This is a genomic window from [Clostridium] citroniae WAL-17108 (genome assembly GCF_000233455.1).
GTDB lineage: Bacteria > Bacillota > Clostridia > Lachnospirales > Lachnospiraceae > Enterocloster > Enterocloster citroniae.
The window spans coordinates 569189-626859 of sequence record NZ_JH376420.1 but is presented as its reverse complement, the minus strand read 5'-3'; the positions used below and the strand labels follow the sequence as shown (position 1 = coordinate 626859).

General features: G+C 50.1%; 53 protein-coding genes, 1 tRNA gene and 1 pseudogene (2 of these 55 running past the window's edge). 41 read left to right on the top strand and 14 right to left on the bottom strand.

All coding sequences use genetic code 11. From position 1 onward, the window contains the following. Positions 1-237: the 3' portion of a family 1 glycosylhydrolase gene (locus HMPREF9469_RS02750; RefSeq protein WP_007858946.1), read on the top strand. 1191 nt of this gene lie to the left of the window's left edge; only the last 237 of its 1428 coding nucleotides appear in the window; the start codon falls outside the window, past its left edge; the stop codon is at positions 235-237. A 109-nt stretch (positions 238-346) separates the two neighbouring features. On the opposite strand, the gene HMPREF9469_RS02745 is transcribed toward HMPREF9469_RS02750, so the two are convergent. Further along, positions 347-2329: a sodium-translocating pyrophosphatase gene (locus HMPREF9469_RS02745; protein ID WP_007858945.1), complete on the bottom strand. Its 1983-nt coding sequence runs from the start codon at positions 2327-2329 to the stop codon at positions 347-349. A 219-nt stretch (positions 2330-2548) separates the two neighbouring features. Between HMPREF9469_RS02745 and HMPREF9469_RS02740 the strand changes: the two genes are divergently transcribed. The 7 genes from HMPREF9469_RS02740 to HMPREF9469_RS02710 all read left to right on the top strand — a co-directional run bounded on the left by HMPREF9469_RS02740 (position 2549) and on the right by HMPREF9469_RS02710 (position 12559). Next, entirely contained in the window at positions 2549-4483 is a 1935-nt protein-coding gene (locus HMPREF9469_RS02740; protein WP_007858944.1) for a putative bifunctional diguanylate cyclase/phosphodiesterase, read from the top strand. Between the two features lie 349 nt (positions 4484-4832). Beyond that, on the top strand, positions 4833-6857 hold the full coding sequence (locus HMPREF9469_RS02735; RefSeq protein ID WP_007858938.1) for a beta-galactosidase: 2025 nt from the start codon (positions 4833-4835) through the stop codon (positions 6855-6857). 16 nt (positions 6858-6873) lie between these two features. After that, a complete protein-coding gene (locus HMPREF9469_RS02730; protein ID WP_007858936.1) occupies positions 6874-8199 on the top strand; it encodes an ABC transporter substrate-binding protein in 1326 nt (441 codons plus the stop codon). Between the two features lie 57 nt (positions 8200-8256). Then, positions 8257-9138, top strand: a complete 882-nt coding sequence (locus HMPREF9469_RS02725; RefSeq protein ID WP_007858934.1) for a carbohydrate ABC transporter permease — start codon at positions 8257-8259, stop codon at positions 9136-9138. A gap of 14 nt (positions 9139-9152) precedes the next feature. After that, a complete protein-coding gene (locus tag HMPREF9469_RS02720; RefSeq protein WP_007858932.1) occupies positions 9153-9977 on the top strand; it encodes a carbohydrate ABC transporter permease in 825 nt (274 codons plus the stop codon). Positions 9978-9989: 12 nt separating this feature from the next. Further along, positions 9990-10811: a response regulator transcription factor gene (locus HMPREF9469_RS02715; protein ID WP_007858930.1), complete on the top strand. Its 822-nt coding sequence runs from the start codon at positions 9990-9992 to the stop codon at positions 10809-10811. Then, entirely contained in the window at positions 10808-12559 is a 1752-nt protein-coding gene (locus HMPREF9469_RS02710) for a sensor histidine kinase (protein ID WP_007858928.1), read from the top strand. Before HMPREF9469_RS02715 ends, HMPREF9469_RS02710 begins: the two co-directional genes overlap by 4 nt. 101 nt (positions 12560-12660) lie before the next feature. Here the strand turns inward: HMPREF9469_RS02710 and HMPREF9469_RS02705 are convergent, their stop codons facing one another. The 3 genes from HMPREF9469_RS02705 to HMPREF9469_RS02695 form a co-directional block, all read right to left on the bottom strand. Further along, complete coding sequence (locus tag HMPREF9469_RS02705) at positions 12661-13599, bottom strand: hypothetical protein (RefSeq protein WP_007858926.1); 939 nt, start codon at positions 13597-13599, stop codon at positions 12661-12663. A 184-nt stretch (positions 13600-13783) separates the two neighbouring features. After that, on the bottom strand, positions 13784-14368 hold the full coding sequence (locus HMPREF9469_RS02700; protein ID WP_007858924.1) for a cytidylate kinase-like family protein: 585 nt from the start codon (positions 14366-14368) through the stop codon (positions 13784-13786). Between the two features lie 15 nt (positions 14369-14383). After that, the gene (locus HMPREF9469_RS02695) at positions 14384-15772 is read right to left on the bottom strand and encodes an MATE family efflux transporter (protein WP_007858922.1); all 1389 of its coding nucleotides are present in this window, start codon (positions 15770-15772) and stop codon (positions 14384-14386) included. Positions 15773-16192: 420 nt separating this feature from the next. Between HMPREF9469_RS02695 and HMPREF9469_RS02690 the strand changes: the two genes are divergently transcribed. The 10 genes from HMPREF9469_RS02690 (at position 16193) to HMPREF9469_RS02645 (ending at position 29310) form a co-directional block, all read left to right on the top strand. After that, positions 16193-17518 (top strand): MFS transporter, encoded by a 1326-nt coding sequence (locus HMPREF9469_RS02690; RefSeq protein ID WP_007858913.1) that lies wholly within the window; start codon positions 16193-16195, stop codon positions 17516-17518. Between the two features lie 27 nt (positions 17519-17545). Continuing rightward, positions 17546-19927 carry a glycyl radical protein gene (locus tag HMPREF9469_RS02685; RefSeq protein WP_007858912.1) on the top strand — a complete coding sequence of 794 codons (2382 nt, stop codon included), beginning with the start codon at positions 17546-17548 and terminating at the stop codon, positions 19925-19927. A 16-nt stretch (positions 19928-19943) separates the two neighbouring features. After that, positions 19944-20735, top strand: coding sequence for a glycyl-radical enzyme activating protein (locus HMPREF9469_RS02680; RefSeq protein WP_227161196.1), 792 nt, complete (start codon positions 19944-19946; stop codon positions 20733-20735). A gap of 69 nt (positions 20736-20804) precedes the next feature. Further along, on the top strand, positions 20805-21608 hold the full coding sequence (locus HMPREF9469_RS02675; protein ID WP_007858910.1) for a pyrroline-5-carboxylate reductase family protein: 804 nt from the start codon (positions 20805-20807) through the stop codon (positions 21606-21608). 37 nt (positions 21609-21645) lie between these two features. After that, the gene (locus HMPREF9469_RS02670) at positions 21646-22617 is read left to right on the top strand and encodes a sugar phosphate isomerase/epimerase family protein (RefSeq protein WP_007858909.1); all 972 of its coding nucleotides are present in this window, start codon (positions 21646-21648) and stop codon (positions 22615-22617) included. A 139-nt stretch (positions 22618-22756) separates the two neighbouring features. Further along, on the top strand, positions 22757-24322 hold the full coding sequence (locus HMPREF9469_RS02665; protein ID WP_007858908.1) for a BCCT family transporter: 1566 nt from the start codon (positions 22757-22759) through the stop codon (positions 24320-24322). A gap of 137 nt (positions 24323-24459) precedes the next feature. Then, the gene (locus tag HMPREF9469_RS30485; RefSeq protein ID WP_007858907.1) at positions 24460-25347 is read left to right on the top strand and encodes a LysR family transcriptional regulator; all 888 of its coding nucleotides are present in this window, start codon (positions 24460-24462) and stop codon (positions 25345-25347) included. Between the two features lie 125 nt (positions 25348-25472). Beyond that, entirely contained in the window at positions 25473-28208 is a 2736-nt protein-coding gene (locus HMPREF9469_RS02655; RefSeq protein ID WP_007858906.1) for a translation factor GTPase family protein, read from the top strand. An 18-nt stretch (positions 28209-28226) separates the two neighbouring features. After that, the gene (locus HMPREF9469_RS02650) at positions 28227-28667 is read left to right on the top strand and encodes a GNAT family N-acetyltransferase (RefSeq protein ID WP_007858905.1); all 441 of its coding nucleotides are present in this window, start codon (positions 28227-28229) and stop codon (positions 28665-28667) included. Between the two features lie 49 nt (positions 28668-28716). Further along, on the top strand, positions 28717-29310 hold the full coding sequence (locus tag HMPREF9469_RS02645) for a DNA-3-methyladenine glycosylase I (RefSeq protein WP_007858904.1): 594 nt from the start codon (positions 28717-28719) through the stop codon (positions 29308-29310). Positions 29311-29359: 49 nt separating this feature from the next. Here the strand turns inward: HMPREF9469_RS02645 and HMPREF9469_RS02640 are convergent, their stop codons facing one another. The 5 genes from HMPREF9469_RS02640 to HMPREF9469_RS02620 all read right to left on the bottom strand — a co-directional run bounded on the left by HMPREF9469_RS02640 (position 29360) and on the right by HMPREF9469_RS02620 (position 33548). Further along, positions 29360-30115, bottom strand: coding sequence for a hypothetical protein (locus HMPREF9469_RS02640; protein WP_007858903.1), 756 nt, complete (start codon positions 30113-30115; stop codon positions 29360-29362). Between the two features lie 60 nt (positions 30116-30175). Continuing rightward, on the bottom strand, positions 30176-31789 hold the full coding sequence (locus HMPREF9469_RS02635) for a recombinase family protein (RefSeq protein ID WP_007858902.1): 1614 nt from the start codon (positions 31787-31789) through the stop codon (positions 30176-30178). 98 nt (positions 31790-31887) lie between these two features. Next, positions 31888-32076, bottom strand: a complete 189-nt coding sequence (locus tag HMPREF9469_RS02630; protein ID WP_007858901.1) for a hypothetical protein — start codon at positions 32074-32076, stop codon at positions 31888-31890. 51 nt (positions 32077-32127) lie between these two features. Continuing rightward, positions 32128-33075, bottom strand: a complete 948-nt coding sequence (gene mobV / locus HMPREF9469_RS02625) for a MobV family relaxase (protein WP_007858900.1) — start codon at positions 33073-33075, stop codon at positions 32128-32130. 116 nt (positions 33076-33191) lie between these two features. Next, positions 33192-33548 (bottom strand): cysteine-rich VLP protein, encoded by a 357-nt coding sequence (locus tag HMPREF9469_RS02620; protein WP_007858898.1) that lies wholly within the window; start codon positions 33546-33548, stop codon positions 33192-33194. 370 nt (positions 33549-33918) lie between these two features. Here HMPREF9469_RS02620 and HMPREF9469_RS02615 point away from each other — a divergent pair, with 370 nt between their 5' ends. The 6 genes from HMPREF9469_RS02615 (at position 33919) to HMPREF9469_RS02590 (ending at position 36895) form a co-directional block, all read left to right on the top strand. After that, positions 33919-34731 (top strand): helix-turn-helix domain-containing protein, encoded by an 813-nt coding sequence (locus HMPREF9469_RS02615; RefSeq protein WP_007858897.1) that lies wholly within the window; start codon positions 33919-33921, stop codon positions 34729-34731. 85 nt (positions 34732-34816) lie between these two features. Continuing rightward, positions 34817-34996 carry a ribbon-helix-helix protein, CopG family gene (locus HMPREF9469_RS02610; protein ID WP_040414904.1) on the top strand — a complete coding sequence of 60 codons (180 nt, stop codon included), beginning with the start codon at positions 34817-34819 and terminating at the stop codon, positions 34994-34996. Between the two features lie 143 nt (positions 34997-35139). Next, complete coding sequence (locus HMPREF9469_RS02605; protein WP_007858889.1) at positions 35140-35445, top strand: DUF6809 family protein; 306 nt, start codon at positions 35140-35142, stop codon at positions 35443-35445. Beyond that, positions 35442-35753 carry a hypothetical protein gene (locus HMPREF9469_RS02600; protein WP_007858887.1) on the top strand — a complete coding sequence of 104 codons (312 nt, stop codon included), beginning with the start codon at positions 35442-35444 and terminating at the stop codon, positions 35751-35753. The genes HMPREF9469_RS02605 and HMPREF9469_RS02600 overlap by 4 nt, the downstream gene beginning before the upstream one ends. Then, a complete protein-coding gene (locus tag HMPREF9469_RS02595; protein ID WP_007858885.1) occupies positions 35746-36030 on the top strand; it encodes a DUF6809 family protein in 285 nt (94 codons plus the stop codon). The genes HMPREF9469_RS02600 and HMPREF9469_RS02595 overlap by 8 nt, the downstream gene beginning before the upstream one ends. A gap of 388 nt (positions 36031-36418) precedes the next feature. After that, entirely contained in the window at positions 36419-36895 is a 477-nt protein-coding gene (locus HMPREF9469_RS02590) for a pyridoxamine 5'-phosphate oxidase family protein (RefSeq protein WP_007858883.1), read from the top strand. A gap of 481 nt (positions 36896-37376) precedes the next feature. On the opposite strand, the pseudogene HMPREF9469_RS02585 reads toward HMPREF9469_RS02590, so the two are convergent. Further along, positions 37377-37499, bottom strand: a pseudogene (locus tag HMPREF9469_RS02585) (helix-turn-helix transcriptional regulator); the annotation flags it as partial. Positions 37500-37832: 333 nt separating this feature from the next. On the opposite strand from HMPREF9469_RS02585, the gene HMPREF9469_RS02580 reads away from it, so the two are divergent. After that, complete coding sequence (locus tag HMPREF9469_RS02580; protein ID WP_040414902.1) at positions 37833-38552, top strand: DinB family protein; 720 nt, start codon at positions 37833-37835, stop codon at positions 38550-38552. Between the two features lie 50 nt (positions 38553-38602). Next, positions 38603-39115: an SWIM zinc finger family protein gene (locus HMPREF9469_RS02575; RefSeq protein ID WP_007858877.1), complete on the top strand. Its 513-nt coding sequence runs from the start codon at positions 38603-38605 to the stop codon at positions 39113-39115. Between the two features lies 1 nt (position 39116). On the opposite strand, the gene HMPREF9469_RS02570 is transcribed toward HMPREF9469_RS02575, so the two are convergent. Further along, complete coding sequence (locus HMPREF9469_RS02570; RefSeq protein WP_007858875.1) at positions 39117-39737, bottom strand: hypothetical protein; 621 nt, start codon at positions 39735-39737, stop codon at positions 39117-39119. 218 nt (positions 39738-39955) lie between these two features. On the opposite strand from HMPREF9469_RS02570, the gene HMPREF9469_RS02565 reads away from it, so the two are divergent. The 9 genes from HMPREF9469_RS02565 to grdA all read left to right on the top strand — a co-directional run bounded on the left by HMPREF9469_RS02565 (position 39956) and on the right by grdA (position 48170). Then, positions 39956-40342: a GrdX family protein gene (locus tag HMPREF9469_RS02565; RefSeq protein WP_007858872.1), complete on the top strand. Its 387-nt coding sequence runs from the start codon at positions 39956-39958 to the stop codon at positions 40340-40342. Positions 40343-40386: 44 nt separating this feature from the next. Then, positions 40387-41067: a TetR/AcrR family transcriptional regulator gene (locus HMPREF9469_RS02560; protein ID WP_007858870.1), complete on the top strand. Its 681-nt coding sequence runs from the start codon at positions 40387-40389 to the stop codon at positions 41065-41067. Positions 41068-41349: 282 nt separating this feature from the next. Beyond that, positions 41350-42639, top strand: a complete 1290-nt coding sequence (gene grdG, locus HMPREF9469_RS02555) for a sarcosine reductase complex component B subunit alpha (RefSeq protein ID WP_007858867.1) — start codon at positions 41350-41352, stop codon at positions 42637-42639. Next, a complete protein-coding gene (gene grdF / locus HMPREF9469_RS02550; RefSeq protein WP_465244948.1) occupies positions 42605-43972 on the top strand; it encodes a sarcosine reductase complex component B subunit beta in 1368 nt (455 codons plus the stop codon). Before grdG ends, grdF begins: the two co-directional genes overlap by 35 nt. Before the next feature lie 128 nt (positions 43973-44100). Beyond that, entirely contained in the window at positions 44101-45237 is a 1137-nt protein-coding gene (locus HMPREF9469_RS02540; RefSeq protein WP_007858863.1) for a YkvI family membrane protein, read from the top strand. Then, positions 45234-46100 carry a DNA-binding domain-containing protein gene (locus tag HMPREF9469_RS02535; protein ID WP_007858855.1) on the top strand — a complete coding sequence of 289 codons (867 nt, stop codon included), beginning with the start codon at positions 45234-45236 and terminating at the stop codon, positions 46098-46100. Before HMPREF9469_RS02540 ends, HMPREF9469_RS02535 begins: the two co-directional genes overlap by 4 nt. 113 nt (positions 46101-46213) lie before the next feature. Continuing rightward, positions 46214-47164 (top strand): thioredoxin-disulfide reductase, encoded by a 951-nt coding sequence (gene trxB / locus HMPREF9469_RS02530; RefSeq protein ID WP_007858852.1) that lies wholly within the window; start codon positions 46214-46216, stop codon positions 47162-47164. Positions 47165-47334: 170 nt separating this feature from the next. After that, positions 47335-47652, top strand: a complete 318-nt coding sequence (gene trxA / locus HMPREF9469_RS02525) for a thioredoxin TrxA (RefSeq protein ID WP_007858851.1) — start codon at positions 47335-47337, stop codon at positions 47650-47652. Positions 47653-47699: 47 nt separating this feature from the next. After that, positions 47700-48170: a glycine/sarcosine/betaine reductase complex selenoprotein A gene (gene grdA, locus HMPREF9469_RS02520; RefSeq protein ID WP_082173904.1), complete on the top strand. Its 471-nt coding sequence runs from the start codon at positions 47700-47702 to the stop codon at positions 48168-48170. A 110-nt stretch (positions 48171-48280) separates the two neighbouring features. On the opposite strand, the gene HMPREF9469_RS34010 is transcribed toward grdA, so the two are convergent. Then, a complete protein-coding gene (locus HMPREF9469_RS34010; protein ID WP_416387852.1) occupies positions 48281-48373 on the bottom strand; it encodes a DUF6783 domain-containing protein in 93 nt (30 codons plus the stop codon). Between the two features lie 132 nt (positions 48374-48505). On the opposite strand from HMPREF9469_RS34010, the gene grdC reads away from it, so the two are divergent. The 6 genes from grdC (at position 48506) to HMPREF9469_RS02485 (ending at position 56317) form a co-directional block, all read left to right on the top strand. Beyond that, a complete protein-coding gene (gene grdC / locus HMPREF9469_RS02515; RefSeq protein WP_007858848.1) occupies positions 48506-51100 on the top strand; it encodes a glycine/sarcosine/betaine reductase complex component C subunit beta in 2595 nt (864 codons plus the stop codon). Positions 51101-51345: 245 nt separating this feature from the next. Next, positions 51346-51439: transfer RNA gene (locus tag HMPREF9469_RS02505), tRNA-Sec, on the top strand. Positions 51440-51517: 78 nt separating this feature from the next. Beyond that, on the top strand, positions 51518-52921 hold the full coding sequence (gene selA / locus HMPREF9469_RS02500; RefSeq protein WP_007858847.1) for an L-seryl-tRNA(Sec) selenium transferase: 1404 nt from the start codon (positions 51518-51520) through the stop codon (positions 52919-52921). Further along, a complete protein-coding gene (gene selB, locus HMPREF9469_RS02495; RefSeq protein WP_007858845.1) occupies positions 52921-54831 on the top strand; it encodes a selenocysteine-specific translation elongation factor in 1911 nt (636 codons plus the stop codon). The genes selA and selB overlap by 1 nt, the downstream gene beginning before the upstream one ends. Positions 54832-54895: 64 nt before the next feature. Continuing rightward, entirely contained in the window at positions 54896-56032 is a 1137-nt protein-coding gene (locus HMPREF9469_RS02490; protein WP_040414897.1) for an aminotransferase class V-fold PLP-dependent enzyme, read from the top strand. A 48-nt stretch (positions 56033-56080) separates the two neighbouring features. Beyond that, complete coding sequence (locus HMPREF9469_RS02485) at positions 56081-56317, top strand: putative Se/S carrier protein (RefSeq protein WP_007858836.1); 237 nt, start codon at positions 56081-56083, stop codon at positions 56315-56317. 99 nt (positions 56318-56416) lie between these two features. On the opposite strand, the gene HMPREF9469_RS02480 is transcribed toward HMPREF9469_RS02485, so the two are convergent. Both HMPREF9469_RS02480 and hydA read right to left on the bottom strand, forming a co-directional pair. Then, positions 56417-57013, bottom strand: coding sequence for a prolyl-tRNA synthetase associated domain-containing protein (locus HMPREF9469_RS02480; RefSeq protein WP_007858834.1), 597 nt, complete (start codon positions 57011-57013; stop codon positions 56417-56419). A gap of 366 nt (positions 57014-57379) precedes the next feature. After that, positions 57380-57671 carry the end of a dihydropyrimidinase gene (gene hydA / locus HMPREF9469_RS02475; RefSeq protein WP_007858831.1) on the bottom strand. Its footprint extends 1094 nt past the window's final position, so only the last 292 of its 1386 coding nucleotides appear in the window; its start codon lies off the right edge, out of view; it ends in the stop codon at positions 57380-57382.

Genomic DNA, 57671 nt, shown 5'->3' with positions numbered 1-57671 from the left:
CTGGAGCAGCTGAAACTGGCGGTTGAGGAGGATGATGTGGAATGCTTCGGATATCTTATGTGGGGGCCTATTGATTTGGTTTCCGCCACCACAGGGGAGATGAAAAAGCGGTATGGTTTTATCTACGTGGATCAGGAGGATGACGGAAGCGGTACCGGGGAGCGGTATAAGAAGAAATCATTTGACTGGTTCCGTCATGTGATTGAGACCAATGGGGAAGAATTGGGACAGGAATAAGTCCGGATAGAAAAATTATAGTGGAAAGAGTATCGCAAAAAGGGTTCCGGACAAAATTGCCGGAACCCTTTCCTTGTTGTGTGTATCATTCAGTATGTGTATCATTCACTTAAATCAATCCTCCGTATTGCAGGAACAGAGGGGCGAAAACAAGGGACACAATGGTCATCAGTTTGATCAGGATATTGATGGAAGGTCCTGAGGTATCCTTAAATGGATCGCCTACCGTGTCACCTACTACAGCTGCCTTGTGGGCCGTGCTTCCCTTTCCGCCGTGGTTGCCCTCCTCTATGTATTTCTTTGCATTGTCCCAGGCTCCGCCGGAGTTGGACATAAAGATTGCCATGAGGACGCCGGTGACAAGGGAACCGGTGAGAAGACCGCCCAGGGCATCCGGTCCCAGGATAATTCCGGTGGCCAGGGGCGCCAGCACTGCCATAAGTCCCGGCAGGAACATTTCCCTGAGGGCAGCCGTGGTGGAGATGGACACGCAGGAAGCGTAGTCGGGGCGGGCATTTCCCTGAAGGATCTGCGGATTCTCACGGAACTGGCGGCGCACCTCCTCGATCATCTGGTGAGCTGCCTTGGATACGGATTCCATGGTCATGGCAGAGAAGAGGAAGGTGAGCATCCCGCCGATGAAAAGGCCCACAATGACATGGGCATTGAGGATATCAATGGTGGTGAGCTTAACTGCCTCGGCATAGGATACGAACAGGGCCAGTGCGGTGAGGGCAGCGGAGCCAATGGCAAAGCCCTTGCCGATGGCAGCCGTGGTGTTTCCCACGGAGTCAAGCTTATCGGTGATCTCACGGACGGATTTGTCCAGTCCGGCCATTTCCGCTATACCTCCCGCATTGTCTGCAATGGGTCCGTAAGCATCGATGGCAACTGTTATTCCGGTGGTTGACAGCATACCCACTGCGGCCAGGGCAATTCCGTAAAGTCCCATAAGGCGGTTGGAGATCAGGATGCCGATACATACCAGAAGGATGGGAACAGCGGTGGACTGCATACCCACTGCCAGGCCGCTGATAATGGTGGTGGCGGAACCTGTCTCAGACTGGCCGGCCACTTTTTTTACAAACCGGTAATCCCCTGACGTATAGATCTCAGTGACAAATCCAATGAGCACACCCACAAACAGGCCGGTGATCACGGTCAGGGCAGCCAGGTAATTGCCGAAAAAGGTGCGGCTCAGCGCCAGTGCAGCGATAACAACCAGTGCGGTAGCGCTGTATTCCCCTGTCTTTAGTGCCTTGTGGGGATCCGTGCCCCCGATGGCCTTGACAAGCAGGGTTCCTATGATAGAAGCCGCAATGCCGCATGCGGAGAGCAGCAGTGGGAAAATGATGCCGGATTCCTGATAGAATACAAGGCCCAGGGTCAGTGCGGAGATCAGGGAACCCACATAGGATTCAAACAGGTCAGCGCCCATTCCTGCCACATCACCAACATTGTCGCCCACGTTGTCGGCGATCACGGCCGGGTTGCGGGGATCATCCTCTGGGATGCCTGCTTCCACTTTTCCCACCAGGTCAGCGCCCACATCCGCGGCTTTGGTATAGATGCCTCCTCCCACACGGGCAAAAAGGGCGATGGAGGATGCTCCCAGGCTGAAGCCGGAGAGGACGGACACGTCCCGTGTGATCATATAGAGGGCTCCAACCCCCATCAGTCCAAGGCCGACCACAGCCATTCCCATGACACTGCCGCCTGAAAATGCAAGTGCCAGGGCGCTGCGCATGCCTGAGGTGCGGGCCGCATTGGCGGTACGGCAGTTGGCGCGGATGGCAGCGCTCATTCCAAGATAGCCGGCTGCTGTGGAAAAGAAACTTCCCACCAGGAAGCATCCTGCAGTGACCCAGCTGCCTGTTCCAAAGCCGATGACAATAAACAACAATGCAACAAAGACAATAAGTATACGGTACTCTGAGGTGAGAAAAGCCCTTGCGCCTTCTGCAATGGCGTCAGCGATCTCCCTCATTTTCTGGTTTCCGGGATCCTGCTTGATAACATGCAGCCTTAACATGATGGCAAACAGAAGCCCCAGCAGTCCTATGATGGGGACTATAAGTAACATTTGATTCATAATACCCTCCTATTTTTTGGTTAAAATAAATCCCTCCTAAATGGATTGTAACAAACTTCCAGGAGTTTATCAACAAAAATTTTTAGAATAACTAAAAGATTTTGCACATTTTTAAGTACAGGAAGGACTGTTCACAAAATGGATATTGCTGTAAATGGGATTTTAGTATATGATTAAGAGATAAGAACACGAACATGTGGGAAACGGCAGGTGGAAACGGTGAAGTGGAACATTGCTCCGGAAACAATATCATTGGTTATCCTGGGAATCATATGGGTATATTCCCGAAAAGGCAGCCATATTCCGAGCCTGAAGAACAGGATGTTCCAGGGATGCCTGACCATCACCTTTGCGGCCATGACAAGCAACATCCTGTCCACCTTTATGCTGTACCGTTACATCCCCTCACCCCTGTGGCTGACCTGGGCGGTTACCACGGTCTATTTTATACTGACTCCTTTAATGGGTCTGATCTATTATCTTTATGTGGTCTCCATCATATATGAGGAGCGCCCCAGATTAAGGCAGATGATCCTGGCCGGAAGTATTCCCGCAGTCCTTTATACCATGCTGGTATTGTCCAATTCGTTTACAGGATGTATGTTTGCCATAAACAGCGACCAGGGATATGTGAGAGGCGGCTGCATTTTCCTGACCTATCTGATTTTTTACGCATACTGTATTGCATGTATTGTGGTGGCGGTCAGGAACCGGCATAAGATTGACCGGCAGATCTTCCATATCCTGGCGGCTTTTCCGGTGCTGGCCGTGCTGGTCATCCTGTTCCAGCAGCTGTATCCTGATATCATCCTGTCAGGCTCCGCCGCCACATGTGCGCTTCTGATCATCTACCTACATTTGCAGAACAAACAGATATCCATGGATTACCTGACCGGTGTACCCAACCGCCAGGAGCTTTTGAATATGCTGGACCTGATGTTTAAGAAATATCCGGACAAGGAATTTACCCTGATGGTGGTGTCGATCCGGGATTTCCGTCAGGTCAATAACATATGCGGGCAGCACAGCGGGGACGAGTTTCTTAAATCGGTGTGCCGGTTCCTGTGTGAGATCGGTCCCCGGGAAAATGTCTACCGGTACAGCGGGGATGAGTTTGCCCTGCTGTTCACGGACGGGGATGGGGAGCGCATCCGCCGGTGCGTGGGTGAGATACAGGAACGCATGGCTAAGCCATGGCAAAACCGGGATTATCAGTTCATCCTGCCGGTGGCCATAGGCATTGTCAGGCGGTCCGAGTATGTGAACACGCTGGAGAAAGCGGTGAGCGCCATTGAGTATGCTGTTTACCAGGCCAAAACCGGAAAATATGGGGAGGTCCTATACTGCGACCGCAGTATGCTGGGAAAACTGGAGCGGAGAAAACAGATCATCCAGATCTTGAAGGATCAGCTGGCCGGCGGGGATGTGGAGATGTACTATCAGCCCATCTATTGTGTGGATTCAGGGAAATTCATGTATGCAGAATCCCTTATGAGGATGAACAACACTCCCATCGGCCCGGTGTATCCCTCGGAATTTATCCCCATTGCTGAGGAGACAGGCCTTATCATTGAACTGACCTATCTGATCCTGGACAAGGTGTGTAAATACATCAACCGCCTCCGGGCACAGGGGCTTCCCATTGAAGCCATCCATGTGAATTTCTCGGCCATCCAGTTTTCACAGCCGGACCTGACCGCAAAGGTACTGGATATCATACAGCGCAACGGGACCCCTATGTCCATGGTCAAGCTGGAATTTACAGAGAGCACCCTGGCGGAGAACCCCCAGGTGGTGACGGATTTTGCCATTGAGATGAAACGCCACGGCATCATAATGGGTCTGGATGATTTTGGGACAGGATACTCCAATATTGCCACTGTTATCAGCATTCCCTTTGGAACCATAAAGCTGGATAAAAGCCTTGTGTGGGCATCCATGGACAATCAGACATCGGCCCTGGCGGTAAAGCATCTGGTGGAAACCTTTAAGGACCTTGGGATGGCCGTGGTGGCGGAGGGGGTGGAGACCGAGGAGCAGAGGCAGCTGGTGATCGATTTTGGGGTGGAGCAGATACAGGGGTATTATTACTCAAAACCATTGTCACAGCAGGGGATGGAAGAATTTCTGCGGAAAAACGAAGGATATTTATAGCGGAGGTTCTTTGTAACAGAGTTTTTTATAATGGATGAATCTTGATCACGGGGAAATGCGGTTCACAGGGAACTGCAGGATGCCGCCGGTACCATTGTGTGCCGGCGACATTTTCGTATGGTGACCGCACTCTTGTATTCCGGCGAATTCCCTGTATGCTGGCGGCAGTCCAGCCGCCAGACCCGCCTCCGGGCACTCCGGCTTCCGGACTGCTTTTTGTGGTTTGTTTTTTCAACATTTTAGGTTTGTATTCTGTGTTTCAGCCCGGCCCTGTTTTTACTATAATGACATCAACAGGTGTACTCTCTGAGACTCCGAGCGTACACAACAGCAGAAGGGAGGTAATAAAGTGTCATATTTTAACGAGATAACATTAGGGGTGTGTTATTATCCGGAACACTGGAAAGAGGAATTATGGCCGGAGGATCTAAGGCGTATGAGGGATGCCGGGATAACAATGATCCGGATCGGGGAGTTTGCCTGGAACAAATTTGAGAACCAGGAAGGGGTATTTGATTTCAGCTTTTTTGACCGTTTCCTGGATGTGGTCCGGACAACGGATATCAAGGTTATCTTCTGTACTCCCACGGCGACCCCGCCGGCATGGCTTACGCTAAAATATCCTGAGGTGCTGGCCGTGGACCTGGATGGCAGGAAACAGTATCATGGGGCAAGAAGACATTACAATTATAATTCCCCCATATACAGGGAGAAGACCAGGATCATCACGGAACAGCTGGCCAGACACTATGGGGAACACAAATGCATCATCGGATGGCAGATTGATAATGAATTAAACTGTGTCACCAATGAGTTTTATTCCGAATCCGACCATGAAGCCTTCCGCACATTTTTACAGGAACGGTACGGCACCCTGGAGCAGCTGAACAGCGCGTGGGGAACCGTGTTTTGGAACCAGACTTATACGGAATGGGAGCAGGTGTACCTGCCGCGCCACACACAGAGGGATACCTGTAATCCCCATCTCAGGCTGGATGCCGTCCGGTTTTTCTCGGAAAGCTGTATCTCCTATTGCAGATTACAGTATGAGATCCTGAAACAATACCTGCCGGACCATGTGTTTGTCACAACCAACGGATTGTTCGGACACGTGGATTATAACAGGATGGTCAATGAGGCGCTGGATTTCATTACATATGACAGCTATCCTGAGTTCGGGTTAATGGAGGGAGCCGATCATCTGAAGGACAGAAAGTGGAGCATGAACCTGGCCAGGGCACGGGGGACCGGAAAGGGATTCGGTATCATGGAACAGCAGTCAGGCCCCGGAGGATGGTATAATTTCAGGGTGGCGCCCTCGGCAAAGCCCGGCCAGATCCGGCTGTGGACCTTCCAGTCCATTGCCAACGGCGCTGATTTTGTAAGTTACTTCCGCTGGAGGACCTGTTCCTTTGGGACGGAGATATACTGGCATGGGATCCTGGGCTATGACAATCTGGACAACCGGAGGCTGGAGGAGATCAGGAACCTGTCCAAGGATATAAAGAAAATAAGCGGCATGGCGGGAAGCAGATATCAGGCAAAGGCAGCTATCCTGTATGATTATGATAATGAATGGGATGGGGAAACGGATGTGTGGCATGGACCCTTAAGAAGATACTCCCACCTTGGACTTTTCCAGGCGCTTCAGGAGGAACATATCCCCTTTGATTATGTCACCGTCACCCCGGAAATGGATGTACACACCCTGCAGCAGTATGAAGTGGTATTTGCACCCCACATGACCATAGTAAATCCAGCCCTGGTACAGGTGATCAGGGAATATGTGGAAGGCGGGGGCAAGTTCATTACTGGCGCCAGGACGGGATATAAGGATATGAACGGAAGGTGTCCCATGGAGATCATGCCCATCCGGATGACGGATCTGTTTGGGATCCATATCCTGGATTTTACAGCTGTTATGCCGGATTCCACGGACCAGTATGCCCAGATGGACGGGCAGAAGATTTACATGCCGCTGTTTCATGATATACTGACACCTGTGGATGAGGCATGTGAAATAGTTGCAACCTACTGTTCCGGTTATTACCAGGGAAGTCCGGCCATTGTCAGGAAACGTACCGGCGCAGGTGAAGCATATTACTTTGGGGCTGCCTTTGACTGCAAGACTGTAAAAACCCTGCTTCGGTCAGCCGGGGTCAGCAGCGGCCTGAGCTGTTGGGCCAGCGTGCCGGAATGGTGTGAGACCGCTGTCAGGGAAGGGGATCGGGGAGCCTGCCTGTTCATACTGAATTATGAAGATAAGTGGACGGAGATCCAGCTGAGAAGGACAATGAAAAATGTGCTGACCGGAAATGAAGAAAGCGGGACGATCAAACTGGAGCCCTTTGGGGTTCTTGTATATGAGATATAAGGGAGGATGGGGAACTATGAAACGAAGATTAGGTATAGGGTTATCAGTTCTTATGGCAATGGGTATTTTGGCGGGCTGCGGCAGTTCAGCGGCGGCTGATGGAGACAGCGGGGCGGTCAGCAAGGCCAAGACAAAAACAGAGGATGTGGTGGAGATGACCATGACCACACTAAACGGGGGCACCAATGATGTGTTTGCAGAGGCCATCCAGAGAGAAGTGGATAAGTTTAATGAAAGCAATGAGTATAATGTAAGGATCAAGCTGGAGTGTTACTCCAATGACAATTATAAGACAAAGCTCACCACCTTGATGGCGTCCAATGCCCAGCCGGATATCTTTTTTACATGGGAGTCCGGATTCCTTCAGCCCTTTGTGGACGGTGACAAGGTATATCCCGTAGGGGACATCCTTGTAAATGATGAGGAGTGGTATGGGGCGTATCCGGACAAAAGCGTGTTTGGTCCCCTTACATTCGGGGATGAGATATGGGCGGTGCCGAATTCCAAGCAGATCGTGGTAGTGGCTTATAACAATAAGCTGTTTCAGGATGCGGGTACCAAAGTCCCCGCCACATACAGCGAATTCCTGGAAACGTGTGAAGCGCTGAAACAGGCCGGGATCAGCCCGTTAGCCATCCCCTGCGGGGAAGCGTGGTACGGAGGACAGATGCTTCAGCAGCTGTGTAATGTACTGGGGGGCGAGGAGTTTTACAATTACACCATCAGCGATGAGGTGCAGTGGAATCACAAGACGTTTGTGGAAGCGGGAACGCTTCTGAAACAGATAATGGACCAGGGATATCTGGTGGACGGATTTTTAGGAATGTCCCCAAGTGAAGGGTTTGAATTATTTAACAACGGTGATGTGGCCATGTTCATGTGCATCACATCAGGGGTTAACAAGCTGGATGTCCCGGAGAACCCCTACTACAATGATATTGATTTCTTTCTCCTGCCTTCCGATAACCCGGATTACAACGGTGTGAATGTAGGTTCCATCGGACAGACCTACGCCATCAGCAGCCAGGCGGAGAACCCCGAGGCAGCGGCAGCGTTTTTAAAGCAGATGACGCTGGGGGATTACCAGCAGGTACTGACGGACAATGCCCAGATAACAGCAACCAATGTACAGGTAAACCTGGATAATCTCAGCGAGATGACGGTCCGGTCCAGGAAAATGTTTGACCAGATGAAGGTTTATACGCCCTGGCTGGACAGGATTTATGGGGCAGGTGAGGGCGTGGAGTTTAATAATGCATCGGTTTCTATTTTAGGCGGCACAGATCCACAGGAGGCAATGGATAATTTACAGCAGTTTGCCATTGATAATGCAAATAATTAATGAGCCCACAGGAGTGCTGCTTTTGCGGCACTCCCTGTTTATACAAGGAGGGTGTGTATGAATAAGGTATTGAGTAATAAGAAAACAATTGCAATATTTATATTGCCGGCATTTCTGCTTTATGGGGTATTTGTCCTGATACCCATCATCTATAACATATACCTGAGCATGTTTCAGACGGATCTGATGGGAAAAAAGAATTTTGTGCTTTTCCGCAATTACATGAATCTTTTAAATGACAAGATATTCCTGAAAGCCCTAAAAAATAACGGAATGCTTGTGGTTGGTTCACTCCTTGCCCATTTGCCCCTGGCGCTGCTGTTCGGAAATTTTATCTTTATTAAGATCAGGGGAAGCCGGTTTTTTCAGTCTGTATTCTTTCTTCCCTCTGTTATCTGCGGAGCCGGTGTGGGACTTCTGTTTAATATGATATATAATTCGGAATTCGGCCTCCTCAACACATTCCTGGATCTGATCCGCCTAAGCGGTCTTAAACACGCATGGCTCAGCGAGGAGAAGACGGTAATGCTTGCCCTCATTATTGTGGTGATGTGGAAGTATGTGGGATACCATATGGTCATACAGCTGGCGGCCATGAAATCCATACCCGACAGTCTGTTTGAGGCTGCCAGGATTGACGGGGCCACCACCTGGCAGCAGTTTACCAAGATCACATATCCACTGATCAAGCATGTGATCAAGATCGATGTGGTGCTGATCATCACAGGCTCCCTGAAATACTTTGATCTGGTGTGGACCATGACAAAGGGGGGACCCAACCATGCCAGTGAGGTGATGGCAACCTATATGTATTATCAGGGATTTAGGACCATGAAATTCGGTTATGCCAGCGCCATCGGCCTGGTGCTCCTGGTGCTGTGCATGCTGGTGATATGGGGCGTCAACCGTCTGATCCGGACTGAGAAGCTGGAATATTAGAGAGGAGACCGACTATGAAGAGAAACATATTTCGTCTGGCCGCATTCCTGGTCATGGCAATATTTGCAGTGTGCTGCCTGTATCCCATCATCTGGCTGATGATCAATTCCTTTAAGACAAATAAGGAGCTGTTTTATAATACATGGGGCCTGCCGGAAACCATGCAGCTGGATAACTATGCAAGGGCTATTTCCAAAGGAAATATTGGAAGCAGCTATATAAGTTCCGTGCTGATCACATCCGCATCAGTATTTCTTACCGTGTTCTTTGGAGCCATGGTTTCCTATGGAATCACCAGGCTGCGGTTTCCAGGCGTTGATATGGTGAGGGGCCTGTTTTCCATGGGAATGAGTATCCCGGCCTATGCGGTCATCATCCCTATGTTTGCAATGTTTAACCAGATGAAGCTGTTGGATTCCTTTACATCCGTTATCATTGCCCATGTTGTATTTGCTTTTCCCATTACGATCTATATCCTGACAGGTTTTTTTATGACCATTCCCAGTGAATTGGAGGAGGCTTTTATCATGGATGGGTGTACAATCCTGAAAGGATATTATAAAATAATATTACCCATTGCAAAACCCTCCATTGCAACGGTGTCTGTCATCAACTTTATCACGGTCTGGAATGATCTTTTGTTCCCGCAGATTTTCCTGACAACCATGTCAAAGATGCCTTTGCCCGTCATATTGACCCAGTTTGCGGATCTTGATTCCGTGGACTATTCAGGTATGCTGGCAGCTGTTGTCATGACGGTAATTCCAACCATTGCAGTCTACATCGTTTTACATGATAAGATCATTGAGGGTATGACAGCCGGAGCAGTGAAAGGGTGACGGAATTAGACTATGGATCCATATAAGCTTTTAATTGCAGATGATGAGCCCCATATACGGGCGGGGATCAGTGCCCTGGACTGGGAGAGTATCGGTGTCCGGGTCTGCGGAATCGCCAATAACGGAAAGGAAGCCATTGACATGGCTTCTTTGTGCATGCCGGATATCATTCTCACTGATATAAGGATGCCCATAACGGACGGACTGGAAATGGCGGAGCAGATCCTGGCCCGCAACAGTGATTGTATGATCATTTTTCTCAGCGGTTATGAGGATTTTGAGTATGTAAAGCGGGCCCTGAAAATGGGGGCATGTGATTATATCCTAAAGCCAGCGGCGCCCGGAGAGATACTTAACTGCTGCAGGGAGGCGCTTAAGCAGCTCAGGGACAAACGGGAGCATATACAGGCATATCAGGACTTAAGGTCCATGGTGGCCCGGAATGAGGACGGCAGGGAAGAAGGTAAGGAGACCCGGGAACATCATGGGGATTTAAGGGAGAGCAGGATAAACAGTAAGGAGATACGGTTTTATATTGAGAACAATTATGGGAAAGATCTATCTTTAAACGACTTGTCGGAGTTGTTTCATTTTAATTCCATCTACATTAACAGGATACTGAAAAAGGACACGGGCTATACGTTCCTTGAGATCCTTAACAATAAGAGAATGGCCGTGTCACTGAGGCTTTTGGAGGAGACGGACCTGAAGGTGAGCCGGATAGCGGAACAGGTGGGGATTCCGGACCAGCGTTATTTCAGCACCATGTTTAAAAAATATTATGGCTGTTCCCCCAAGCAATATAAACAGAACATGAAACGGAAGGGCATATGAAAAAACACAGGCGGAGGCGGTTCCAGCGAAAACTGAAGTATAAGTATATGGCCGCGTGCAGCGGTATAAGCCTGTTCCTGGTCCTCATACTGACAGGCAGTTATTACGGATATTTTAACAAGCTGTTTGTGACCCAGACCCAGGATTATGTATTTAATATGGCGGAACAGTCAAAGGACAGCCTTGAACTTACCATGCGCCAGATCGACAGTGTGATCCTCAGCATCCAGAGCGAGACCATGGTCCAGGAGTTCCTGACAAAGATAGACAAAGGGACATATGGGGCTTATGAGGAATATCTGGCCAGGGAAAAGGTACGCCAGGGAATCTATGCGGATATCATGTGGGAGGATTCCGTGGTCAATGTTTATCTGGAATCAGACCAGGGATATTCTGAAGTGTGGGAAAAGTCAGGGGGCGGCGTCATATGGAATAAGCAGAAAAAGGAACAGATCTATGGGGGAAAGGGCAGGACCGTATGGCTGGGGGTGGATGAATCCGGTAAGTTCATGCAGGCCGGGGCCCAGATCAACAGCACAAAAAATTTAAAGCCCCTGGGTTTTGTAATGATACAGATGCCCGTGGAGGACTTTGAGAACCAGATCAACAAGTATTCCTTTATACGGAATGGGCTGACCATGATCATCAGCCGGTCGGAGGGGGTGATCGTGACCACGGATCCGGCGTTGTCCGCTGACGGACTTGACACATTGGGCCGGCGGTTTATGTCCGGCCATGTCAGGGAGGATGTGTATTCCGTTGACTTTGGGGGAGAGAAGTATTATGCGGTGATATCAGATCTGAGGTACAATGACTGGAGGCTGATCACGCTGATACCAAAGATGAATTACAGTGAGGTTTTATATGAACTGAGATTTTATATTTTTGCAGTAGTCATGGTGGTTCTGTTTGTCTCCTTTATCATTATACTGATCCTGGCGGAGCGGTTTACGAAAAACATCAAGGAGCTCCAGGGAGCTATGGAACGGTTTGGGGAAGGGGACTTTAACGTCATTTGCGCGGTCCACTCCGATGACGAGGTGGGGCAGCTGTCCCAGCATTTTAACATGATGGTGTACAATATCAATGATCTCATTGACAGGGTCTATAATGAGACTATGCTGCGTCAGGAAGCGGAACTCAAGTCACTGAGGATGCAGATCAATCCTCATTTCCTTTACAATACCCTGGACATGATGAGCTGGATCTCCCGGAACAGAGGTGTTCCGGAGGTGGGGGAGGTGGCGGTTTCGCTGGGTAATATCCTACGGTATACGATCAACGGGTCTGACTTTGCCACCATTGGGGAAGAACTGGAACATATCAGGAATTACTTTATGATACAGCACTGCAGGTATGGAGACCGGATCCATTTTAACATTGATGTTCCCCGGGAGGTTCTGGACATCCAGATCCCCAAACTGCTGATCCAGCCTTTGATCGAGAATGCAGTGGTACATGGGGTGGAGAACCTGGAAGCGGACGGGGTTGTGACCTTAAAGGCAGACTTAGACCGGCAAAACCTTTACATCTCTGTTATTGATAACGGGGTGGGAATGAGCCAGGAAAAGATAGACGCCATACTCAATGATGACAACGGCATTCCTCTGGAAGTCAGGGAATCCATTGGCCTTAAAAACGTAAACAGGAGACTTAAGATCCGCTACGGGGAATTTCACGGGCTCAGGATGCGCAGTGTCCTGGGAAAAGGGACAGAGGTTAAGATGTGCATACCATACCTGTCGTGATACAGATATAAATAGATTCAGACATTCGTAGGTTTAGGCATACAAAAAATCCCGGTTTCCGGACCCGGTTCAGGGTTCCGGAAAAACCGGGATTTCTATTATCACTGCTTTACAATGGTATACTTTGACAGGTCCGGATTAAAAGTATCCTTATCCGAATCCCAGGCGCCGTTGGCACCCAGCCAATAGTAGAAATTCATCTCTCCTGACTTGATATAGCAGTTGGTCAGCATATAGCCTTCGTAATTAAAATAATACCACTTGTTGTTGATGCATCTCCAGGTGTTGGTGGGATATGCCTTGTTCTTGTAAACGTACCGCCTGCCCAGCCTGTTCCGCTCCCAGCTGCCGTTGTCAATATACCAGGCATCTTCAGGCCGGATCTTATTCTCCTCCGAGAGTTCAGACCAGGGACTTGCCTGTGATTTATAGGTTCCGAAGGCCCTTACGCGGAATGTGTACACACCTTCCACATTGATATATGACTTGAAATCATAGCGGTCATGCTTGGCTGTTACCGTGGCCATCAGGCGGTTATCCTTATAAAGCTGGATCTCATAACTCTTGGAACCTTCCACCTCATCCCACACAGCTGTATTATTGTTCCAGCTCACTGCTGTGGAAGCAGGAAGGATGCTGTCAATGGTAGGAAGGGTTACCTGCAGGATCAGGGAATTCCCATCCCCGTCCATGGTGGCTTTTTTGTACTGTGCCCCGCATCCGAATAAGGAAAAGTATGTTCTGCCAGTGCTGGTAAAGCTGTACCCGCTTTTGGCGGATAACTCTATTTCTACCACAGGCCTTTCGCCGAAAACCCATGTATCATCTCGTTTAACATAGGAAGCGCCCTCCACAACAAAATGCTTATTGCTGGAAGTGGCATATACTTCACCAACCAGGTCTCCGGCTTTTGGTGCTCGGTCCCACGAAATGGACAGGGGGACGGAATCGATGAGACTCTCTTCACCATAAGCGGGTACCAGGATGCCTAAAGACAGGAGCGATATCAAAAAAACCAGTAAAAATGTCTTTTTTGACATGGCATGTACCTCCTCTTAATGTGCTTATAACTATTGTACATTAGATAGGATGAAAAGTCCAAGGATTATTTTCTTAAGAAATTCGATAGAAATACGTGAGTAAATCTTCATAAATTGAACGTACCCTCAGTGGACAAGGGGACACACGCCCCTTGTCCACTGAGGGTCGTTCCCATGAAAGATCTCAATACAGCCCTGATATGAGACTGCTGCATTGCTCAATGCCCAAAACCCCGCTGTCCAGTGTGACATGGTAGTTACGGGCAAGCCCCCACTGGGTGTCGGTATAAAACTGGTAGTAGGCGGCCCGGCGTTTGTCCTTGTCAGCCAGTCTCTTTTGTGTGGGCACATCCGTTTCTCCGTAAAGGCTTACGATCCGCTGGGCGCGCTTATCAAAGCCGGCATGGATAAACACCTTCAGACAGTCGGCCGCATCCTTTAAGATATAGTCTGCGCACCGCCCCACGATTACACAGGATTCCCTGGCTGCCAGCTCCAGGATGATGCTCCTCTGGATGATCCAGAGATAGTCCTGGTTGGAACCCCCGTTTAGTGAGCGGCCGGAAAATGCATTGGCAAACCATCCCTTATGGGCGCTGGATTCATCCTGCTCCCGAATATAATCCTCTGTAAAACCGCTGTCCTCAGACAGCTTTTCGATCAGCTCCTGGTCATAACAGGGGATTCCCAATGTTTCTGCTGTCATTTTCCCTATGGTGCGTCCCCCGCTTCCAAATTCCCTGCTGATGGTTATGATCCTGTTTTTCATTGTCCTTCCTCCTGGCTATTTTAATGTTTTATATGTCCTGCCTATTACAATGGCAGAGATGATAAATGTGAGCACATCCGATACTGGCATGGAATAGAGCACGCCGTCCAGTTCAAAGAACACGGGCAGCAAAAGGGCAAAGCCAACGCCGAACACCACCTCACGGACCATGGAGAGAAGGGTGGATACCAGAGCCTTTCCAAGGGACTGGAGGTAAATGAAGGTGGCTTTGTTGACACATGCCAGGATGAGCATACAGAGGTAAATGCGGAATGCCCTTACCGCAAACTCCGTATAATATATGCTCTCATTGGATGCGCCGAACAGGGCAATGAGCCGGCCGGGAAAGAGTTCCACGATCCCCAGTGCCGCTGCGCCCACTGCGGCTTCCAGGGCCAGCAAGAGGGTGAACAGGCTTTTGGCCCGGTCCCTGCGCCCGGCACCCATATTATAGCCCACAATGGGAATGCACCCTGCGGCCATGCCCACGGAGATGGATATGACGATCTGAAAGAACTTCATCACAATGCCCACCACGGCCATGGGAATCTGGGCGTATACGGGCTGGCTGAACACCGGGTCCAGGGCTCCATAGGTGCGGATCATGTTGTTAATGGCAGCCATGGAAGCCACCAGGGAGATCTGGGACAAAAAGCTGCATATGCCAAGGGGCAGGAAACGCTTCATCAACCCTCCATGCAGGCCAAAACTCTGCCTGTGCAGGGTCACTGCCTTCATGTGACAGAGATACCATACGGCCAGCACCGCGGTGAGGACCTGGCCGATAACAGTGGCCACAGCGGCTCCCATCATCCCCCATCGGAAAATAAAAATGAACACAGGATCCAGGATGATGTTTGCCACCGCGCCTGCCAGGGTGGAGACCATGGCAAAGCCGGGGCTGCCGTCAGAACGGATAATGGGGTTTAGCGCCTGGCCAAACATGTAAAAGGGGATGCCCATGGTGATATAGGTAAAGTACTCCTTGGAATGTAAAAAGGTTTCCTCATTGATCCGTCCCCCAAACAGGGTAAGGATGGGATCCTGAAACAGGAAATAGAGAGCGGTGAGGACCAGACCGGCCGCAATGCAAAGGACAATGGCATTGCCGATGCTGCGGTGGGCATTTTCCTTTTCATTGGCCCCCAGGCACAGGCTTACAAAGGCACAGCAGCCATCCCCGATCATTACCGCGATGGCCAGGGCCACCACGGTTAGGGGAAATACCACCGTATTGGCTGCATTTCCGTAGGAACCCAGGTAATCCGCATTGGCGATAAAAATCTGGTCCACAATGTTGTACAGGGCGGCCACCAACAGGGAAATGATGCAGGGAACCGCATATTTCCCCATCAGGCTGCTGATTTTTTCTGTCTCCAGAAATGAATTTGATCGTTGTTCCATAAAATGTTTCCTCCTTTATTGCAAAAAAATAAAGCGTGGGGCCTGAAAGCTGGATTTACGCTGTGGGCGACACGCTTTGATGCATGGGTGATGCATAAATATAGGATTAAAATAACTGTTCACAATGTCCTGAACTGTTACGATTAAAATAAAAAAGAGCAGCTGACAACCGGATTTACGCAGTCAGCTACTCATTGCATCCATATTATAGCAGGTATTTTTGAAAAATTCAAATGTTTTTTGTGCAAAAATAATCCCCAGAAACAGACCATTTAATTTCTGAATAGCAGTATTTAATATAGATATTTCAAATTCAAGGGATTTAATGTTATTATTTTAACAAGAGAGGCGCGGACAGATGCGGTTACGATCTCTGCGCCGACATATTACATTTTAACAAGATAACAGGAAAGGAGAATCATGAAAAAAGATTACAAAAAAGCCCCCTTTACAAAATTCCATATGATGCTGTATGTCTGTACGGTTTTAGGCCAGATTGCATGCGGATATGCCCTGGGAATTGCGGGGACTGCAGTCACACAGGCACAGGATAAGCTGGGGTTAAGCACCTTCTGGGTGGGCCTGCTGGGAGCCGGAACACTGATCGGACTTGCCGGAAGCCTTGTTGTAGGCAACATTGCCGACAAAATCGGCAGGAGCAAATTGATGCTGGCGGATATGGCGCTATTTTCCGTATGTTCGGTCCTTCAGCTTTTTACATCCAGCGTGGGGGTATTAATGTTCCTGCGCATCTGTATCGGCCTTTGTATTGCAGTTGATTACACAGTGGGAACTACCATTATTTCAGAATGGTTTCCGCCCAAAGACGGACCTGTCTACCTGAGCCGGTTTATTATTTTCTGGACCTTCGGCTATGTGGCTTCCTTTTTTGCAGGGCTGATCATGGGGAATCTGTCCATGGATTACCATATCATTTTTGTAACCTCTGTTATTCCGGGGGTGATCGCCGCCATTGCGAGAATTGTGATAGGAGTGCCGGAATCGCCTACATGGCTGGCTGCAATTGGCCGTTCGGATGAGGCTGACAAGTTGATCGCGAAAAAACTGGGAGACGGATACTGCGTTGTGGCGGAGGACAACAATGCATCCAATGAAAAAGTATCCGTAATAGAACTCTTCAGCCCAAAGTACCGCAGAAACACGCTGGTAGGCGGTGTTTTCTATGCATGTCAGGTGTTCCCTTACTTTGGAGTGGGTATCTTCCTTCCGATCCTGATCGCCAGTCTGAACATGGGGGACGCAAATACATCCAGTATTTTATACGATGTCTTCTGTATGGCCGGAGCGTTCATTGGAACGTATTTGTGCAACAGAATATCGCGGAGACGTTTTCTTTGTTCAACCTTTTATATTTCAGCCATTGCACTGGGGGTAATGATCGTGGGCCATGGCGGATCCATGGTAGTTACCGTGGTTTCATTCTGTGTGTATGCATTGTCCATGTCAATTGCGGTCGTAATGGAAAATCCATACCCGCCGGAGCTGTTTGATACCCGCGTAAGAGGCACCGGGGTTGGCATCGTGATCGCCTTTAGCCGGATCGGGGCAGCTGCAGGAACCTTCTTACTGCCCATTTTAGTGGAACGCATTGGAGTCTACGGCACCTTAGGCGTGTGCCTTGTTATCCTGCTGATTGGCGGGGTGGTATGCCAGCTGTTTGCGCCTGAAACGTTTATAAAGGAAGTCCATACCGCGGAAATGAATGAAAATTTAGCGGCAAATTAATATAAAGATCATAAAGGAGAGCGTATCATGTCAAAAGATTATATGAAAAGGATCCAGGCGCTGAGAGAGAACTATATGTCTCACCGTGTTGAGATGGATATTCTGGATGCTTACTATGTAACACAGGGCTTTAAAGCCACGGAAGGCCAGCCGTGGCAGATCCAGAAAGCAGTTGCTATGAAAACTGTTTATGAGAATAAGCCCATCTTTATCCAGGACCATGAGCTTTTAGTCGGCGGCGTGGCATTCAAGCCGCGTGCAGGTATTCTCAACCCGGATTCCGCATGCTCTGTGATCGAGAAAGAGTTAGATACGATCAGTACCCGCAAATACGATCCATTCTACCTTTCTGAAGAGAACAAGAAACTGTTTATGGAAGAAGTGGCTCCTTACTGGAGAGGCAAATGCGTTCTGGACCGATGGAACGCAATGATGCCGGAAGATGTAAGGACAATGCGCGATGGCGGCATGTTATATGTTGATAAGAAGTTTGTCCGCGGATACGGTGAGAACACACCCGGCTGGAGAACCCTTCTTGCAAAGGGGATCACCGGCATCAAAAAAGAGGCGGAAGAAAAGCTTGCCGCTCTTGATGATGCACATGGAGAGGATGTGCTGAAACAGATCATTTTCTACAAGTCCCTTATTATTTCAGCCGAAGGCATCATTGCGCTTGCGAACCGCCACGCTGATCTGGCTGAGAAGATGGCTGAAAAAGAGGCGGATGAGAAGCGCAGGGCGGAATTGCTGAAGATCGCGGAAGTTAACCGCAATGTTCCTGCCAATCCGCCCCGTAACTTCTATGAAGCGCTGCAGAGTATGCTTACCTATGAGTTCTGTATTTTTATGGAACAGAATGCGTCTTCTTACAACCTGGGCCGTATGGATCAATATCTGATTCAATATTACGAAAAAGATTTGGCGGACGGCACCATGACACAGGACGAAGCCCAGGAGCTTATGGACTGCTTCTGGATCAAAATCTCGGAAATGGGATTGTTCCAGGACGGTGAGAGCGCTGCCTTTTCTGCGGGTTATAATATGACGGTTCAGGTTTGCGCCGGCGGTATTGACCAATATGGAAATGACGCCGTCAACGACCTGTCCTATATGACGATCCAGGCCACACAAGACACTGCTCTTAAGGAACCCAACATGACGGTCCGCTACAGCATTTCCAAAAATCCGGATTCCTTTTTGCGAAAAGCCGCAGAGTGTATCCGCATGGGACGTACAATGCCGGCCGTCTACCATGACGATGCAGGAATCAAGATGCTTCTCAATAAAGGAATCCCAATGTCACAGGCATGGGACTGGACTCCATGCGGCTGCGTGGAGACGAACCTGGAAGGCCGCCTTAAATCCTATACCGACATCGGCGAGATCAGCATGGGCGGCGTGGTGGATATGGTTATGAATAACGGAAGGAGCCGTAAGACAGGAGAACAGATCTCCATCCGGACCGGTGATCCGCGTGATTTCAAAACGTTTGATGACTTTATGGCAGCGGTCAAAAAGCAGATCGATCATTTTGTACATACAATGGCAACCATGAACTCGTATCTGGATTATCTGAGCGAGAATTACCGTCCGGTGCCGGCCCTTTCTTTGACATATCCCAACTGTATGGCGGTTGGAAAAGATTACGCAAACGGCGGCGCTGAGTTTAATGTGGGGAATGGGATCAATATCATCGGACAGGCGGACATTATCAATTCCGTGGCAGATATTAAATATCTTGTTTTTGATGAAAAGAAAATATCCATGGATGAGCTTTGCAGGGCATTGGATGCGGACTTTGAGGGATATGAGCACATCCATAAAATGTGCATGGATGCGCCAAAATACGGCAATGATGATCCGAAGGCCGACTTCTGTGTGGGAGAGATCTATAACTACCTTGTGGATCAGATTGAGCAATACGATTCACCATTCGGCAAGCTGACGGCAGGTATGCTTCCCGTATCCGGCAATGTGCCCATTGGACAGAGCGTGGGTGCGCTTCCTTCAGGACGGAAAGCGTGGACGCCTCTCGCTGACGGCATCGGGGCCACTGGCGGCACTGATATCAATGGAGCCACAGCCCTTTTAAAATCCATCAGTAATCTGCCCCATGCGCGTTTTACGCAGGGAACACAGATGAACCTGAAGATCGATCCCAAGCTTCTTGAGGGGGAGCGCGGGCTGAACAGCATGATGGTTCTGCTTAAGACTCAGTGCACACTGGATATCTATCACACCCAGTACAATGTCATCAATCCGGAGATCCTTATGGATGCGCAGAAAAATCCAGGGGACCACAAAGATCTGTTGGTCCGGGTTGCGGGATATACGGCATTCTTTGTAGAACTTGGCAAGGACATTCAGGATGATATCATCCAGCGAACGGAAATTGAAAACTGGGGTTGATGGAAAGGGCAGTCGAATGGAAGATCTGATTTACGAAAACATGGATATGCCGGGTTCCGTACTCAGAATTGAAAAAAGTTCCATTTTCGATGGAGATGGACTTCGTACCGTTGTATTTATGAAAGGATGCCCCCTGCGGTGCTGGTGGTGCTCAACGCCGGAGAGTCATCATAAGGAGATCCAGACAACCCTGGACAAAAAGATCACCTATGGCCGCATAATGACGGTTGAAGAGGTTCTGGTGGAAGTCCGGAAAGATATTCCCTTTTATTTCCACTCAGGGGGCGGAATGACTATATCAGGGGGAGAGATTCTTACACAGCCGGAGTTTGTGTATCATTTGCTGCATCGTGCAAGCTGGGAAGGCATCAACACCTGCATTGAAACCTCCTTTTATGGAGGGTGGGATAAGATCGAGCCTATTTTAAGCAGCACCGATACCGCGTTTGTGGATATAAAAGTAATGGATCCCAAAGCCCATAAACAATATGTGGGGGTGGATAATGAGGTGATCCTCAGTAATATCCGCAGAGCCGGGGCCAGAAAAGGCGGCACGAAGCTGATCATCCGCAGCCCGCTGATCCCGGGAGTCAATGATTCTGAGACGGATCTTAAGCTTCTTGGCGGATTCCTTGCAAAACTGCCGGGCGTGGATCATCTGCAGCTATTGCCTTATCACCGTCTTGGAACAGATACCTACCGCAAGCTGGGACTTACATATCAGCTTCCTGATGCCAGGACCCCTTCACAGGAGTACATGGAGCGGTGCGCGCGCATTACAGGTAAATATGTCAAAACGATTATTTAGTGTCCCCCCGGAGTCTCACCGGTATCCGGATTTGGGGGAGTACACTTTAAAAGAAAGGTGGAAACAATCGTGTTACGATATGGATTTATTGCAGCAGGAAATATTATCCGTGCAATGCACAGGGGAGGGGAGCTTCATGCGGATTACAATCCCTCGGAAATTGGAATTTTTGATATTAATGAGAATGTGCGTAAGGATTACGCGTCCAGAGGTTATAAAACATTTGACAATATGACGGAATTGGTTAATAATTCAGAGATGATCGTTCTTGGGGTAACGCCCAAGGTCGTTGGATTGATCATTGATGAACTGAAAGCATGCTACCGGCCGGGACAGCTGATGTTAACCGTGGTAACGGGTGTTGAACAGCCCTGGTATACGGAACATCTTGGGGAGGACTGTAAGGTTGTGATCTGTATGCCGAACATGAGCTCACAGGTAGGGGAAGGCGCATTTGCGGTATCACGCAATACAAACTGTACAGATGAGGATTTGGAGCGTGTCACAGCGATCCTCAGATCATGCGGTCTTGTGGAGGAGATCCCGGATGGAATGATGGCGGAAATCCTTCCGTTTAATGGTTCGGCGCCTGGATTCTTTTATCATATTTCCAATTTAATGGTAAAGGAAGCGGAAAAATATGGACTGGATCCTGACACGGCGATCCGTTTATTTGCCCAGACCATGAAGGGAAGCGCGGAAATGATCCTCTCTTCCAATATCAGCTTACAGGAGCTTGAAACCGCACTCAGACTGCCGGGCGGAGCAACTGTAACGGCTTTGGAAAAAATAGAATCCATGGGATTTGACGCAATGTACGATGAATTTGTAAGAGTTTCAGTGGAACGTTGTAAGGAACTTGGCAGACAATAGTGATCTAAAATAGGATGAAGAAAAGAGGAGGATCAATATGATCAGGAATCACGACAGAAAATTTAAAATCGGAATGCATAGTTACACATTACACCTTTCAGGGTTTGGCGAGAGCTGGGGATTTCAGGAATACGGCGAGCACCATGCATTTGAGCAGGTGGCAACATTTAAGGACCTGGTAGACATTGCGGTAGAAGTTGGACTTGATGTTCTTCATATCACATTGGTGGATATCCAGAATGATACATCCGATGCCCATTTGGCAGAGTGCCGTAAAATTGCGGAAGAAGCAGGTATTGAACTGGAACTGAATGTTTCGTTTAATGCGCCTTCAGATCCCCGTGTAAACTGTGATGTTGAAAACTCTTTACATATTGCCCGTAAGCTGGGATGCAATCTTGTAAAATACAGCACGGACGTGGAGCATCCGGAGAAATCGTCCCACTCATGCTTAGCGCCTTCTGTCATGAAGCAATTGGTTGAAATCTACGGTCAGTTTGAGAAAAATCTTCCTCTGATCGAAAAATACGGCATGAAGATCGCCATTGAGAACCACTGTGACCTGTTCGCAGATGAAGTGATCTGGCTGGTGAAACAGTTAAACCATCCGCTGGTCGGCGCATGCTGTGATACGATCAATTCTTTAATGATGATGGAAGGAATTGCGGAGTGCGTCCGCAAAATGGCGCCGTACTGCTACTGCGTACATTTCTGTGATAACAGGGTATTTGCCGATCCTGATGGAACACATTCACTTGGTACAGCCATTGGGGCAGGTAATGTTGACTGCAGGGCGATCATGGATATTCTGAGGGAGGAGGCTCCTGATGGTCTGGATACCATTGACCTTGAAATTGAATTGCCTCTTTCCGGTTATTCGATTGAAGAAGGCCGTGAGATGGAATTAAAGGGCTTGCGTGAGTCTGTTGAATACATGTATAAAGAGTTGGGGATCGGCCGCAATCCTGCAAAGATCTATGGCCCCAGTAATTACTTTTTAAATAAATGATCCGATGAAATATCAATGTGAGTGAAAGGGAGCTGTGAGACATGACCGGGTGATCGATGAAAAGTCGTATATCTGGTCATGTTGTCGTATGGGCGGATGATGCGGGTGAGGATCATGGGATGTGTAGGGAGAGGGGCAGATGAAGCAAATGAAGACAAAACATTATGTAAAGGGAAGCATACATAAGGAGGTTCTGGGCGCAGTAGGTATTTTATTCATGATTGAGCTTATATTGGGGGTGTTTTTTACAGATTCCTTTGGCGCTGTCATGTCACAGATGACCTACCTGATCGGGGACAATTTCGGCTGGTGGATCGATCTGTGTGTGGTATTGGCGGTTATTCTGGGGCTTTGTTATATAATCTTCCGTTATGGGGATATACGGATCGGCGGGGAAGATGCGGTTCCGGAATATTCTACATGGCAGTGGTTTTCTATTTCTATCTGCGGCGGGATCGGGTGCGGTCTTTTATTCTGGGCCATGGGGGAACCAATCTATCATTTTATGCATCCTCCGGTGACCGCGGGGATCGAAGCTGAGAGCAAAGCGGCTGCAGTTTTTGCAGTAGGGCAGACCATGTTCCACTGGTCGTTTGTCCAATATTTTATTTATGCGATTCCGGCAGTGGTGTTTGCGCTTCTTGCCTATAATTGCAAAAGACCTCTTTCCTTCCGGTCTCTTGTCACGGAGGTAACGGGAAAAGACAGGATATGGCTGACAATACTGCTGCACATTTTTTGCGGCTATGCAGTGGCAAGCGGGGTATCTAATTCAATGGCAGCGGGAATGATGCAGATCAGCGGGGGACTCAACTCTGTTTTCGGACTTCCCCAGGATGAGAAGATATATCTTTTGATCGCTGTTTTTGTAGGTGCGTTTTTTATCCTGTCTTGTCTGACCGGGATCAATAAAGGGCTCACCTACGTCTCAATGGCATGTATGATTTGTTTTCTGGGTTTGATGATCTATGTTGTGATTGCCGGAGACGGGCAGTTCATCGGAAAACTTGGAATGGAGTCCTTTGGCAATATGCTGGACAATTTTTTCAGCAAGATCACCTATAACAATGCATTGTCTGAACATGACCAATGGGCAAATGAATGGCCCATTACCTTTTGGAATTCCTTCTTTATCTATGCTCCCATTATGGGAATGTTCCTGGCAAGAATGGGAAAAGGAAGAACCGTGCGAGAGTTCCTGCTGGTGGAGATCCTTGTGCCGTCCTTATTCTGCTGTCTGTTCATCGCCATCTTTGCAAGCACCACAATGCAGATGCAGGTCAGCGGAGCAATTGATATATGGGCCAATGTTCAGGAACTTGGCATGCAGACGGCTTTGTATCAGGTGCTGGGGGCAATGCCGGGAGGCAGGATCGTTCAATTCGTGTTCCTGATCACCGTCTGTTTATCCTTTGTAACATTGGCGGATCCCAATACTTCTGCAATGGCAACCCTGTGCGTACATGGACAGCAGATCGATGAAGAGCCTCCTAAAAACATTAAGATCATAATAGGCATAGCAGTTTCTGTGGTGGCCTATTTGCTGGTTGTCTCAGGTGGGGTGAATGCAGTTAAGGGTCTTTTAAACGCAGGCGGCCTTCTGATGACGGTCCCCACTGTATGGCTGTTTGTAAGCCTGCCTAAAATCGGCGGAAAGCTGCTAAGGTGTAAGAAGTATGTGGTGGATGGAGAAACGTTAAAATAGCGGGGATGAGTACCAGGGGACCGTCCCCTGACCTTTCTGGACCTTGCTTGCATCATATTGAAAATTCCCCATTTATATGATATAGTATAAAATATTTTGGCGGCTCATATACAATCATGACCAATGGGGAGGTTACTATGACATTGTTACAGCTCCAATATTTTATTACTGTTGTTGAGACAGGGAATTTCACCCATGCGGCCAGACAAGCCTATACATCCCAGCCCACCATAAGCCGTCAGATACAGATGCTGGAGGAGGAATTAGGGTATTCTCTTTTTAATCGGAACAGTAAACCGCTGCGTCTTACCGAACCCGGACAGATATTGTATGAAGGGATGAAAGAAGCCATTTCCCGGATCAATGATACCCTTGAAAAGGCCAGAATTGTTTCGGAGGGAAAAGAGGGGGTATTATCCATCTCCTTTCAATCCGGTTATTTTTCGGAATATATGTTTTTCTCCACCATCAACAAACTGCGTGAAACCAGCCCTGCATTACAGATACGAAGTAATAAATTGTTTTCATGGGACCAGATCAAGGGTCTTAAAAATGAGAGCATAGATGTTGCCGTTGGCCTTGAATTCCCTCACTGGAACGAATTGGGCTTTACGGTCAGAAAGTTGAAAAAAGTAGAAACCCTTATTGTGATGTCTACCAATCATAGATTGGCAAAAAAAGAAACCCTTGAATATAACGACCTTTGCGGGGAAACATTTTTTCTCACCGCGCCCAACGGATATCAGGTGGATAAAATCTTCAAACACCGTTTTTGCCTGGATGATGTTCATCAGGTGGAAGTGTCCTCATCAGAAAATGCCTATTTTAAGGTACTATCCGATAATGGACTCACGATCTCAAATCCATATGATCCGGTGCTGTTGGACAGCCCCCATTACCATGCTGTAAAATTTGATTCTGAATATGCCGACTCCTATGTTTGTGTAACAAATCCTGATAATACCAATCCTGCAATACAGCTTTTTTTGGATCTGATCCAAACGGACTGCGAATCCGGTAAGTGACGATCTGCGTTACGGTGATGTCTCGACTGATGCCTCCTCTTGTGATATACTACCCTCAGTGGATAAGGGCGTGTTCCCTTATCCGACCAGGGACACAACGTATATTTTATAAGGAGGCATTTTTTATGGGCGGACAGGCGGAGGATAAAACAAGGGAAAGAATATGTGTTGGCCTGCTGGCTCATGTGGATGCGGGAAAGACAACTCTGTCAGAGGCGCTGCTGTATCTCACCGGCAGCATACGGAAAATGGGACGGGTGGATAACCAGGACGCGTTTCTGGACACATATGCCCTGGAACGGGCCAGAGGAATTACAATTTTTTCCAAACAAGCCGGAATAGAGTGGAAAGGTATGTCTATTACACTGTTGGATACGCCGGGACATGTGGATTTTTCAGCTGAGATGGAGCGCACCCTGCAGGTCCTGGACTATGCGGTTCTGGTGATCAGCGGCAGCGATGGGGTCCAGGGGCATACAGCCACATTGTGGCGCCTTCTTTCAAAGTACAGGGTGCCAACCTTTGTTTTTGTCAATAAGATGGATCAGCCGGGAACCGACCGGGATTCCCTTCTCCTGGAGGTACGGGACAGGCTGGATGACGGCTGTGTGGATTTTACACAGGCGGGCACCATGGAATGTCTGGAGCAGGTGGCCATGTGTGACGAAACGGTGCTGGAGCATTTCCTGGAAACAGGGAACGTGGAGGAGGGGGAGATTGGCCGCCTGATATGTGAGCGGAAGCTGTTTCCCTGTTATTTCGGCTCGGCCTTAAGGCTTAAGGGAGTGGAGGAGCTTTTGGAGGGCATCAGGGCCTATGGAAAGATGCCGGTTTATCCGGACCAGTTCGGCGCAAAGGTGTTTAAGATCACAAGGGATGACCAGGGCGGCCGCCTGACCCATATGAAGATCACCGGCGGCCGCCTGAAGGTGAAAAGCCTGTTGTCCGGCGGGAGGGAGAAGGGGGATGAGTGGCAGGAAAAGGTGAACCAGATCCGTCTGTATTCCGGTGAAAAATATGAGCCGGTACCGGAGGCGGAAGCAGGATGTATCTGTGCGGTAACCGGACTTCTCCGGACGTTTCCGGGGCAGGGACTGGGGATGGAACAGGCATCCATGGAACCTCTTTTGGAACCTGTGCTCACCTATGAGGTAAAGCTGCCCCAGGGCTGTGATAAGGCCGTGATGCTTCCTAAACTCAGGGAGCTGGAGGAGGAGGACCCGCAGCTTCACGTGGCGTGGGACGAGCACCTTCAGGAAATCCAGGTGCAGCTCATGGGCGAGGTGCAGATTGAGGTATTAAAGAACCTGATTTCTGAGCGGTTTGGCGCAGAGGTGGAATTTGGCCGTCCCAATATTGTTTATAAGGAGACAATAACGGGACCGGTGGAGGGAGTGGGACATTTTGAACCCCTGCGCCATTATGCAGAGGTGCACCTGCTTCTGGAGCCGGGGGAGCGGGGCAGCGGACTGCAGTTTGCCACGGGGTGCAGCGAAGATATCCTGGACCGGAACTGGCAGAGGCTGGTGATGACCCATCTGGAGGAAAAGGTGCACAGGGGAGTCCTTATAGGCGCTCCTGTTACGGATATGAGGATCACGCTGGTGGCGGGAAGGGCCCATATCAAACATACGGAGGGCGGTGATTTCCGGCAGGCTACTTACAGGGCTCTCCGCCAGGGCCTTATGGAGGCTGACAGCCTGCTTTTGGAACCCTGGTATGATTTTTGCCTGGAGATACCTGAAACAGCCATTGGCCGGGCCATGACGGATATCGAAAAACGAAAGGGGAGCTGTGTCATCGCCCATACGGAGGGCGGTCAGGCCCGTTTGACAGGAAGCGCTCCCGTGTCGGCCATGGGAGATTACCAGACTGAGGTGACTGCTTACACAAAGGGATGCGGCCATCTGACCTGTACCTTCAGGGGATATGAACCATGCCATGATCAGGAGGAAGTGGTGGAAGCGTCCGGTTATGACCCGGAACGGGATGAGGACAATCCGTCCGGGTCTGTGTTCTGTGCCCACGGGGCCGGGTTCGTGGTAAGCTGGGACCATGTGAAGGAGTACATGCATATGGACAGCGGGATTTTTAAGGAGAACCAGGGAACCGGCCCGGAAGTATTTAAGGGGCCGGCCAAAAACGCGCCTGAGGGTTCCGGGAAGGAAGAAATATGGCTGGGCACGGATGAGATCGATGCCATACTGGAGCGGACATTTTATTCCAACAGCCGCGGCAAGGCCAGGCAGAAGAACGGGATACCCGGAAAGGGCGCGGGCCGCAGGACCTACAGCCCGCCTGAGACCCGCACCTATCGCCCGGCAGCAGTCCGTCCCCAGCCTGCAGAGGAATATCTGCTGGTGGACGGATATAACATCATCTACGCCTGGGATGAGTTAAACAGCCTTGCGGAGGACAATATGGAGGGGGCCAGAGGGCGGCTGATGGACCTGCTGTGTAATTACCAGGCAGTGCGCAGATGCAATCTGATCCTTGTGTTTGATGCCTACAGGGTCAAGGGCCATGCAACCGAGATCCTGGATTACCATAACATCCATGTGGTCTACACAAAGGAGGCCGAGACAGCGGACCAGTACATTGAGAAGTTTGCCCACGAAAATGCCCGCAGATTTGACATATCAGTGGCAACCTCAGACGGTCTGGAACAGGTCATTATCCTAGGACAGGGCTGCCGCCGTGTCTCTGCCAGGGAACTTTGGGAGGACCTGGAGCGGGTCAAGGGAATGCTCAGGGAAGAGTATTTGGAAAAGCCGCGGCTGAAGCGCAACAGTTTGCTGGAGGTGCTGCCGGAAAAGGCGGCCAGGGAGCTTGAGAAGCTGAAGGACAAAGAACAGGATTAAATTCTGGAGGTGGGATCCATGAAAGGTGTAAGAGCAGCCAAATCTGAGGACAGGGAGCAGATCTGTGTCCTGATCACTGCCCTGGAGGAAACAGAGATAGACAGGTCAGCTTTTTTTGAAATCTTTGAGGCAAACAGGACAGATCCGGCCATACATTATTTTGTCTATGAGGAGGAGGGCCGGGTTGCCGGATTTGCCAGCCTGTACGTGCAGAGACTGCTTCATCACACCGCCTATGTGGCTGAGATACAGGAATTGGTGGTGGACCGGGACAGAAGGGGAGCCGGCATTGGCAGTCAGCTGTTTCAGGCAGCAAAGGAAGCTGCCCTGGATCACGGCTGCATCCAACTGGAGGTGTGCTGCAATAAAAAACGAAAACCCAGCCATGGGTTCTATGAGGCGCAGGGGATGAAGAACGACCATTACAAGTTCTGCATGTCCCTTTCCAACGAATCATAGGTGTACGCCCACGGATTCCGAGCGTACACATAAAGAAGGGGGAGGTAAGATGGAGCGGTGCAGCTGGTGTTTATGCAATGAGAAGATGATGAGATACCATGACGAGGAGTGGGGCACGCCCCTTCATGACGACCAAAAGCAGTTTGAGTTTCTCATGATGGAGGTGATGCAGTGCGGCCTGAACTGGAATATGATGATCCAGAAGCGGGAGATATTCTGCCAATGCTTTGACGGGTTTGACTATGAAAAGATCGCCCTGTACGCTGAGGCGGATGTGGAGCGTATCCTGGCGTCCGAGGGAATGATACGATCACGCAGAAAGGTGGAGGCAGTGATCCACAATGCCCGGTGTTTCCGGGCGGTGAGAGAGGAATTTGGCTCCTTCAGTAGGTATCTGTGGGGGTTCTCCAAAGGAAAGACCCTTCTGTATTCAGGCCATCAGAAGGGAAAGATACCTGCCAAAAACAGTCTGTCCGATGAAGTGAGCAAGGATCTGAAACATCGGGGTTTTAAGTATCTGGGGTCGGTCACCGTATATTCCCACCTTCAGGCCTGCGGGATCATTAACGACCACAGGAAGGAGTGCTTCCGCTATCGGGAAATCGTGGAACAGTATCCGGTTGTGAGAAAGCGGGACCAATAGAAAATACGTAACTGTTCAGGGCGGCTCATCATCTTGACCGGAAAAGATACTATTTTTTGTCACCCCATATCACGTTGGCGGCAGCGCACAGAAGGCCGCCAATGGGGAAAACTACCCATGCAATACGGAACATATCCAAGACCAGTCCAAAATAAAAGAAAATTGCCGTGGCTAACAGCATGATCACACCGGAGATCTTTCCGGTCAGTTTCGCACCGCTGTCCTGCTCGCCGCGGTTTTTTTTATTGTATTCCCCTACTTCATATTTTGCTCTCTGTACCCCAAAATAGATAAAGATCCACACGGCGGCTGCTACAAAGAACAGTTGGATCCCGCCGCCCGCCTCTTCAAGCACAGGATCTTCCAAAAGCTCCAGCCCCATATTTAAGCAGAGTCCAAAGAGGATCAGGCATACACCGGCAGCAATGGCCACTGCAAACTTCCTGTTAAATCGGTAGCGCTCTTCTTCCGTATAGAAATCCTGGACGGTTGAGTATCGTTTCTTAAAATATCTATGGTTGATACCGGACACGATCAAGATGGAGACTGCTATCCCCACCATGGCAAACATCCCTATGGCCATCACATCCTCGTGTACGATCCCCTGGAGCAGGACTTCCAGGATCACCATCAGCCCCACGGACGCAATGATCATGGCAACAGAACTGGCAGTGAGCAGGGAGAAACGGTTCATCTGCTGGTCATAACCGTACAGATCTTCCTTTTCTTCCCTGGTCACATTCCCCTTGATCAGGGTATCCAGGTTACAGCAGAACATTTCACAGAGCTGGAGTATCTTCTCCATTTCCGGATAGGACTGCCCGGTCTCCCATAGTTAAAGATATTGGTATCATTCAATATCGTATCAATCAATTTTGCCGATAAAGCGGTAGTGAATTTCTACTTCCTGCTCCCGTTCTCCGTCTGCGTTTGTAACAGCATTGTGGACAACGATTTTTTCTATCAGCGTGTTTAAAAGCGGTGCAGTCAGTTCAGCGGGACTGGAGTATTGCTTTATAAGTGCAATCCATTTCTCCGCGTCACTGTTTTCCTGTTCAGACTTTGCAAGCCGTTCCTGCAAGGTCTGGATTGTTTCGGATAATTCCGCCTGTTCATTCTGGTACTTCGTGGACAGCATGGAAAAGTTGCGTTCCGTGATTTTCTCTGCCGCCCTGTCCTCATACATTTTCATAAACAGGGTATCAATTTCCCGTTGCCGTTTCTCCGCTTTTTTCAGCTCGGACGCGGCCTTTTTCTTTGCGGCGGCGCGTTCCCTGTCACCTGTTTTTAACAGGCGGTGAAGCAGGTTCCCTTCGTCCTGTTCGGCCTCCTGTGACCAATATTGCAGACGGGAAAGGACATAGGCGTAAAGCACATCATAACGGATATAGTGGGCGGAGCAATAGCCCTTTCCAAACTGTCCGTAATAGGAACAGGAAAAATGGCTGTATGGCGTTTTATTCTGGTTATTCGTCCCGAACCGGAGCGACCAGCCACAGTCCGCGCATTTCACCAGCCCCGCAAAAATCTGGGTAGTCCTGTCTTTCCGCTCCCTGCGTCTTCCTTTTATCTGCTCCTGTACCTGCCGGAACACGTCTTTATCAACCAGCGGTTCGTGAGTATTTTCTACCCTGTACCATTCTTCTTCCGGCTTGCGTATCTTCTTACGGTTCTTGAATGATATGGTACTCTGTTTGTTGTGGACACTGTTGCCGATATAGGTTTCATCTTTCATGAGATTTTTCACCTGTCCTATCGTCCACAGATAGCGCTTGCTTTCCGGCTGTCCCTCAAAGATATGGGCGAATGTGCCATTCTTCTGAAAATTCAGCCATGCGGAAGTGGGTACTTTTTCCTCAATCAAAGTCTTTGTAATTTTGGCGGCTCCCATGCCGTGAGAAGCAAGGTCAAAAATCTTTTCGATTATCCAGCGGGTATCCTCGTCAATTAGTAACTTTCCCTTTGTGTCCGGGTCTTTCCTGTATCCTAACGGTGCATAGGCCCCATAGTGCGCGCCCTCGGCAAACCGTACTTTCATAGCGGATTTTACCTTGCGGCTTGTGTCACGCGCTACCCACTCATTAATGATATTCTTGAATGGGGCAATCTCACTTTCACCGTTCGCACTGTCCACGCCATCATTGATGGCGATATAGCGGACACCACGGCTGGGAAAATAGAGTTCGGTATACTGTCCGGTTAAGATATAGTTTCTGCCAAGACGGGATAAATCTTTTGTTATCACACAGTTAATCTTTCCCGCTTCGATATCCTCAATCATACGCTGGAAATTCGGACGGTCAAAGTTCGTTCCCGACCAGCCATCGTCTGCGTATTCTTCGATAACATTCAGCCCGTTTTCAGCGGCATATTGGCGGAGCATACTTCTCTGTGTGGTAATGCTGGAGCTTTCCCCCTGTAATTCATCGTCACGGCTAAGTCTTAGATAGAGTGCGGTATTGTAAATTGGTTGTTTCATCATAGCCTCCTTTAAAAGAAACAACCCACGCTTATTACAATACCTTGCCTGTATAGGTAAAGTATATCATAAGCGCGGGCTGTAATCAATGTTGTGGATCAGGTGGGATTTTTGTCCGCAGAGTGCCGGATTACATCGGCAATCAGTTCACCAAGAGGCCGTCCCTCCACTGCGAAATGCTCCGATACCTTAATGCGGCTTTTCCCACAGATAAAATACTGTGTTCCGTTCTCTGTCTGTAAAAGCTGGCCCTGTTTGGCCGGGGAAATGCTCTGGCTTTTTTCCATTCAGTTTCCTTTCTCAATCATCAATATTCGGTTGTCAAGGTACAAGGGCGGCTATCTCTGCCGCCCGGTCTGGCCGCGCTGGGCGGCCTGTATCTGCCGTTTTAAATCCTCCGGGATAGCGTCCACAATGCGGCGCAGTTCCCGCAGTTCGCTTTCCAGCTTTCCACGTTCAAGCTGTGTCTTTATCTTCTTTTCGTCCCCCGCTTTCGCGCGTTGTGCAAGAGCGGCGTTCTCCTTTTCCAGACGGGTAAATCCGCTCTTATACTTTTTGAGTACGCTCTCAAAATCCTCCATCTCCGGGAAAAACTTTTCCAAAAGGGAAAGAACTTCTTCACGCTTCTTCGCCGCGTTCAAGGGATTGATACCCGATAGTACCGTTTCTATTCTCTGGGCCTGTCTGGTGAGGTGTACCGCCTGTTTGAATATCCGGGTGGGGATATGTTTCCGTCCTGTCTCACGGGCGCTTTCGCCGCGTTCCAAGTCCGGGAATGCCTGTATCATGTGGGAGTAAAAATCGTCCTGCCAGCGGCTTAAATCCGCGCGCCCTCCCAAGATTTCCTTTGCACAAAGGCGGTTGTCTTTTGTCAGCGGCACAAAGGTCAAATGCAGGTGCGGTGTTTTCTCGTCCATATGGACTACGGCGGAAATGATGTTTTCTTTCCCTACCCGCTGGATAAGGAAGTCAGCCGCGCGCTGAAAAAATGCCGCCGTTTCCTTAACGCTTTTCCCCTTGAAAAATTCCGGGCTGGCGGTTATCAGTGTATCAACAAACCGGGTACTGTCCTTGCGGGTGCGGCACCCGGCCTGCTCAATACGGCTCTGGATAAAGTGATAGTATCTTCCTTGTGGTTTGACTATGTGAAAATTGTTCTTGCTTTTTGCCGTGTCTATGTCGGGATTGCTGGCGTATTTCTCTTTCTGGCGCTCATGGTGGGCCTCCATCGCCCGGGCCGGAGTGCCCTTGTGCTTCTCAAAACGTAAAATCGCATATTGCGGCATATCGTCCCTCCTGTCGGTTACGGTTAGGAGCCTGTTTTCCGGGGGAGAGGTACAAACATACCACCACCCCGGAAACAGCGCCCGCAAAGCCTTGTAGAACGGGTCTTTCCGCGCCCCTAATTGTCCGCTTTTCCCCTGTGTTTCCTATCGCTGGCGTTCTTCTGTCTGCGGTGTACTCTCCGGGCGCAGTCTTTACAATACTTTGCCCGGTTGGAGCGAGGGGCGAAAGTCCCGCCGCAGATAACACATCGCTTTACGCCCTGTCCCATAATCTCGGCGTATAAAGTCTTGTCTGCCGGAAGTACGGCGTTCAAGAACCATTTACAGATAAGGGTGTAGGAAATGCTCTGTACACAGACACATTCCTCCCCATCGTCTAAAGCGATACAGTTGCCGTTGTCATAGTTGCAACAGGTTGAACGAATTAAGGTGACTGCTTTCCGGCGCTGGGCCGGGGTCATTTGTCTTGACATAGTTTGTCCTCCATTATGTTCTCTCTGCCGTTCTCCCCGAAAGCCGTTCCTGCCCCCTCCCGGCGGCGTGTCCCCGCATTGGCGCGCTGTCCCGGCTTCGGGCCAAGTTGGCCCGAAGTGACTTCTGGACAAAATGTCCAGAGGCAGTGTCACGGCGGCGCTTCTCCTGCGGGTGGTATCTCTTTCAGACGGTCATTCACTTGTGTTATTCACCGGTGAACTAAGATAAGTGTACACGTTTAAAGTCCCTTTACCCGTATATCCAAGAGGTTGGAAATCCGGGTAAATATCAGAAATTTCCACGCTTATGGAAAAGACTGTGATATAATGGGAACGGAGATTGAACAGGGGGAAAGGAGGGGCGGCAGGCATGAATGTGAGCTTGACAATACAGGAGAAATTAAAGGATTTAAGAGTGGGCCATGGGCTGAACCTTGAACAGCTTGCGGAGCAGACGGGCATTTCCCGTTCTGCTCTGGGGCAGTATGAAACAGAGGATTACAAGGACATCAGCCACACCAGCATTATCACATTGGCAAAATTTTATGGAGTGTCCACAGATTATCTGCTGGGAATGACGGAAAATAAAAATCACCCAGCCACAGACCTTTCCGGCCTGCATTTGAGTGATGAAATGATAGGGTTATTGAAAAGCGGAAAAATCAATACCCGGCTTCTTTGTGAAATGGCGGTACATAGGGATTTTGTTAAATTGATGGCTGACATAGAAATTTATGTGGACGGAATTGCCGCCATGCAGATACAGAGCCTAAACAGTGTGGTTGATCTGGCGCGGGTGGAGATTATCGAGCAATACCGCCCCGGCGAAAATGACAGGATAATTAAGACGCTGGGAACGGCACATATCAACGAGGACAGGTATTTCAGCGACATGGTTCATGGGGATATTGACGAGATTATCCGGGATATCCGGAAGGCCCACAAAGGAGACAGCACCAGCGCCCCCGAACTCTCTGTTGCCGCCCAACTGAAAAAGGCGCTTGCAGACGCGGAGAATTTCAAAGGGAGTACGCAGGAAAAACAGATTGCCGCGCTCTTAGGTCAGTTGGGGATTGATTATAACAGGTTATCACCGGAAGAAATGCGGATATTGATGAAAGCGTTTGGAAAGTCCAAACACTTAAAAAGTCCGGGTAGTAAACGTGGAAAGAAACGGAAGTAACAGAAATTTCTTTAAAAAGAGAACATTGACTTTTTGTGCGCACAGGAATATAATTAATGTGCGCACAGGAAAGCGAGGTGAAATAATGGCGCAAAAAAAGATAGGCCGTCCACCCTCTGACGATTCAATGACAGACAGAATATTCGTTCGAGTAAGTAAAGAAACAAAAGAAAAACTTGACGAATGTACACAAGAACTTGAAACTTCCCGTTCTGATGTTGTCCGTAAAGGAATTGATATGGTGCATGAAAGTCTGAAAAAGTAAAGGAGAAACGGCGACCTCCGGCTAAGAAAGTACGCCGTTTCCATGTGCAGCTACCTCAAAAGGCAAACCGCATAAATATTATACACTGTGCGGTTCCGTCTTGCAAGGAGTTGTGGAAATTAAACTGAAAGGACGGAATGATTATGAATAGGATTTTAGAAGCATTTGCAGAAGATAACCTGGCTATCAATCCAACAACATACAGGGGAAATCACGAATACAGAAAAGCCATCAAGGCCATGTATGAAACAGCCGAAACCCTTGACACGAAACTGAATGACGAGGAAAAGGAACTGTTTGAACAATTCCGTGACGCGCAATCAGATGAAAGCCATATTTACCAAGTGGATAGATTTATCCGTGGGTATCGTGTAGGCGCTCTTATGATGATTGAGGTATTCATGGGAGCCAGCGGCCTGCTTCTTGATGCGGAGGAAGAAACAGCATGATGGGAGGAGAACAAAGAGCGTATAAAGATTTTGTAATCGCAAGAATAGAGTTTGCGTTGTTGCGGCTCCGCAATAACCCGGCATACATAGAGCGGTGCCGCCAGCAAGAAAAGGGTGAAGAAAAAGTTGATAAACTGCTTCACAAGTTGAATAAGCGTGAACGCATTACAATACGCCGCCACTATGAGGGTGAGATAGTAAAGCAGAACTTCGAGTTGGACGAAACCTATTTACAGGGTATGCGGGATTGTGTTCAAATCCTCTCTTTCCTTAATGCCTTAGATACAGAGGTGCGGTTTAATGAATAAAATTCTTGAACAGCTTTATAATGGTGAGATTTATCCGTCAGAAAATATCGTCCCCACCAATCCCAAATATCGTCCCTTAACCCGAAAAATTAGTGACGAACGGGAGGCATTACAGACCAAACTTAATGCGGAGGATAGCGAGCGTTTAGAAGCATTGGGAGAAATGTATATAGAAACTTCCGCCATGTATGGCTATGAAAATTTCTTATGTGGTTTTAAGCTGGGCGCTTCGCTCATGCTGGAAATTCTGAAAGGCGAGGACGGGCCGGAAGTCTGATACTCCATCGCCGCTTCACCTATCCGGTTCCGCTGGTTTCTTTCTGCCGGTTGGTTCCTGTGGTGGCTCTGCCCCCACGCCCCCGGCCTTATCCAAAGAACAGAATATATACCATAGTTAGAATTGTGGCTTCGGGCCAACTTGCCCCGAAGTCTGATGTGCTTTATTAAAATAAATTGTGGGCGGACAAGCGCAGTATGGGATTGTCCGTCTTGTCTACCGATTTGCGGAATGGTCAGTAATTGTCAAGGCCGGCGGAGCCGTCCATTTTATCCTTGACGATTGCTGGCCCTTCTGCTATGTTTTAATTATGGTTACTTCGGGTCAAGTTGGCCCGAAGTTCACTGAATAGGAAAACGACAAATTTGAATTGATGGAGGAAGTGACAATGAACAGGTATGAAGAAGGAATGAAATTAATCGAAGAAAGTTGTGGAAACAAGAAAGATAATGCCATTGCGCTCTCAACTATTGCTATGGAACCGAGTGCTGATGGTTTCCCCCGCCCCAGCGTCCGTGATGTGAGCGCTTATTATGAAGATGGCGTGTTTTATGTTACAACATCAGCTAAATCAAATAAAATGCGGGAGATTGCTCAAAACAAAGAGGTTGCGTTTTCAGTTTGCTTTGAGGGGATATACGGACACGGGATTGGAGAAAACCTTGGATGGATTTTAGAACCCAAAAACGCTACGCTAAGAACGAAACTTCGTGAAGTATTTGCCGAGTGGTATGACGAAGCAAATAATGAGCAGGATGAAAACTGTGTTATTTTGGCAATCCGTATTACAAGTGCAACGATATTCAGAGACCACGGTGCCTTGCGTTATGATTTGGATTTTGTAAATAAGGTAGAAGTTAGATAGCTGTCAATTAAATTAGGCGTTAAGTGTTATCTATTAAGCACTCTATTGTGATAAGGCGCACTTACAATTCCAGTTTGTCAACATCAACCATTTAAGTCACTTCGGGACAAGTTGGCCCGAAGCCGGAAGAATTACATAAGCTAGAGTTTCCATATACGCCCTGTCGTCTGATGAAAGCGGGCAAAGATTTTCTCCTTATCAGTCACAAATCCCGCCCGTTTTCCTGCCGCTTCAAAATGCCGTTGCCCGTCCCGGCGGCAACGGCATTTTCGCGGCAACGCCGACAGAGCGTATAACACACTACACTTTGCTTCGCAAAGTCGTGTGCAAAAAGGGGCGCTGCCCCCTTTTGATACCCCCACAAGAAACGGCGATACGCCACCTCTTAACGAGGCGCGTACCGCCGTTTCTTGTTATCAGCCCTCCGGGCTGTATTGCCACAGGCAAGGTAAGCGTGAGTTGTGGTTACATATCTTTAACTATGTGAAACTCCGGACTCCCACTTGGACACGGCCTGCCTGGAAACATCCAGGCGTTCCGCCAACTGTTCCTGGGTCAGGTTTTCTTTTTTTCTCAAATACTGCATATTTTCTGAAAAACTCATTTATTATTCCTCCTGTACACTGAACTTGATAGGTTTATTCTACAGTTGCCCTGAAGCCACTGCCACCAACTTCATGTTTCCTTTTACATTTTTGACGCTACTTTTAGTTGCCCCCTTTATTTTACAGGGAAAAAACATAAATAGCCAGAAAAACCCGGAAAATAATCGCAGGGTAAGATATCTGTAATTAAGTGGAAATAGAAGCGGCATAGTGGTAAAATAGAGAAAATACAGTTATTTAAAAACAGGGGAGAATGACGGATGAACTGTTTGCCCAGATACGGCTGGCCGTGCTGTACGCGGTCAATGAGTGAGACTCAACGGGAGGGACAGATGAAATATTTTGGAAGTGGTTTAAGTGAAATACATAAGGAACTGAGCCGTATGATACGGAAAACAGATCGCCTGGAGGAAGCAAAACAGCTGTTTATGGAGCTCCACGGAGCGCTGCATCTTACAGGTATGCCTGGAACTGACAAGGCTGACGGGGATCAAAGGTGCCAGGTCCCCAATGAGGTAGACAAGCTGTTTAATGACCTGTCCACAGATGAATATGCGGTCATGCCCACTGCAAAGGACGAAACCATTGCCTGGGCGCTCTGGCATATTGCAAGGATCGAAGATCTGACCATGGGGATGCTGGTGGCGGAACAGGGACAGCTGTTTGACCAGGAGTGGAAAGAGAGGATGAGGGCCTCTATTACAGATACAGGAAATGCCCTTACCGACAGTGAGATCATAGGCTTAAGCAGGGAACTGGATATGGAGGAACTGCTCCAATACCGCAACTGTGTGGGAAGACGGACTAGGGAGATCGTTACCAATCTTACGCCGGATGATATGAAGCGCAGGGTATCTCCTGTGCAATTGGAACAGATTCTTAAGGAGGGTGGGGTGACAAAGCAGGAGGAATCCCTCTGGCTTTTGGATTACTGGGGCCAAAAGGATGTGGCAGGCCTTTTGTTAATGCCTCCCACCCGTCATGTGATCCTCCATCTGAATGACTGCTGCAGATGGAAGGAATGGATCAGGACAAGAAAGAGGAAGATCTGAGCACCAGGAGATTTTAAAAGTACACATATGGGAGAAGGAGGGAATTACTCATGAGACAAATAGACGAACAGCGGATCACGGCCATGGCGCCCAATGCCAATGCGGTGAATAATGCCAGGAAGATATCCCGGGGCAATGGATTTATCAAATGGGAACGTTCGGCGGATGATACATATTACGCGGGCCAGTGTAAGGGCAGCGGCAGTTCAGTGTACACCGTGTCCGCGGACTTTATAGATGGGTCGGCACCCCTGTGCCGGTGCAGCTGCCCCAGCCGCCAGTTTCCCTGCAAGCACGGGCTGGCGCTCCTTATGGAAATGACCCAGGACCGCCAGTGGGAATTGTGTGAGATACCTGAGGATATTCTGTCCAAACGGGCAAAGAAGGAAGCCAGGGAAGCCAAAAAGGAAGAACATGGGGAAGAATCGTTTGGGGATGGAGCCGTCCGGGGTAGGGAGACAAAAAAGGTCAACAGGACTGCCCGGATAAAAAAGCTGAATAAGCAGCTGGAAGGGCAGGATCTGACCGCGTTTCAAAAGGAATTTGAGAAAAAGGAAGGATGACTTACCGGAACCGGAGGCCGAACTCCCGGTTCAGGTTTTCGGCCTGAGCCACGGTTCCATAAAAGAAAATGATCCCCAGGTGGGAATTGTCTGTAAAAATGCGCTGTTCCCCCTTGCAGAAGCGGTTCAGGGCAGTCCCGATCCGGTGGTCGGCCCAATCCCTCTGCTTTTTTCCTCTCCAGTAAAAGGTCCTTCCCTTCAGCTGCCAGGAAACCGTATGCCGTCCAGGGCAGGTGATATGGGTGATATCCAGGCCGGAGATATCTGCCAGCCCTTTCAGGATCTTTCCGTATTCATCGTCATAGATACATTCCCTGTCGATGATGCCGTAAACATTGGCAAGGATCCCCCTGGCCCCGGCATCGGTCAGCAGTGCATAATAAGGATGGGCTGCATAGTACTCATTGCCTGAATGGTCAAATATAAATTCCTGTTCCAGGGCCTCGGTGCGAAATGTGATGCCGGCCTCCTTCAGGTTCCGTATCTGGACCAGCTTTGGAATCTCATCTTCCGGTGCCGCCCCGATCATTTCATCAGCCATCTGCACGGCCCTTGAGACCGCAATCTGATACAGGGCGAACAGCACCAGGACGATCAATATAACCCAATATAAACTCCACATACCTAAGACCCTCCTTTTGCTTATTTAATCAACGTACACACCGTGTACGCCTCATAAATTGGTGCACAACTGACTAAAAATCATCTCACAAATCTGAGTACCGGGAGATTCCGAGCGTACACTATTAGAATTAACTCTACCACAAATTGACTGAATAATAAATATGATGTAAGATAATAAAAGCATCAAAATCTTAGAAATGAAAGGAGGTGGACTCAATGTTTGAACTGGGAAAGTGTATCCTGGTCACCAACAATGACCGGGCGGCCGGGAAGTGGGGGGACAGCGTGAATCATGTATTTATGATGGATACCTACGAGGAGGTGCTTAAAAAAGCCAGGGATCTGATCCATACCGGGCACAAGCTTCTGACCCATCCTCAGGCATCCAGCTTAAAACCCAATCAGACGCCCTACAGGACCATACTGTTATACGGCGTACAGGGAAGCGGTGAGGCGGAGGATGTGTGCCTCATAGAAAATGCCCTGGAGACTTATGAGAAATGGAATTCCATAAAAAAGATCCCGGAGTATGATGAGAAGACGGCTTATGACTACAAGACCATTGATCTGTCGATGATTGAAAATGTGATTCCAAGGCTGTAGGGGACAGACTGCAGTGATTGACAGGGAGCGGAGTGTGAGAAACCATGAAGAAACGATCAGGAACGTCCTATTTTAAGGATCTGAGCAGAAAAGATTACGTGGAATTGGCAAGCGGGATTATTAAGGAGGAGGGAGTCGGGGCGGTCAGCATACGCCGCATGGCATCGGAACTGGGATGCTCTTCTGCCAGCATGTACCGGTACTTTGACAATCTGGACGAGCTTTTGTTCTATGCCCAGCTGGATGCCCTCAATGAATATATCCTGGACCTTTCCATTCGGGAAAAGGAATGGAAGGATATGTGGGATGTGCATTTTGGCATATGGCGTTCCTACGCAACGGAGGCATTCCGCAATCCGGAGGCATTTGAGTCCGTGTTCTATCAGAATATCAACAGGGACCTGGGGGAGGCGCTGAAGGAATATTATGAGATGTTCCCGGATGCCATCATACGGGTCAGCCCGCTGGTCAAGGAGATGCTGGAGATCCCCGGATATTATGACCGGGATTATTTTATCTGCAAACATCTTGTGGCGGAAGGCAAGATCACGGAGGAAAACGCCGGAAAGCTGAACCACATCCTTTGTACACTGTTTCTGGGATATTTTAAGTTTGTCCAGGAACACGGCGTGGAGCGGGGGGAGATACCTGAACTGGTGGAACGGTTTATCTCAGAGAGCAAGGAGATAACCAGGCTTTATGCCAGTGACTTTGTTCCCAAATAGTTTTAGTGGTAAAAGTGTACAAAAACAATGTCAAAAATATAACAAAATGACGAAAAACAGGTTTCCTACAGAAAGTAACAAAAGACTTCAATAAATCCATTGATAATCGCGATAACATATGTTATATTCTATACATAAGTTATCGCGATTACTATTTTAAAACTATAATTTTTACACAATAACAAATTTTGTCAATTGTAAAAATGCTGTAATTTTGCCGGAGTGGGTGAAAGAATGCCGGGAAAAGGACAGTAAATCATAAAGAAGTGGGAGGTATTTTATATGAAGCTTGAATTGGGAAAAATCTTTATAAAAGATATCCGATTCGACGACAAGACTCACGTGAAGGACGGCGTCCTCCATGTCAGCAAAAAGGAAGTTGAAACCCTTGTCCTGGAAGACGACAAGCTGGCAGGCTGCCATGTTGACATTGCGAGGCCGGGTGAGTCGGTAAGGATCACCCCTGTAAAGGATGTGATCGAACCAAGGGTCAAGGTCAGCGGAGGCGGAGAGATTTTTCCGGGTGTGGTGGGCAAGGTAAGCCCTCAGGTGGGCGCCGGAAGGACCCATGCCCTGGAAGGATGCTGCGTCATAACAGCAGGCAGGATCGTGGGATTCCAGGAAGGCGTGATCGATATGAGCGGCCCTGCCGCGGATTACTGCCCCTTCTCCAAGACCAATAATCTCTGCCTGGTGGTGGAACCGGCCGATGGCCTGGAGACCCATGTGTACGAGAAGGCGGCGCGCATGGCAGGATTAAAGGTAGCTGCCTACCTTGGCGAGGCAGCAAGGGACCTGGAGCCGGATGAGATCGTCACCTATGAGACAAAACCGATCTTTGAGCAGGCGGCCATGTATCCGGACCTTCCAAAGGTAGGTTACATCCACATGCTGCAGTCCCAGGGACTTCTCCATGATACATATTATTACGGAGTGGATGCCAAGCAGTTTGTTCCCACCTTTATGTATCCCACGGAGATCATGGACGGAGCCATTGTCTCAGGCAACTGTGTGGCTCCCTGTGACAAGGTTACCACATACCATCATTTCCACAATCCGGTGATCGAGGACTGCTTCAAACATCACGGCAAAGACATCAACTTCATGGGAGTGATCCTCACTAATGAGAATGTATTCCTGGCAGATAAGGAGCGCCATTCCGATATGGTTGCAAAGCTGTGCAGCTGGATGGGCCTGGACGGTGTCCTGATCACCGAGGAGGGATATGGAAATCCGGATACAGACCTGATGATGAACTGCCGCAAGGTGGAGAATGCGGGGACCAAGGTGGTTCTGATCACAGATGAGTTCCCGGGCAAGGACGGCAAGTCCCAGTCACTGGCGGATGTGTGCCGGGAAGCGGATGCGCTGGCATCCTGCGGTCAGGGCAATGCCACACTTATATTCCCTGCCATGGATAAGGTCATCGGCACCCAGGAATTTATCGAGATGCAGATCGGGGGCTGGGACGGGTGCAAGAACCCTGACGGCAGCTTTGAGGCGGAGCTTCAGATCATCATCGCCTCCACCATTGCCAATGGTTTTAACAAGCTGGCAGCAAGAGGATATTAAATCAATCAAAGGAGATGGAAACATGGCTAAATATAAAGTAGTACATTATATTAACCAGTTCTTTGCCGGTATCGGCGGGGAAGAAAAGGCCGACCATATGCCTGAAGTCCGCCAGGGCGCTGTAGGACCGGGCAGAGGGCTTCAGGCCGCGCTGGGAAGTGACTATGAGATCGCGGCTACTGTTATCTGCGGCGATAACTATTTTGGGGAAAACCTGGATGCAGCTACGGATACCGTTATTGAGATGGTAAAGGAATACGGACCGGATGTGTTCGTGGCAGGGCCTGCATTTAACGCCGGACGTTACGGCGTGGCCTGCGGCACGATCTGCAAAGCGGTGGAAGAACGCCTTATGATACCGGTCATCACCGGAATGTACGAGGAGAATCCCGGTGTGGATATGTTCCGCAAGGATCTTTTGATCGTGAGCACTCCAAATTCCGCGGCCGGTATGCCCAAGGTGCTTCCTGTTATATCAGCCCTGGTCAAGAAGTTGGCCCGGGGGCAGGAGATCCTGGGACCCTCAGAGGAAGGATATCTTGAAAGAGGGATCCGGGTGAACTATTTTGCGGAAAAGAGAGGTTCTGAGCGGGCGGTTGAGATGCTGGTGAAGAAGTTAAAGGGCGAGGCCTTTGAGACAGACCTGCCCATGCCCAAGTTTGACCGGGTTGAGCCTGCCGCTCCTATTAAGGATATAAAGAAAGCCAGGATCGCGGTTGTCACCTCCGGAGGGATCGTGCCCACAGGGAACCCGGACCACATCGAGTCATCCAATGCCACCAAGTGGGGCAAATATGACATGACCGGAATGGACCGGCTGTCACCGGATGATTTCACATCCATCCACGGCGGATATGACCGCCAGTTTGCCATCGCGGACCCCAATGTGGTGGTCCCCTTAGATGCGCTCAGAGAGCTGGAAAGAGAAGGTGAGTTCGGAGAACTTGTCAACTATTTCTGTGCTACTACCGGTACCGGAACAGCCACCGCGTCAGCGGCCAGGTTCGGGACCGAGATTGGAAAAATGTTTGTTGATGAACATGTGGACGGGGTCATCCTCGTCTCCACCTGAGGGACCTGTACTCGTTGCGGTGCAACGATGGTGAAAGGTATTGAGAAGTATGGTCTTCCTGTAGTTCATATGGCAACCGTTGTTCCTATCTCCCTGACGATCGGTGCCAATCGTATCATCCCCGGCATAGGTATCCCCTACCCACTGGGCGACCCGCCGCAGGGTGAGACTGACAGCTACAAACTCCGCTTATCCATGGTGAGAAGGGCGCTTAAAGCCCTGGAAACACCGGTGGAAGGACAGACAGTGTTTGAAAAATAATTGCTGAAGGCTGCTGTGGCGTGGCAGAAAGCAATTTTCAGACACGCTCCGGGATCCGGCCTAAACAGCCGTTTCCCGGACGCTGCTGTGCCCCCGCGGCAGCCAGGTCTGCTAAGAGGAGAAGACATATGGAAAATGATCAGAAAGTTAACTGGAGCCGGGTGCTGATACTTGCGGGGGCGGTGATAGCATTTACCATCGGCTCAGGATTTGCCACAGGACAGGAAATCATTCAATATTTTACTGCATATGGCGTGCAGGGGATCCTGACAATATTACTGTTTGCGGTCTGCTTTATCTACTACAATTACAATTTTGCCAAAGCAGGCGCAGAGGAACATTTTGAAAAGGGGAATGACGTTTACAAGTTCTACTGCGGAACCTATATCGGAACATTTATGGACTATTATTCAACCGTGTTCTGCTATATGTCATTCTTTGTCATGGTAGGGGGAGCAGCATCCACCTTAAACCAGCAGTACGGCCTTCCCTTTGTGGTGGGAGGGGTGATCCTGGCAGCCCTTGCCATCCTGACCGTGGTAGGCGGGCTGAATTCACTGGTAGATAAGATCGGTCTGGTAGGGCCTGCCATTGTAATACTGTGCATTGGAATCGGTGCGGTGACCCTGGTAAGGGACGGCGGACAGATCGGCGCGGGGCTGGAGATCATACACAGCGGCGCATTCGCACAGGCAGGCAGTGAGACCATAAAAAATGCAGGACCCAACTGGGTGATCTCCAGTTTGTCCTATGCGGGATTCGTGCTGCTGTGGTTTGCCAGCTTTACAGCAGCATTGGGAGCTAATAATCGGAAAAAAGACGTGGAATATGGAGTTTATCTGGGAACAGTGGCTGTGTGCGTGGCCATAATATTAATCATGCTTGCCCAGATCGCCAATATCAATACGGCCGGTGTCAGCAACAACGGGATCTTTGTGTGGAATGCAGATATCCCCAACCTGATCCTGGCAGAGCGCATATGGAAACCATTTGCATCCATATTTGCGGTGGTGGTATTTGCAGGCATCTACACAACAGCAGTGCCTCTTTTGTACAATCCCTGTGCCAGGTTTGCCAAAGAAGGAACCTCCCGGTTTAAGATCTTAACCGTTATTTTAGGCATTGCGGGGCTTTTGGTGGGACTATTCCTTCCATTCAGGGTCCTGGTCAATGTGATCTATGTGATCAACGGATATGTGGGAGCCGTATTGATCTTATTTATGTTGTGGAAGAATATAAAGGATACGTTTATACATACAAAATGAAAATCTATCTCATAGATTGTGACAGTATCTCACGCACAGAACTGACTGGCATGATCGAAGCAGAGGAACTGGGTGAGGTATCCGGGGTGTCGGCCGGATGGGACGATGCCTGCAGGCGGATTCCCGGCATACGCCCGGATGTGATCCTGGCGGACCTGCCCCTTCCGGAGCTCAAGGTCATCACCTGCATACGCAGGATCAAGGAGAAGCTGCCTGAGTCATCCATCATCATGCTGTCCCCGGCCCACGATACGGAAACGGTACAGAGGGCGTATGAGGGGGGAGCACAGCTGCTCCTTCACAAGCCTGTGAACATGACGGAGATCAGGAACGTCCTGCGCAGCATGGAAATGGTTCAAAACATGCAGTGGATCCTGAAACAGGCCAGGAGCGGGACCATGGGTACACCGGACCGGGAAGTAAGCCAAAACCGGGACGAGGAGATTGATAACAGCGTAAGCCTCAGCCTGTCCATCAGGCACCTTAAGGGGATCCTGCAGGAAATCGGGATCCTCAATGAGGCCGGAAGCAAGGATATTATCCGGATCATCAGTTATCTCATTGAACAGGAGCTGGACCTGAGCGACATTACGGTGCGGGAACTGTGCAGGAGGATGAAACAAAATCCCAAGAGTGTGGAGCAGCGTATCCGGAGGGCGGCCTCGGACGGCATGTATCATCTGGCTGCCAGAGGCCTGGACGACTATGCGGATCCTGTGTTTAACGAATATGGGGGCAGGCTTTACAGCTTTGAACAGATGAAAAAGGAAATGAACTTTATACGGGGCAGAAGTGAGAAGCACGGAAATGTGCGGATCAAGAATTTCCTTGGAGGTCTGCTGGACTGCTGCAGGGAAGTGTAGGGAGGCATTGGCATTGTCAAATATTGGAAGATTCTATTTTTATCATATTTAATTCCGCAGTTGATCAAGGACATTTGTGCGGAGATTACATTAAGTTTCAGGAGGCGGAGAAAATGGAAACCATATATGATCTGATCATTCTGGGGGCAGGACCGGCAGGGCTTGCAGCAGGACTTTACGGGGGCAGGTACCGTTTAAACACCCTTTTGGTCGAGAGAGGACAGGATGGAGGGCAGATCGCCATCACCTCGGATATTGAGAATTATCCGGGCCAGATGGTGGAGGCGGAGGAATCCGGCGCCACCCTCATTGCTCGCATGACAAAGCAGGTGGATAAGTTCGGGGTACACCGGGTAAGTGCCTCCATTGAAAAGGTGGAGCTGGAAGGCCCGGTGAAACGGCTTACGGACACAAAGGGCAATGTTTATGAGGGAAAGACCGTGATCATAGCCACGGGCGCCCATCCAAGACCCATTGGATGTAAAAATGAAAAGGAGTTTCTGGGCAGGGGCATTTCCTTTTGCGCCACCTGTGACGCCAATTTCTATGAGGACATGGAGGTCTATGTGGTGGGAGGCGGGGACTCCGCCATAGAAGAAGCCATTTATCTCACCAAATTTGCCAGAAAGGTAACGGTGATCCACAGAAGGGACCAGTTAAGGGCGGCCCAGTCCATACAGGAAAAGGCGTTCAGAAATGAAAAACTGCATTTTATGTGGGACAGCGTGGTGGATGAGGTAAGGGGTGACGGAATACTGGACGCCATGGTTGTGAGAAATGTTAAGACAGGGGAACTGACCCAGGTGAACGCTGACCCGGATGACGGCATGTTCGGACTCTTTGGGTTTATCGGATACCTGCCTAATACCGACCTGCTTGAGGGCACCGGCCTTGCCATGGAGGGCGGGTACATAAGGACAGATGAAGACATGCGCACCAATATATCAGGCGTGTATGCGGCCGGTGATGTCAGGGTCAAATCCCTGCGCCAGGTGGTGACGGCTGCTGCTGACGGAGCCATTGCCGCGTGCCAGGCCGAGCATTATGTGGCTGATCTGCAGTGATTAAAAAAATGTCGGTGTACAGTCAGGGAATTGGTAAATATTATAAAATAGCGCTTGATTAAATCGGGATTACCATGTATAATATAGACAAAAGTTATCGCGATTACATTACGGGAAACAGAGGTTGGTTTTATTTATAAATATGTTATGTGAGACAGGAGGACATAAAAGTGATCGATTTGACAAAGGAAAACTTTGAGGAAGAAGTGCTGAAGGCCCAGGGATATATCCTGGTGGATTTTTACGGTGACGGATGTGTGCCCTGCGCAGCCCTTACGCCCCATATCCATGGTTTTGAAGAGGTGTATGGAAAGACAATGAAGTTCTGCTCCTTAAACACCACAAAGGCAAGAAGGCTTGCCATTTCCCAGAAGGTTCTGGGGCTTCCGGTCATTGCCGTTTACAAAGACGGTTTAATGATCGATTCCAGGGTGAAAGAGGACGCCACACCTGACGCATGTGAGGAAATGATCAAAACGTATGCTTAAAGCCATAAGCGCTTACGCATAAATAAACTGAAATAGGAGGAAATGATATGGCAGTTTTAAAAGACAAGTACGCGATCATTATCGGTGACCGTGACGGCGTACCGGGACCGGCCATAGAAGAGTGCGCAAAGACAGCCGGCGCAAAGATAGCTTACTCCTCAACGGAATGCTTTGTCTGAACGTCCGCGGGTGCTATGGATCTGGAAAACCAGAAAAGGGTTTTAAAGTTAAGTGAGGAGTACGGACCGGAGAACATTGTTGTTCTTCTGGGAGCTGCTGAAGCGGAAGCCGCCGGCCTGGCCGCAGAAACCGTGACAGCAGGAGATCCTACTTACGCAGGTCCTTTAGCAGGAGTCCAGTTGGGACTAAATGTATATCACATTTGCGAAGATGAAGTAAAGGCAGAGGCAGACCCTTCTGTTTATGATGAACAGGTGGGAATGATGGAGATGGTCATGGATGTTCCGGCCATCCATGAGGAAGTGGAGAAGATCCGCAAGGACTACGGCAAGTATTAGAGCATGTTTGAAAATTCATTCCCGCCATCTGCCCTAAGGAATCCCCCAGGCTCTGCCCGGTACCCCTTAGGACAAAGCACGCCCCACTTCGCGGCATATTTGGCCCCAATTCAGTCAGCGTAGCCCACTACGCCTCCTTCATCGGGGCCAAATCTCCCACAAAGTGTAACGTACAGCTGCCAGAAAGCAATTTTCAAACACACTCTAGAGCATGGTCCGGGTGAGGATCCAAACAGGCTGGGGCGGGTGAAACCATCTTAAGCCCCTCCTGTTCCCTTTCTCGGGATCTGCAGCACAAGACACATGTCATTCACGAATATTGGGAGATCAACAGAATGAAAGGTTATCCGGTAATCAAGGGGACCAGCTACACATTGGCTGCCACCCCGGATATGGTTTTATATAACGGCACCACACAGACAACGGAGCGGGTTGTAAACCCGGATTCCGATTACCTGGTGGAACTGCCGGGACACCTGAGGGGATATGAGGATGTGCTTTCCTATATCCCAAACCAGGTTTACATAGGGAATGCCACCCACGAGGAACTGAGGGATACACAATTCCCATACTATGACAAAAAATGGAAAGAGCCAAAGGAAGAAGGGCCCTTTGGATGTATCCTTCCTGAAGATGAATTTTACGGGGTCATGCACATCTGTGACGTGTTCGAGCTGGTGATGCTGGAACATGGTTTTGCGCAGACCGTTAAGGATAAGCTGGAGAAGCGCGGAATGTTCACACAGCAGCAGCTGGAAGGACTTCTGAAGAATAACGGGACAGGGGAGGAGCTGGAGCGTCTTGTGACCCAGGAGCATTCCGAGGGGCTTTACATCCGCCGGGATGAGCTGGTGGGAGTGGTAAAACGCGCCCATGATGTGGATGTGAACCTGTCGGCCCATGTGATGCTGGAAAATCTGGTATCCAAGGCATCCAATGTCATCTCGCTGATCGAACTGAAACGAAAGAACAACTTTGATCCCGATGAGGTGGAATATGTGATCGACTGCTGTGAGGAAGCCTGCGGGGACATGAACCAGAGGGGCGGAGGCAATTTTGCCAAGGCATCGGCTGAGATAGCCGGTTATAAAAACGCCACCGGTTCTGACGTGCGCGGTTTCTGTGCAGGCCCGGCCCATGCCATGATCCATGCGGCGGCCCTGGTGAAGTCAGGAACATTTAAACACGTGATCGTCACGGCCGGAGGCTGTACGGCCAAGCTGGGAATGAACGGCAAGGACCATGTAAAGAAAGGACTTCCGGTGCTGGAAGACTGTATTGCAGGATTCTCAGTCCTGGTCTCTGAGGATGACGGCATCCATCCCATGATCCGCACGGATATTGTGGGATGCCATAAGATCGGGACCGGTTCAGCCCCTCAGATGGTGATCAGTTCCCTGGTGGCGGAGCCTCTTGAAAAAGCAGGGCTTACGTTTACGGACATTGACAAGTACGCGCCGGAACTTCAGAACCCGGACATTACCAAACCCGCGGGAGCGGGAGATGTGCCGGAAGCCAATTATAAGATGATCGCGGCCCTGGCCGTGATGAAAAAGCAGATCCAGCGGGCGGATATCCCATCCTTTGTTAAAGAGCATGGAATGACCGGCTGGGCTCCCACCCAGGGCCATATTCCTTCCGGCGTCCCTTATCTGGGGCCGCTTGTAAAAGAATGTATGGAGGGAAAGACCAAACGGGCCATGATCGTGGGCAAAGGCTCACTGTTCCTGGGACGTATGACCAATCTGTTCGATGGAGTATCCTTTGTGGTGGAGGCCAATGAGGGAGAAAGAAAGACAGGAGGAAAGGCAGGTCAGGACGCAGGGCCGGATGCAGGTCAGCAGACCGCTCATGTGATACCGGAACACAGCCCCTCCCATCCAATGATCACAGCGCCCTGTCATGGAGCCAGGATCGTATTTGCCCTGGAGGGAAGCGAGCAGGGACAGGAGGATACGGATCTGGCCCTTGGACTGGCTGCCAGAAAGGGGATCGAGGTAAACGTATGCCATGGGGCAGATGCCCACGGGGCCATGGAGTTTGCCCTGGAATCCGGGAGCGCCCAGGCAGGAGTGACCATGCATTATCCATTCCCCATCGGGGTATCCACCGTGGGCAAGGTGATCACACCTGCCAGGGGAAAGGCCATGTACATTGCCAACACCACGGGCACTTCCCATACGGACAGGGTGTCCGCCCTGGTGAAGAATACCATTGCAGGGATCATTGCCGCCAAGGCTGACGGGGTTTTAAACCCCACGGTGGGGATTGCCAACATAGACGGGGCCAGGTCCTGTGAAAAGATCCTGAAAGCCCTGAAGGAAAACGGATATGACATAACCTTTGCGGAATCTGCCAGAGCGGACAAAGGCGTGGAGATGAGGGGCAATGACCTGTTAATGGGCACCGCGGATGTGGTGGTTATGGATTCCCTTACAGGAAACCTGATGATGAAACTATTCTCCTCCTACACTACCGGCGGCCAGTACGAGGCCACAGGGTACGGATACGGGCCTGGGATCGGCGAAGGATATGACAAACTGGTGATGATCGTGTCCAGGGCTTCGGGAGCGCCTGTGATCGCAGGAGCCATGGAATATGCGGCCAGCCTGATCGCAGGAGACTGGAAGTCGGTTGCGGCAAAGGAATACGAGGCAGCCCGAAGGGCGGGCCTGGATGAGCTTCTGGCAAAGAATACCCCTGCCGGGCAGGAGACAGCGGAAGAAGTTACCTGTCCCCCCAAGGAAGTGGTGACAGCAGCCATTCCCGGGATCGAAGTCATGGACCTGGACGAGGCGGTTAAAACGCTCTGGAAGGAAGGCATCTACGCGGAAAGCGGCATGGGATGCACTGGCCCCATTGTCCAGATATCGGAGGCCGATCTGGAAAAGGCAGCCGAGATTTTGAAAAAAGCCGGATACACCGGCTGATCAATAAACGCAAGTCAAGTTTAAGCAAACCTGCCGCCGGTATCTGTCCGGCGGCGGTAAAAGGGATCCGGTACTGAAAGGGATCCGGCACTGAATATGGAATATCAGGGAGAGAGTTGGGCAGCTGGTGCGCCCCGCGGTCTTCAAAACCGTTGTGTGGGGTTAGGAGCTTCACGGGTGGGTTCGATTCCCACCATCTCCGTTTCGGCGAACACATACAATTGAATCGTTTCGCTTTATAATCGGGAGGGAGCTGGGTAGCTGGTGCGCCCCGCGGTCTTCAAAACCGTTGTGTGGAGTTAAGAGCTTCACGGGTGGGTTCGATTCCCACCACCTCCGTTTTGTGAATGATGCGGCAAGTATTGTGAAAGGCACGGCAATGAGCCTGCCTTTCGGTACAAACAAGGAGGTAGACCAATGGGAGACAAACAGGTGCTTCTGCGCGGGCTTCCTAAAGTGGACGAGGTGCTGCAGGATGAGCGCCTCGTTTTATTTTATGAAACCATGCCCAGACCGCTGATCGTGGACACGGTAAGGGAAGCAGTGGGGGATGTAAGGAACGGGATCCTGGAAGGTACCGTGGACAGGGGATTGTCCCAGGATGAGATCATGGACAGGATAACCGGTATTTTAAGTGAAAAGAAGAAAAGAACAATGAGAAGGGTACTCAATGCCACCGGGGTGGTGCTCCATACCAATTTAGGGCGGGCCAGGCTCAGCAGCAATGCATCCGGCGCGGTTTGGGAGATCATGGACGCATACTGTACCCTGGAATACGATCTGAAGTCAGGGACCAGGGGAAGCCGCCATGCCATTGTGGAGGGCATCATAAAAAAGGTGACAGGGGCCGAGGCTGCCATGGCAGTGAACAACAATGCCGCCGCCACAATGCTGGCCCTGGCAGCACTGGCCAGGGGAAAAGAGGTGGTGGTCTCCAGGGGGGAACTGGTGGAAGTGGGAGGATCCTTCCGGATCCCGGATGTGATGAGCGAGTCCGGAGCCTTTCTAAAGGAGGTGGGAACCACCAATAAGACCAGGATCTCCGACTATCGAAGTGCGTATAAGGAAGGGGTGACGGGCTGTTTTATGAAGGTCCACACATCCAATTACCGCATTGTGGGATTTACCGAGGATGTGAAGCTGGAGCAGATGGCACAGCTGGGCAGGGAACTGGGCCTGCCTGTGATCTATGATATGGGAAATGGGCTCATGGCGGACCTAAAACGGTATGGGCTGGATGAACCGACTGTGACAGACGCCCTGAAATCAGGGGCTGATGTGGTCCTGTTTTCCGGCGACAAGCTGCTTGGCGGCCCCCAGGCCGGTATCCTCATAGGAAAAAAGGAATATATAGACAAAATGAAAGAGCACCCCCTGGCCAGGGCGTTCCGGGTGGATAAGATGACCCTGGCGGCGCTGGAAGCGACATTTTTACAGTACATTGACCAGGAGGCGGCCTTAAAGGAGATACCGGTGCTGAAGATGATCTGTGCCAGTCCCCTGGAACTGAAGGAAAGGGCCGAAATGCTGGGTGTTATGCTGAAAGCTGCCTGCCCGGATCTGAGGGTACAGGTAGAGTCCTGCAGGGACCAGGTGGGCGGGGGAAGCGCGCCTACCTGTGAGCTGGAGGGGTACGGGGTTGCGGTGTGGAAGGAAGGGCTGTCCGCGCAGAGGATGGAGCGGAAGCTGAGAAAGGCGCCGGTCCCGCTGATCGTGCGGGTAAACCATGACCGGGTGCTGGTGGATGTGAGGACCCTTTCAGACGAGGAATTCCTGCCGGCAGTGGAGGCATTTTCCGGCATGGAAGGCGGTGAGTCCTGATGCAGAATATCATTGTGGGAACAGCGGGCCACGTGGACCACGGAAAGACCTGCCTGATCAAAGCGCTTTCCGGTTTTGACACAGACCGTCTGAAGGAGGAGAAAAAGAGGGGGATCACCATTGATCTGGGATTTGCCAATTTGCCCAATGATGCCGGACTGCACATAGGGATCATCGATGTGCCGGGACATGAAAAGTTTGTGAAGAACATGCTTGCGGGCATAGGGGGCATAGACCTGGTACTGATGGTCATTGCGCTGGATGAGGGTGTCATGCCCCAGACCACGGAACATTTTGAGATCCTAAAAATGCTTCACATCAGGCAGGGGATCCTGGTGCTGACAAAAAGCGATCTGGTGGATGAGGAGTGGGCACAACTGGTGGAGGCGGATGTGGAGGACCTGGTGCAGGGCAGTTTCCTGGAGCATGCGCCGGTGATCCGCGTATCTTCCTTCACGGGCGAAAACATAGATCTTCTCCATGACAGGATCATCCAGATGGTTTCCGATCTGGGAACCAGGTGTGAGGAGCCGGAACTGTTCCGGCTTCCGGCGGACCGGGTATTTACAACAGAAGGGTTTGGCACCGTGATCACAGGAACCCTGCAGGAAGGAATGGTTCAGGCAGGAGCGGAAGTCATGGTATATCCACGGGAGCGCCTCATTAAGATAAGGGGCATCCAGTCCCACGGACGGAAGGAGGATGCGGCGATCGCAGGACAGCGCACGGCCCTGAACCTTTTGAATGTAAAAAAGGAGGACCTGAAACGAGGGGACGTTCTGGCATATCCAGGCTCCCTTGTCCCATCCGCCCTGGTGGATGTGAAACTGTCCATTTTTCAGACCAGTGACAGGGAACTTAAGTCCGGGGACAGGATCCATCTCAACTACGGTTCCGCCCAGACCATTGCAAAGGCAGTGCTCATGGACCAGGACCGCATCGCCCGCGGCGAGAGCGCTTACGCCCAGCTCAGGTTTGACGAACCCGTTGTGCTTAAGAGGAACGACCGGTTCATCATCCGTTTCCTCTCGCCGGTTGAAACCTTTGGGGGAGGCATTGTGCTGGACGCATCTCCCTGCAAACATAGGCGGGGGGATCCGCAGGTGATGGAATCCCTGGGCATCAAGGAGAAGGGGACGGACCTGGAAGTCATGGAGCTGATGATAAAGGAGGAGAGCAGGAACTTTCCATGCGCAGGCCGGATCGCAGCAAATATGGATCTGCCCAAATCCGGGGTTGTCCAGCTTATGGGCTCATTAAAGGAAAGCAAGCGGATCCTGATCCTGTCCGATGACTCGGTGATCCATATGGATCACTGGAAGAAGATATCTGATTATGGGGAGGCACTGCTGGCAGAATACCACAGGGAGAACCCCATCAACGAGGGCATGGACAAGGAGGAGTTTAAATCCAGGCTCAGCGAGCAATTCCGTATAAAGGATATAAGGAAGGGCGCCGCTCTTCTGGCGGAGCTGGTGAAGCGGATGGTGGTCAGGACCCAGGGGGCGTATGTGTCGGGAAAGGATTTTTCCACCACGTATTCCCGGGAACTTAAGGGCATGCTGGAACAGATAGGGACCCTGTATGCCCGGGCGGGGATCGAGGCTCCTCTCACCGCAGAGGTGGCGGACCGGTTTAAGGATAAGAACAGGGCCAGGCAGATCATTGCCGACATGCATAAAAACGGCAGACTGATCAAACTGAATCCGGCCTCCTACATGGACAGCCGGGCCTATGATCAGGTACTTGCAGACCTGAAGGGTTACCTGGCCGTGCACGGGGAGATCTCACTGGGAGAGTTCAGGGATCTGTGCGGCACTTCCCGCAAATACGCGGTACAGCTGCTGGAGTTCATGGATAAGAAAAAGATTACGAAAATGGTGGGAGATAAGCGGGTCCTGATCCACTGACATACCAAAGGGAGCATGGTCTTTGAAACACCTTATAACATCTGCATTGAAAGGGGAAAAGAATATGATCTATCTGGATAACGGGGCCACGACCTTCCATAAGCCGGAGGCAGTGATACAGGCAGTGGCTGATGCCATGCGACATATGGGCAACTCCGGGAGAGGGAGCCATGAGGCATCCCTGGGGGCTGCCAGGACCATTTATGACACAAGGGTCCTGGTGTCGGACCTGTTTGGCCTGGGAAATCCCTGCCGGGCTGCATTTACTGCAAACTCCACAACAAGCCTTAACATGGCCATACAGGGGCTTTTTTCACCTGGTGATCATGTGATCACCACCATGATGGAGCACAATTCCGTCCTCCGCCCCCTGTATATGATGAGGGAGAGGGGAGTGGAGCTGACCATTGTCAGGGCCGATGGCCGGGGGAATATACGGTATGAGGACCTGGAAAGAGCCATCAGGCCCAACACAAAGGGGATCGTATGTACCCATGCATCCAACCTTACGGGAAATGTGGTGGATATTGAACGGGTGGGACGGATCTGCACAAAGGCATCCCTGCTGTTTGTCCTGGATGCGTCCCAGACAGCGGGGGTATTTGACATCCATATGGAACACATGGGTATTGACGTCCTCTGCTTTACCGGCCACAAAAGCCTTATGGGACCTCAGGGGACAGGGGGGATATGCCTGAGGGAGGGGGTTGCTGTACGGCCTCTGATGGCCGGGGGAAGCGGAACCCACAGCTATCAGGAATTCCATCCCGGGGAAATGCCGGAAGCCCTGGAGGCGGGCACGGTCAACGGCCACGGCATAGCGGGGCTTCATGCGGCCCTGGAGTTTATCCGGAGCACCGGGATGGAGACCATCCGCTGCCGGGAGCTGATGCTCATGAGACGTTTTTATGAAGGGGTTTTGGGTATCCCCGGAGTTACTGTATACGGTGATTTTTCCAATATGGACCGCCATGCGCCGGTGGTGGCCCTGAATATAGGGGATTATGATTCCGGGGAGGTATCAGATGAGCTGGCGGCAAACTATGGGATCTATACCAGAGCGGGAGCCCACTGCGCGCCTCTGATGCACCAGGCCCTGGGCACTGTCGACCAGGGGGCGGTCCGGTTTTCCATGTCCTACTACAACACGGAAGAAGAGATAGACCAGGCAGTACAGGCAGTGAGGGAGCTGGCCGTATAACAAATATCTATCAGGCTTACCATTGAGTAGGGAGCGGGAAAGGATGCTATGAGGAAAAAAGAACTGAAACTGGTGATAACCTTTCATACAACAGCGGAAGCCATAGCCATGGAGACGGTGTGCCGTAAAATGGAGATCCCCGGGCGTCTGATCCCGGTCCCGCGGCAGATTTCAGCGGGCTGCGGCCTGTCCTGGAGCATGCCTGAGGGGTGGCGGAAAAGGATCCTGGAACTCATGGGAGTTCAGGAACTGGGCTATCAGACCATGGGAACGTATCTGATTTAAGAACATGGTCCATGAAAAAAGAACATGATCCATAAAAAATGACCGGCTGATCAGGAATCGTATCTGCCGGTCATTTTTATTTTGTATCACACAGATCGGTCACTCCGCATAAGGCAGATCCACCACCGTATAGGGGTGGCCCATGGCGGGCAGTATTTTATCGATCAGATCCCTGACGGAGAACATCAGGCTGGAGGTATTTATACAGGGATGGCAGCCAAAGGATTTGCCGTCCAGTATATCCTTGTCGATCAAAAGCCTGACCCTGCCTGCCTTGTCATTCATCAGTCCCATGACTGTGACGGAGCCGGGGGTGAGGTCCATAAATTCCTCCATGAATTCAGGCTCACCAAAGGAAAGCCGGGCGCTTCCGATCTGTTTGGAGAGCAGGGCTGTCTTGAACTTTTTATTTCCAGGCATGAGAAGCAGGTAAAAGTCCGTTTTCTGCGCATTGCGCAGAAAAAGGTTCTTGCAGATCTCGGAGCCTAAAAGCCGGTCCACTTCCAGGCAGGCTTCAATGGTGGGAAGGGCATCGTGGTCCACCCGGGTATAGGACACCCCCAGGGAATCCAGCAGGTCGTATGTGCGGATCTCCTTCGCGAGCCTGCCGGTGAGATCAGACGGGCGGCCCTGATATAAGGTATGGTCAATGTGATAGTGCGGAAGTGATTTTGCTGTTTGGTTTGTATCTGTCATTTTAAGCACCTCGTGAGATTTTGATCATAGAATGATCTGTTTTTAGTTGAATGTGGAGACGCAAAAAACCAGTATCATTATAGCACCGCAGCAGGGGGATGTCCATAAAAACAAGGGGAAAAACAACGTATTTCCGATTATGGTTGCAGCAGTACAGGATATTTGCTATAATGGATACAGTTGAATGTGAACGCGATAACATAATACGGGAAAGGGGAGGATGACCACAGGACATAAAACGGGGTGTTGCAGGATGACGGACTCCACAGCGGAATATTTACCAGCGAAACGGCAGATACTGCGCAGTGTGGGAAGCCGCGTTTTGCAACACCCTATTTTAGACATATGGATTTATGCAGGGGTCGTTTATTTGTGGTAATAATCGTAACACAATCCGTAAGGCTGGCATTTCTGCCATTTTCCCTTGCCGCGCTCGCCTACGAAAACACCGTTTTCAGCTACCAGGCGGCCGCGCAGGTATACCTGTTCCGGGCGCCCCTGGATCTTAAATCCTTCAAATGGTTCGTAATCAATTCCATGAAGGCTGTCCTTGTTGGTAATGACACCTTTCCACTCAGGGTCGAATATGACAATATCCGCATCAGCGCCAATGCGCAGTTCCCCTTTGCCGGGCAGGCCCACCACCTTGGCAGGATTG

Excerpts from the sequence above, each read along its gene's own strand:
- HMPREF9469_RS02640 (WP_007858903.1), bottom strand. The coding sequence starts at position 30,115 with ATGGAGAAGATACTCCAGCTCTGTGAAATGTTCTGCTGTAACCTGGAT.
- HMPREF9469_RS02620 (WP_007858898.1), bottom strand. The coding sequence starts at position 33,548 with ATGTCAAGACAAATGACCCCGGCCCAGCGCCGGAAAGCAGTCACCTTA.
- grdC (WP_007858848.1), top strand. The coding sequence starts at position 48,506 with ATGAAAGGTTATCCGGTAATCAAGGGGACCAGCTACACATTGGCTGCC.
- HMPREF9469_RS02720 (WP_007858932.1), top strand. The coding sequence starts at position 9,153 with ATGAAGAGAAACATATTTCGTCTGGCCGCATTCCTGGTCATGGCAATA.
- selA (WP_007858847.1), top strand. The coding sequence starts at position 51,518 with ATGGGAGACAAACAGGTGCTTCTGCGCGGGCTTCCTAAAGTGGACGAG.
- HMPREF9469_RS02730 (WP_007858936.1), top strand. The coding sequence starts at position 6,874 with ATGAAACGAAGATTAGGTATAGGGTTATCAGTTCTTATGGCAATGGGT.
- HMPREF9469_RS02565 (WP_007858872.1), top strand. The coding sequence starts at position 39,956 with ATGTTTGAACTGGGAAAGTGTATCCTGGTCACCAACAATGACCGGGCG.
- HMPREF9469_RS02590 (WP_007858883.1), top strand. The coding sequence starts at position 36,419 with ATGAACAGGTATGAAGAAGGAATGAAATTAATCGAAGAAAGTTGTGGA.
- HMPREF9469_RS02615 (WP_007858897.1), top strand. The coding sequence starts at position 33,919 with ATGAATGTGAGCTTGACAATACAGGAGAAATTAAAGGATTTAAGAGTG.
- HMPREF9469_RS02665 (WP_007858908.1), top strand. The coding sequence starts at position 22,757 with ATGAAGCAAATGAAGACAAAACATTATGTAAAGGGAAGCATACATAAG.
- HMPREF9469_RS02575 (WP_007858877.1), top strand. The coding sequence starts at position 38,603 with ATGAGACAAATAGACGAACAGCGGATCACGGCCATGGCGCCCAATGCC.
- HMPREF9469_RS02655 (WP_007858906.1), top strand. The coding sequence starts at position 25,473 with ATGGGCGGACAGGCGGAGGATAAAACAAGGGAAAGAATATGTGTTGGC.
- HMPREF9469_RS02715 (WP_007858930.1), top strand. The coding sequence starts at position 9,990 with ATGGATCCATATAAGCTTTTAATTGCAGATGATGAGCCCCATATACGG.
- HMPREF9469_RS02485 (WP_007858836.1), top strand. The coding sequence starts at position 56,081 with ATGAGGAAAAAAGAACTGAAACTGGTGATAACCTTTCATACAACAGCG.
- HMPREF9469_RS02535 (WP_007858855.1), top strand. The coding sequence starts at position 45,234 with ATGAAAATCTATCTCATAGATTGTGACAGTATCTCACGCACAGAACTG.
- grdG (WP_007858867.1), top strand. The coding sequence starts at position 41,350 with ATGAAGCTTGAATTGGGAAAAATCTTTATAAAAGATATCCGATTCGAC.
- HMPREF9469_RS02570 (WP_007858875.1), bottom strand. The coding sequence starts at position 39,737 with ATGTGGAGTTTATATTGGGTTATATTGATCGTCCTGGTGCTGTTCGCC.
- HMPREF9469_RS02725 (WP_007858934.1), top strand. The coding sequence starts at position 8,257 with ATGAATAAGGTATTGAGTAATAAGAAAACAATTGCAATATTTATATTG.
- HMPREF9469_RS02600 (WP_007858887.1), top strand. The coding sequence starts at position 35,442 with ATGATGGGAGGAGAACAAAGAGCGTATAAAGATTTTGTAATCGCAAGA.
- HMPREF9469_RS02705 (WP_007858926.1), bottom strand. The coding sequence starts at position 13,599 with ATGTCAAAAAAGACATTTTTACTGGTTTTTTTGATATCGCTCCTGTCT.
- mobV (WP_007858900.1), bottom strand. The coding sequence starts at position 33,075 with ATGCCGCAATATGCGATTTTACGTTTTGAGAAGCACAAGGGCACTCCG.
- HMPREF9469_RS02610 (WP_040414904.1), top strand. The coding sequence starts at position 34,817 with ATGGCGCAAAAAAAGATAGGCCGTCCACCCTCTGACGATTCAATGACA.
- HMPREF9469_RS02645 (WP_007858904.1), top strand. The coding sequence starts at position 28,717 with ATGGAGCGGTGCAGCTGGTGTTTATGCAATGAGAAGATGATGAGATAC.
- HMPREF9469_RS02745 (WP_007858945.1), bottom strand. The coding sequence starts at position 2,329 with ATGAATCAAATGTTACTTATAGTCCCCATCATAGGACTGCTGGGGCTT.
- HMPREF9469_RS02630 (WP_007858901.1), bottom strand. The coding sequence starts at position 32,076 with ATGGAAAAAAGCCAGAGCATTTCCCCGGCCAAACAGGGCCAGCTTTTA.
- HMPREF9469_RS02650 (WP_007858905.1), top strand. The coding sequence starts at position 28,227 with ATGAAAGGTGTAAGAGCAGCCAAATCTGAGGACAGGGAGCAGATCTGT.
- trxB (WP_007858852.1), top strand. The coding sequence starts at position 46,214 with ATGGAAACCATATATGATCTGATCATTCTGGGGGCAGGACCGGCAGGG.
- HMPREF9469_RS02595 (WP_007858885.1), top strand. The coding sequence starts at position 35,746 with ATGAATAAAATTCTTGAACAGCTTTATAATGGTGAGATTTATCCGTCA.
- HMPREF9469_RS30485 (WP_007858907.1), top strand. The coding sequence starts at position 24,460 with ATGACATTGTTACAGCTCCAATATTTTATTACTGTTGTTGAGACAGGG.
- HMPREF9469_RS02680 (WP_227161196.1), top strand. The coding sequence starts at position 19,944 with ATGGAAGATCTGATTTACGAAAACATGGATATGCCGGGTTCCGTACTC.
- HMPREF9469_RS02670 (WP_007858909.1), top strand. The coding sequence starts at position 21,646 with ATGATCAGGAATCACGACAGAAAATTTAAAATCGGAATGCATAGTTAC.
- HMPREF9469_RS02605 (WP_007858889.1), top strand. The coding sequence starts at position 35,140 with ATGAATAGGATTTTAGAAGCATTTGCAGAAGATAACCTGGCTATCAAT.
- HMPREF9469_RS02580 (WP_040414902.1), top strand. The coding sequence starts at position 37,833 with ATGAAATATTTTGGAAGTGGTTTAAGTGAAATACATAAGGAACTGAGC.
- HMPREF9469_RS02685 (WP_007858912.1), top strand. The coding sequence starts at position 17,546 with ATGTCAAAAGATTATATGAAAAGGATCCAGGCGCTGAGAGAGAACTAT.
- HMPREF9469_RS02690 (WP_007858913.1), top strand. The coding sequence starts at position 16,193 with ATGAAAAAAGATTACAAAAAAGCCCCCTTTACAAAATTCCATATGATG.
- HMPREF9469_RS02480 (WP_007858834.1), bottom strand. The coding sequence starts at position 57,013 with ATGACAGATACAAACCAAACAGCAAAATCACTTCCGCACTATCACATT.
- HMPREF9469_RS02540 (WP_007858863.1), top strand. The coding sequence starts at position 44,101 with ATGGAAAATGATCAGAAAGTTAACTGGAGCCGGGTGCTGATACTTGCG.
- HMPREF9469_RS02695 (WP_007858922.1), bottom strand. The coding sequence starts at position 15,772 with ATGGAACAACGATCAAATTCATTTCTGGAGACAGAAAAAATCAGCAGC.
- HMPREF9469_RS02700 (WP_007858924.1), bottom strand. The coding sequence starts at position 14,368 with ATGAAAAACAGGATCATAACCATCAGCAGGGAATTTGGAAGCGGGGGA.
- HMPREF9469_RS02560 (WP_007858870.1), top strand. The coding sequence starts at position 40,387 with ATGAAGAAACGATCAGGAACGTCCTATTTTAAGGATCTGAGCAGAAAA.
- selB (WP_007858845.1), top strand. The coding sequence starts at position 52,921 with ATGCAGAATATCATTGTGGGAACAGCGGGCCACGTGGACCACGGAAAG.
- HMPREF9469_RS02710 (WP_007858928.1), top strand. The coding sequence starts at position 10,808 with ATGAAAAAACACAGGCGGAGGCGGTTCCAGCGAAAACTGAAGTATAAG.
- HMPREF9469_RS02490 (WP_040414897.1), top strand. The coding sequence starts at position 54,896 with ATGATCTATCTGGATAACGGGGCCACGACCTTCCATAAGCCGGAGGCA.
- HMPREF9469_RS02635 (WP_007858902.1), bottom strand. The coding sequence starts at position 31,789 with ATGAAACAACCAATTTACAATACCGCACTCTATCTAAGACTTAGCCGT.